The sequence below is a fragment of the Ignavibacteriota bacterium genome, from assembly GCA_016713565.1.
Taxonomy (GTDB): Bacteria; Bacteroidota; Ignavibacteria; order Ignavibacteriales; family Melioribacteraceae.
Window position 1 is genome coordinate 845,515 of sequence record JADJOX010000007.1, and the last position, 57,671, is coordinate 903,185.

General features: G+C 31.1%; 51 protein-coding genes and 1 pseudogene (2 of these 52 only partly in view). 20 read left to right on the forward strand and 32 right to left on the reverse strand.

The annotated features are described in order from the left end of the window. Both IPK06_11035 and IPK06_11040 read left to right on the forward strand, forming a co-directional pair. On the forward strand, positions 1-2,010 hold the 3' portion of the coding sequence (locus IPK06_11035; protein ID MBK7980503.1) for a TonB-dependent receptor. 411 nt of this gene lie to the left of the window's left edge; the window shows 2,010 of its 2,421 coding nt (coding positions 412-2,421); its start codon lies off the left edge, out of view; the stop codon is at positions 2,008-2,010. A 177-nt stretch (positions 2,011-2,187) separates the two neighbouring features. Next, the gene (locus IPK06_11040; GenBank protein MBK7980504.1) at positions 2,188-2,742 is read left to right on the forward strand and encodes a hypothetical protein; all 555 of its coding nucleotides are present in this window, start codon (positions 2,188-2,190) and stop codon (positions 2,740-2,742) included. 17 nt (positions 2,743-2,759) lie between these two features. Here IPK06_11040 and IPK06_11045 read toward each other — a convergent pair whose 3' ends face one another. After that, a complete protein-coding gene (locus IPK06_11045; GenBank protein ID MBK7980505.1) occupies positions 2,760-3,614 on the reverse strand; it encodes a hypothetical protein in 855 nt (284 codons plus the stop codon). A 72-nt stretch (positions 3,615-3,686) separates the two neighbouring features. Further along, positions 3,687-4,862 (reverse strand): thiolase family protein, encoded by a 1,176-nt coding sequence (locus tag IPK06_11050; protein ID MBK7980506.1) that lies wholly within the window; start codon positions 4,860-4,862, stop codon positions 3,687-3,689. 155 nt (positions 4,863-5,017) lie between these two features. On the opposite strand from IPK06_11050, the gene IPK06_11055 reads away from it, so the two are divergent. Together IPK06_11055 and IPK06_11060 are read left to right on the forward strand one after the other, a co-directional pair. Continuing rightward, positions 5,018-7,327 carry a T9SS type A sorting domain-containing protein gene (locus IPK06_11055; GenBank protein ID MBK7980507.1) on the forward strand — a complete coding sequence of 770 codons (2,310 nt, stop codon included), beginning with the start codon at positions 5,018-5,020 and terminating at the stop codon, positions 7,325-7,327. 9 nt (positions 7,328-7,336) lie between these two features. After that, positions 7,337-8,299 (forward strand): hypothetical protein, encoded by a 963-nt coding sequence (locus IPK06_11060; protein ID MBK7980508.1) that lies wholly within the window; start codon positions 7,337-7,339, stop codon positions 8,297-8,299. On the opposite strand, the gene IPK06_11065 is transcribed toward IPK06_11060, so the two are convergent. Both IPK06_11065 and IPK06_11070 read right to left on the reverse strand, forming a co-directional pair. Further along, positions 8,289-9,593, reverse strand: coding sequence for a toxin-antitoxin system YwqK family antitoxin (locus tag IPK06_11065; protein MBK7980509.1), 1,305 nt, complete (start codon positions 9,591-9,593; stop codon positions 8,289-8,291). The genes IPK06_11060 and IPK06_11065 overlap by 11 nt on opposite strands. Positions 9,594-9,645: 52 nt before the next feature. Further along, positions 9,646-10,047: a thioredoxin family protein gene (locus tag IPK06_11070; GenBank protein ID MBK7980510.1), complete on the reverse strand. Its 402-nt coding sequence runs from the start codon at positions 10,045-10,047 to the stop codon at positions 9,646-9,648. Between the two features lie 91 nt (positions 10,048-10,138). Here IPK06_11070 and IPK06_11075 point away from each other — a divergent pair, with 91 nt between their 5' ends. Continuing rightward, the gene (locus tag IPK06_11075; GenBank protein ID MBK7980511.1) at positions 10,139-10,537 is read left to right on the forward strand and encodes an acyl-CoA thioesterase; all 399 of its coding nucleotides are present in this window, start codon (positions 10,139-10,141) and stop codon (positions 10,535-10,537) included. A gap of 9 nt (positions 10,538-10,546) precedes the next feature. Here the strand turns inward: IPK06_11075 and IPK06_11080 are convergent, their stop codons facing one another. The 6 genes from IPK06_11080 to IPK06_11105 form a co-directional block, all read right to left on the reverse strand. After that, the gene (locus IPK06_11080) at positions 10,547-11,980 is read right to left on the reverse strand and encodes an acyl--CoA ligase (protein MBK7980512.1); all 1,434 of its coding nucleotides are present in this window, start codon (positions 11,978-11,980) and stop codon (positions 10,547-10,549) included. A gap of 61 nt (positions 11,981-12,041) precedes the next feature. Continuing rightward, positions 12,042-12,938, reverse strand: coding sequence for a 1,4-dihydroxy-2-naphthoate polyprenyltransferase (locus IPK06_11085; GenBank protein ID MBK7980513.1), 897 nt, complete (start codon positions 12,936-12,938; stop codon positions 12,042-12,044). Between the two features lie 3 nt (positions 12,939-12,941). Further along, positions 12,942-13,775, reverse strand: a complete 834-nt coding sequence (menB, locus tag IPK06_11090) for a 1,4-dihydroxy-2-naphthoyl-CoA synthase (protein MBK7980514.1) — start codon at positions 13,773-13,775, stop codon at positions 12,942-12,944. After that, positions 13,772-14,608 carry a 2-succinyl-6-hydroxy-2,4-cyclohexadiene-1-carboxylate synthase gene (gene menH / locus IPK06_11095; protein ID MBK7980515.1) on the reverse strand — a complete coding sequence of 279 codons (837 nt, stop codon included), beginning with the start codon at positions 14,606-14,608 and terminating at the stop codon, positions 13,772-13,774. The genes menB and menH overlap by 4 nt, the downstream gene beginning before the upstream one ends. 1 nt (position 14,609) lies before the next feature. Next, entirely contained in the window at positions 14,610-16,340 is a 1,731-nt protein-coding gene (menD, locus tag IPK06_11100) for a 2-succinyl-5-enolpyruvyl-6-hydroxy-3-cyclohexene-1-carboxylic-acid synthase (GenBank protein MBK7980516.1), read from the reverse strand. Continuing rightward, a complete protein-coding gene (locus IPK06_11105) occupies positions 16,318-17,736 on the reverse strand; it encodes an isochorismate synthase (protein ID MBK7980517.1) in 1,419 nt (472 codons plus the stop codon). The genes menD and IPK06_11105 overlap by 23 nt, the downstream gene beginning before the upstream one ends. Positions 17,737-17,819: 83 nt before the next feature. Between IPK06_11105 and IPK06_11110 the strand changes: the two genes are divergently transcribed. Then, entirely contained in the window at positions 17,820-18,491 is a 672-nt protein-coding gene (locus IPK06_11110) for a M48 family metallopeptidase (GenBank protein ID MBK7980518.1), read from the forward strand. Between the two features lie 16 nt (positions 18,492-18,507). Beyond that, complete coding sequence (locus IPK06_11115) at positions 18,508-18,936, forward strand: MarR family transcriptional regulator (protein ID MBK7980519.1); 429 nt, start codon at positions 18,508-18,510, stop codon at positions 18,934-18,936. Here the strand turns inward: IPK06_11115 and prmA are convergent. The 4 genes from prmA to IPK06_11135 are packed head-to-tail and all read right to left on the reverse strand — an operon-like array spanning position 18,933 to position 23,601. Further along, entirely contained in the window at positions 18,933-19,775 is an 843-nt protein-coding gene (prmA, locus tag IPK06_11120) for a 50S ribosomal protein L11 methyltransferase (GenBank protein MBK7980520.1), read from the reverse strand. The genes IPK06_11115 and prmA overlap by 4 nt on opposite strands. Positions 19,776-19,792: 17 nt before the next feature. Continuing rightward, positions 19,793-21,220, reverse strand: a complete 1,428-nt coding sequence (dacB, locus tag IPK06_11125) for a D-alanyl-D-alanine carboxypeptidase/D-alanyl-D-alanine-endopeptidase (protein MBK7980521.1) — start codon at positions 21,218-21,220, stop codon at positions 19,793-19,795. Next, complete coding sequence (locus IPK06_11130) at positions 21,220-22,578, reverse strand: YchF/TatD family DNA exonuclease (protein ID MBK7980522.1); 1,359 nt, start codon at positions 22,576-22,578, stop codon at positions 21,220-21,222. The genes dacB and IPK06_11130 overlap by 1 nt, the downstream gene beginning before the upstream one ends. 27 nt (positions 22,579-22,605) lie before the next feature. Further along, positions 22,606-23,601, reverse strand: a complete 996-nt coding sequence (locus IPK06_11135) for a phosphoribosylformylglycinamidine cyclo-ligase (protein ID MBK7980523.1) — start codon at positions 23,599-23,601, stop codon at positions 22,606-22,608. 171 nt (positions 23,602-23,772) lie between these two features. On the opposite strand from IPK06_11135, the gene hrcA reads away from it, so the two are divergent. The 8 genes from hrcA to coaD are packed head-to-tail and all read left to right on the forward strand — an operon-like array spanning position 23,773 to position 29,715. Next, the gene (gene hrcA, locus IPK06_11140; GenBank protein MBK7980524.1) at positions 23,773-24,816 is read left to right on the forward strand and encodes a heat-inducible transcription repressor HrcA; all 1,044 of its coding nucleotides are present in this window, start codon (positions 23,773-23,775) and stop codon (positions 24,814-24,816) included. Between the two features lie 21 nt (positions 24,817-24,837). Further along, the gene (locus IPK06_11145) at positions 24,838-25,428 is read left to right on the forward strand and encodes a nucleotide exchange factor GrpE (protein MBK7980525.1); all 591 of its coding nucleotides are present in this window, start codon (positions 24,838-24,840) and stop codon (positions 25,426-25,428) included. Between the two features lie 41 nt (positions 25,429-25,469). Continuing rightward, a complete protein-coding gene (gene dnaJ, locus IPK06_11150) occupies positions 25,470-26,588 on the forward strand; it encodes a molecular chaperone DnaJ (protein MBK7980526.1) in 1,119 nt (372 codons plus the stop codon). A 31-nt stretch (positions 26,589-26,619) separates the two neighbouring features. Further along, positions 26,620-27,135, forward strand: coding sequence for a helix-hairpin-helix domain-containing protein (locus IPK06_11155; protein MBK7980527.1), 516 nt, complete (start codon positions 26,620-26,622; stop codon positions 27,133-27,135). A gap of 23 nt (positions 27,136-27,158) precedes the next feature. Continuing rightward, complete coding sequence (locus IPK06_11160; GenBank protein MBK7980528.1) at positions 27,159-27,716, forward strand: hypothetical protein; 558 nt, start codon at positions 27,159-27,161, stop codon at positions 27,714-27,716. 7 nt (positions 27,717-27,723) lie between these two features. After that, entirely contained in the window at positions 27,724-28,638 is a 915-nt protein-coding gene (gene pilM, locus IPK06_11165) for a pilus assembly protein PilM (GenBank protein ID MBK7980529.1), read from the forward strand. Then, positions 28,635-29,180: a 16S rRNA (guanine(966)-N(2))-methyltransferase RsmD gene (rsmD, locus tag IPK06_11170; GenBank protein MBK7980530.1), complete on the forward strand. Its 546-nt coding sequence runs from the start codon at positions 28,635-28,637 to the stop codon at positions 29,178-29,180. The genes pilM and rsmD overlap by 4 nt, the downstream gene beginning before the upstream one ends. A gap of 25 nt (positions 29,181-29,205) precedes the next feature. Continuing rightward, positions 29,206-29,715 carry a pantetheine-phosphate adenylyltransferase gene (coaD, locus tag IPK06_11175; GenBank protein MBK7980531.1) on the forward strand — a complete coding sequence of 170 codons (510 nt, stop codon included), beginning with the start codon at positions 29,206-29,208 and terminating at the stop codon, positions 29,713-29,715. An 8-nt stretch (positions 29,716-29,723) separates the two neighbouring features. On the opposite strand, the gene IPK06_11180 is transcribed toward coaD, so the two are convergent. From IPK06_11180 to IPK06_11190, 3 genes are all read right to left on the reverse strand, one after another. After that, on the reverse strand, positions 29,724-31,820 hold the full coding sequence (locus tag IPK06_11180; protein ID MBK7980532.1) for a methyl-accepting chemotaxis protein: 2,097 nt from the start codon (positions 31,818-31,820) through the stop codon (positions 29,724-29,726). A gap of 12 nt (positions 31,821-31,832) precedes the next feature. After that, entirely contained in the window at positions 31,833-32,222 is a 390-nt protein-coding gene (locus IPK06_11185) for an energy transducer TonB (protein MBK7980533.1), read from the reverse strand. Positions 32,223-32,345: 123 nt separating this feature from the next. Then, positions 32,346-33,116, reverse strand: coding sequence for an HAD hydrolase-like protein (locus IPK06_11190; GenBank protein MBK7980534.1), 771 nt, complete (start codon positions 33,114-33,116; stop codon positions 32,346-32,348). Positions 33,117-33,276: 160 nt separating this feature from the next. Between IPK06_11190 and IPK06_11195 the strand changes: the two genes are divergently transcribed. Then, on the forward strand, positions 33,277-33,498 hold the full coding sequence (locus IPK06_11195; protein MBK7980535.1) for a ferrous iron transport protein A: 222 nt from the start codon (positions 33,277-33,279) through the stop codon (positions 33,496-33,498). Continuing rightward, complete coding sequence (gene feoB / locus IPK06_11200) at positions 33,495-35,513, forward strand: ferrous iron transport protein B (GenBank protein ID MBK7980536.1); 2,019 nt, start codon at positions 33,495-33,497, stop codon at positions 35,511-35,513. Before IPK06_11195 ends, feoB begins: the two co-directional genes overlap by 4 nt. Before the next feature lies 1 nt (position 35,514). Here the strand turns inward: feoB and IPK06_11205 are convergent, their stop codons facing one another. Next, positions 35,515-37,638, reverse strand: a complete 2,124-nt coding sequence (locus IPK06_11205) for a S46 family peptidase (protein MBK7980537.1) — start codon at positions 37,636-37,638, stop codon at positions 35,515-35,517. A 122-nt stretch (positions 37,639-37,760) separates the two neighbouring features. On the opposite strand from IPK06_11205, the gene IPK06_11210 reads away from it, so the two are divergent. Next, positions 37,761-39,164, forward strand: coding sequence for an aldehyde dehydrogenase family protein (locus IPK06_11210; GenBank protein MBK7980538.1), 1,404 nt, complete (start codon positions 37,761-37,763; stop codon positions 39,162-39,164). 46 nt (positions 39,165-39,210) lie between these two features. Here the strand turns inward: IPK06_11210 and IPK06_11215 are convergent, their stop codons facing one another. Next, positions 39,211-41,340: a S46 family peptidase gene (locus IPK06_11215; protein ID MBK7980539.1), complete on the reverse strand. Its 2,130-nt coding sequence runs from the start codon at positions 41,338-41,340 to the stop codon at positions 39,211-39,213. Between the two features lie 572 nt (positions 41,341-41,912). Here IPK06_11215 and IPK06_11220 point away from each other — a divergent pair. Beyond that, on the forward strand, positions 41,913-43,259 hold the full coding sequence (locus tag IPK06_11220) for a phosphomannomutase (GenBank protein MBK7980540.1): 1,347 nt from the start codon (positions 41,913-41,915) through the stop codon (positions 43,257-43,259). A gap of 64 nt (positions 43,260-43,323) precedes the next feature. Beyond that, a complete protein-coding gene (locus tag IPK06_11225; protein ID MBK7980541.1) occupies positions 43,324-43,539 on the forward strand; it encodes a hypothetical protein in 216 nt (71 codons plus the stop codon). Positions 43,540-43,778: 239 nt separating this feature from the next. On the opposite strand, the gene IPK06_11230 is transcribed toward IPK06_11225, so the two are convergent. The 13 genes and pseudogenes from IPK06_11230 to IPK06_11290 form a co-directional block, all read right to left on the reverse strand. Continuing rightward, positions 43,779-44,918, reverse strand: a complete 1,140-nt coding sequence (locus IPK06_11230; GenBank protein MBK7980542.1) for an aminotransferase class V-fold PLP-dependent enzyme — start codon at positions 44,916-44,918, stop codon at positions 43,779-43,781. A 63-nt stretch (positions 44,919-44,981) separates the two neighbouring features. Next, complete coding sequence (locus IPK06_11235; protein ID MBK7980543.1) at positions 44,982-46,979, reverse strand: oligopeptide transporter, OPT family; 1,998 nt, start codon at positions 46,977-46,979, stop codon at positions 44,982-44,984. Positions 46,980-46,983: 4 nt separating this feature from the next. Then, a complete protein-coding gene (locus IPK06_11240; GenBank protein MBK7980544.1) occupies positions 46,984-49,791 on the reverse strand; it encodes a S8 family serine peptidase in 2,808 nt (935 codons plus the stop codon). 9 nt (positions 49,792-49,800) lie between these two features. Continuing rightward, positions 49,801-50,634, reverse strand: a complete 834-nt coding sequence (locus IPK06_11245; GenBank protein MBK7980545.1) for a hypothetical protein — start codon at positions 50,632-50,634, stop codon at positions 49,801-49,803. Between the two features lie 156 nt (positions 50,635-50,790). Then, entirely contained in the window at positions 50,791-52,644 is a 1,854-nt protein-coding gene (locus IPK06_11250; protein ID MBK7980546.1) for a PAS domain S-box protein, read from the reverse strand. Positions 52,645-52,648: 4 nt separating this feature from the next. Further along, entirely contained in the window at positions 52,649-53,299 is a 651-nt protein-coding gene (locus tag IPK06_11255; protein MBK7980547.1) for a hypothetical protein, read from the reverse strand. A 67-nt stretch (positions 53,300-53,366) separates the two neighbouring features. Next, the gene (locus IPK06_11260) at positions 53,367-54,020 is read right to left on the reverse strand and encodes a response regulator (GenBank protein ID MBK7980548.1); all 654 of its coding nucleotides are present in this window, start codon (positions 54,018-54,020) and stop codon (positions 53,367-53,369) included. 135 nt (positions 54,021-54,155) lie between these two features. Continuing rightward, on the reverse strand, positions 54,156-54,923 hold the full coding sequence (locus IPK06_11265) for an OmpA family protein (GenBank protein MBK7980549.1): 768 nt from the start codon (positions 54,921-54,923) through the stop codon (positions 54,156-54,158). Next, positions 54,923-55,780 carry a flagellar motor stator protein MotA gene (gene motA, locus IPK06_11270; protein MBK7980550.1) on the reverse strand — a complete coding sequence of 286 codons (858 nt, stop codon included), beginning with the start codon at positions 55,778-55,780 and terminating at the stop codon, positions 54,923-54,925. The genes IPK06_11265 and motA overlap by 1 nt, the downstream gene beginning before the upstream one ends. A gap of 9 nt (positions 55,781-55,789) precedes the next feature. Then, entirely contained in the window at positions 55,790-56,491 is a 702-nt protein-coding gene (locus IPK06_11275; protein ID MBK7980551.1) for a response regulator, read from the reverse strand. Next, positions 56,484-56,732, reverse strand: a complete 249-nt coding sequence (csrA, locus tag IPK06_11280) for a carbon storage regulator CsrA (protein ID MBK7980552.1) — start codon at positions 56,730-56,732, stop codon at positions 56,484-56,486. Before csrA ends, IPK06_11275 begins: the two co-directional genes overlap by 8 nt. A 10-nt stretch (positions 56,733-56,742) precedes the next feature. Beyond that, the gene (gene fliW / locus IPK06_11285) at positions 56,743-57,126 is read right to left on the reverse strand and encodes a flagellar assembly protein FliW (protein MBK7980553.1); all 384 of its coding nucleotides are present in this window, start codon (positions 57,124-57,126) and stop codon (positions 56,743-56,745) included. Positions 57,127-57,137: 11 nt separating this feature from the next. Beyond that, positions 57,138-57,671, reverse strand: a pseudogene (locus IPK06_11290) (OmpA family protein) (it continues 57 nt past the right edge of the window).

Below are 57,671 nucleotides of genomic sequence, written 5' to 3' on the forward strand. Positions count from 1 at the left end.
ATAAACGTAAGCGAACAATTGACTTCCCTTTCTGGAAATGCGGTAGATGTTTTAGAAAATGTTCCTTCCGTAACAGTTGATATTGATGGAAATGTAAGTCTAAGAGGAAGTTCCAATTTTACTGTTTTGATTGATGGAAAACCAACCATATTAGAATCAAATGAAGCACTTCAGAATATTCCCGCAAGTACAATTGAAAATATCGAAATTATTACAAATCCTTCGGCAAAATATAATCCGGAAGGAACCGCGGGTATTATCAATATTATCACAAAGAAAAATTCACTGGAAGGAATAAGCGGAATTGCAAATTTAAATGGAGGAAATGGAACGCGATACGGTGCAGACGCAGTTTTTGAATCCAAAAGTGATCCAATTAATTTTAGTTTAGGTTTAGATTATAGTAAACATCTAATGGAAGGTGAAAATATTTCCGAAACTTGGACTTTATTTAACGGAAACAAGTATTACAGTTCTTCTGATGGAAATGGAAATCATGGCAGAGAAAATTATGGTATAAAGAGTTCTGTTGCTTACAGCTTAACTGATAATGACCTTTTTACACTAAACGGACGTTATGGTTACCGTGATGGAACGAACGGCTCTTCTCAAAATTATTCTCGTTGGAATGTTATTAATCCGGTGGAATTTAATTATTCAACCGTCAGCGATAGATCAAGAGGCGGTTATGATTATAGCGCAGGCTTAAATTATAATCATAATTTTGAAAGTAAAACACACACTTTAACAGCAGATTTAATTTATCAGCATAGTAATACAGATGAATTTACATCATACAAACAATATGATTTGAATAAGATTATTATTGACGGTCAGGAGCAAACAGAAAAAGGACCTTCTTCATCATTTAGAATTAAAGTTGATTATTCTTATCCAATTTCAGAAGCGTCAAAATTTGAAGCCGGTTATAGTTCAGATTTGGATTACTCAAATGATGTTAATGAATATTTTCTTTATGATTCATTAACTTCTGATTTTGAAATACAAGATCTTTTCGGAAAAGATGTAACCTACGATGACAATGTACACGCAATTTATTCTATGTATTCAAACCAAATAAGTGATTTTGGATTTCAATTAGGATTAAGGACTGAATACACAGATAGACTTATAAAACTAAATAGAACCAATGAGGACTTTGCGATTGATAAATGGGACTATTTTCCTTCAGCGCATTTTTCTTATAAAATTGATTCTGAAAATCAATTAATGACAAGCTATACAAGAAGAATTCAAAGACCTAGGGGTTGGGAACTTGAACCGTTTTTAACTTGGATGGATTCTTATAATGTACGACAAGGAAATCCCGCGTTGAAACCTGAATATATTGATTCATACGAACTTGGCTATCAAAAAATGTTCGATAGAAGTTTATTATCCGCAGAATTATATTACAGAATAAATAATAATAAAATTGAATTCTACCAAACAGCATATTCCGAAGATATAACATTAAGAGCGGTCGATAATATTGGGAAGGATTATTCGTTCGGAAGTGAACTAATGTTTAATTTCGATCCATTAAAAATATGGAATGTAAACTTAATGGGTAATATTTATAATTATAAAATCGTTGGTGAAATTCAAGAAACTAAATTTGATAGGGAAAGTTTTAATTGGAATACAAGATTAAACAATAGTATTAATTTTGGACCGTCAACTCAATTACAGTTGAATTTGTTTTATAATAGTCCTACGGTTTCTGCTCAAGGTAGACAAGAAGATTTTGTTATGGCGGGTGCCGCATTCCGACAAATGTTTTTTGATAAACAGCTTGCTTTAACTTTGCAAGTCAGAGATTTACTTGGTACAGGAAAAAGAGAATCAACCTCTCAATCAATTGATTTTTATAGATATAATAAATTTGTGATGGAATCCCCGGTTGTAATGTTAAACCTTAGATTTAATTTTAACAACTACAAATCAAAAAATCGCTCAGATAAAGAAGGCGGCGGAATGGAAATGGAAGGCGGTGGAGAGGATTTTTAACTCTCATGCATTTATTTCGATTATCGTTTAAGTAAATATTGATTTATTAAAATATTTCTATTCATTTCTAAGACTATTTTAATATTACAAATATGTGTTGTATATTGTAATATTTTATTTCGGTATTATTTATTTTATCATTATTCATATTAAATAAAAATAAATTAGGGAGAAATTATGAAACAACTAATTCAAATTACAAACAAAAATATTTTAAAACTATTTTTAGTAGCCAGTTTATTATTTATAATCTCTGCATGCGGAGATGATAGCAATCCAACTGATAATGATGATAATAAAAATTCTTCAGGTACAACTCTAACTATTAATGGCGATGGATGGTCTAACAAATCACTTACTGTTGAAACTTCAGTTGCGACTTATGCTACTGTTTCTCAAATGACTGTAGTTAATGTTTCATTTAACGAAGATGTTCAAATGTTAATTTATGTAAATGGAGGGAAATCCGGTACTTACAACTTTAAAGAAGTAGAATCCGGTCAAGGAAATGGAATAACTCTTACATCTGGAAGCGGTGAAACTGGAAAATATTATTTCTGGAAAGATAATTCCGGATCAGTTACTATATCAAGTTATGGCTCTGTTGGTGGAAAAGTCTCTGGTACTTTTACTGGTAAACTATACAATGCAACTACTGATGCCGAAATTACAATTACTGGAACTTTTAATGCAATGAGAACCGTTGATGTTCCTACAAGTGCATTAAATTAATTCTTTGTAAATCAAATTCAATTTTTGGAAGCCAATAGAATCTTTACATTAAATTCTATTGGCTTCATCATATCATTCATTCCAGGTCTTTCACCCATTTCACCTTTTCTTGCTCTTTGAGAGAACTCTCTTTCATTCGTATCGCCATCGGGATTTCTCATTCCTCCTCTTTTGCCTCCTTCCCGATCAATAAAATCATGTTTTTCAATTTCACCAGACGCAAATCTTAAATTGATTTCATCGTTTGGTTCTGCATCATAGTAAATTTTGTTTTTAATGTTTTGAGCGTAAGGAATTCTTAATTCGTATACTAATTGATTTTGTTCAATATTTACAAAAACCTCCAAGCCGGAATCATTTTTTAGCTTATAAACATTGAGCGGAAAATTTTCATCATCAACAATTAATATTTCATCCTGCTCCGCTTTAAATTTTTCAATTAATTTATTTTCAAATTTACCTTCATTACTTGGACTATTATTTTTTTGACCAAACTCATTTCTATCTTTCATTTCCGGAACAATTTCCATTTTACCGCTGAATTCTTTTCTTATGGGATATTGCACGCCAAAATTGTTTTTATCATTGTTCGGAGATTCAAACCAAATAGTAAAACCATTATTTAAAATTTTCATTACTTTTGATCTGTCCGAAGTTAAAAGACATATATAAATATTCTCTTCATCATTTGTAATACCAAGCGCGACTTTTTCATCATCAAAATAATTTAGGTTACCTTCCCAATCTTGTTTTTTACCGTCTATAGAAATTTCTTTTTCATTCCATTTACTTTTTAATTCTAATTCAGAGCAGCTTATAACCGAAATAATAATCAGTGCTAAGATGAGTTTTGCAAAATTGTACTTTATCATACCGTTAACCAAAAATTTATATAAATTCGACAATTAAATTTATATATGGGTTTAATTACAAAACACAATATTTTACATTCTTTCAACTATCAAAGCTGAAGCTTCTCCTCCGCCAATACATAATGATGCTAATCCGTATTTTGAATTGGTTTCTTTAAGTGAGTGGAGTAAAGTTGTTAATATTCTTGATCCGCTTGCTCCGATAGGATGACCCAATGCCACGGCTCCTCCTTTAATATTTACTTTCGCGGAATCTAAACCTAATTCTTTATTTACAACGAGTGAGACGACTGCAAACGCTTCATTGATTTCAAATAAATCAATATCTTCAATTTTTAGATCAGCTTTATTCAATACTTTTTTTATAGCGTCTATTGGAGCGGTTGTAAACCATTTAGGGTCTTTTGCTGCGGAACTTTGAGCAATAATTTTTGCAATTGGTTTTAGGTTCATCATTTCCGCTTTTTCTTTGCTGACAAGTAAAATTGCCGAAGCTCCATCATTAATTGAAGAAGCATTCGCAGCTGTAATCGTTCCATCTTTTTTAAATACGGGTTTTAGTGTTTTTAATTTTTCAAAATTTACTATTTGAGGATCTTCATCGGTATCAATAATAACATTTCCTTTTTTTGTTTGTATTTCAACTGGAATAATTTCATTCGCGAACTTTTTTTCTTCTATACTTTTTAATGCTCTTTTATAACTTTCAATTGCAAAGTCATCCTGCTCTTGTCTGGTAATTTTATATTCATCCGCACAAATTTCCGCAATATTTCCCATATGAATTTTATCATACGCGTCAACTAAACCGTCATCCAGCAAGCCATCAATTAATTGTTGATCTCCCATTTTATATCCATTACGAATGTTTTTAATATAATATGGAATTTGCGACATACATTCCATTCCACCTGCAATTATAGTTTCGGCATCACCAAGCGCTATAGCCTGTGAAGCCAGCATAACTGATTTAAGTCCTGAACCGCATACTTTATTTATCGTCATACACTGAACTGAATTGTTTAATCCTGCACCAAGAGCTGCTTGTCTTGCCGGTGCTTGTCCTTCACCGGACTGTATAACATTACCCATAATAACTTCATCAACATCATTATAATTAAGCTTATTTCTCTCAATTAAAGCTTTAATAACTATACTTCCCAATTTTACTGCCGGTAAAGTGCTTAAGCTGCCCATAAAGGAACCAACTGGTGTTCTTACTGCATCTATTATATAAACTTCTCTTATATGATTCATATTTCCTCTTTTCTTTTTTTAATAAACATATATTAATCTTTGAAAGAAATATTTACAAGAAATTAATTCGATTTTTATTACCTCATTTTGTAATTTCATTTAAACATTTTAATTTATAAATAATCTGAAATCAGAATTTTTTTATCATGAAATATTTTTTAATAATATTTTCCTTCTTTTTTTCACAATTGTATTCACAAAAAGATTCAACAACATATCAATGGCCGGTACCTCCTCTAAATTCGAGTCAAGGAATAACCGGAGCGTTTGCAGAATTTAGAAATACAGGCAGCTCGGATCATTTTCATAACGCGGTTGATATTTCAGAGCCGGACGGAAACCCAGTATTTCCTTCCATGGATGGTGTTGTATATTCTTTAGATAATAACGGTTATGATTCTTATATAAATGTTAAATCTATAATAAATGGCAAAAAGAAACATATGACTTATTATCATGTTGTTCCAAATCCTAATTTAGTTGTTGGGCAGCAAGTTTATACCGGTCTAACTGTTTTAGGAACAATATTCGTAACCGCAGGTCATGTTCATTTAATCGAAAGAGAATTTGTGAATGTTTCTTCAAGCAGTTTAGGCACTGAAATAAATCCGATAAGACCTGAAGGCGGATTGTATCCGTTTGAGGATACTTTTCCTCCAGTAATTGAGTCATCAACCTTAAAATTCTGCGTAGATAAAACAAACAAGGAAATTTCTTCAAATCAACTTTATGGAAAAGTGGATTTCCAGATTAAAGTTAGAGAGATAAACGGAACAAATTCGGTAAATGTAAACAACGGAACATACATTTTAGGATATAGAATTTTGAGCGAAAATGGAGATCAAGTAATTTATGAACCTGAAAACAATGGTGTAAAATATAGATTTTACTTTCTTCCAAATGATAGTTATGTTCATAACGTTTACGTAAAAAATGTGGCAACACTTTCTGATCCTTATTATTGGGTAACAAACGGAAAAGGCGAAAATCAAATAAATGCCGATCATACGGTTCCAAACAATTACTTAGATACTGATTTGCTTGACGCCGGAAATTACACGCTTGAAATTTTTACCGAAGATACAAGAGGCAGTTCTTCATCTAAAAGATTTCCTATATCAGTAAAAAAATTACCTCCAAAACTCAAATCTGTAATTTCAAAAAATGATTCAATTGAATTAAAATGGGAAAAATATAACATCAATAATCTTAAAGGTTACAGAATTTATTATTCGGATGATGGAAATACTAGTAATTGGAAAGTTGCTGCGGATGAAAAATTATTAGATAACGAGAAAACAAGTATATCATTTTCATCTCCAAGTGAATTTATTATTCCATCAAACAAATTCCAATTTTATTTTTATTTAACTGCAATTGATTCTGCAGGCAATGAATCAACCGGGAGTGACGTTTATTCTGTTGCTATTTTTTCCAATGATAAAAACTTTTTAATTGTAGACGGCTTCAGCAGATACGGAAATGATAGTCGCTGTATTGAACCTCAACATTCATATAATACTTTTTATTTTAATTCCTTAATATCAAATAACGGCAGTAATATTTCATCTTGTTTGGATGAAGTAATTGCCAACGAAGAATTGGATTTAAATATTTTTGATTTAGTAATTTGGTTTACCGGAGATAACTCAGCAGCGGATAATACTTTCGTAAATTTAGAGCAATATAAAGTCGCATTATATTTGGAACAAGGCGGAAAAATATTAATTTCGGGCAGCAATATCGGTCAGGATTTGGATGTGCAAAGTTCATATTCGGAATCTTCCGATACGTTGTTTTATCATCAATACTTAAAATCCGTTTTGATGCACGATGGACTTGATCTGCTGAATGAACTTCACGGAGAAGAAGGAACCAAATTTTCAGATTTCAATTCATCATTTGCTGATGCCGCTCCAGATGATATTGAACCGATAAACGGTGGCGCTACAATTTTAAATTATAACTTTGATTATGATAGAGAAGGTCTGCATAGAAAAGGCGGAGTCTCGTTTACAGGTCAATTTGGTGAAAGTTTGGAAACCGGACAAATGATTTATTTTTCTTTTCCGTTTGAATCAATAGAAAATGAAATTAACAGAAATAAATTAATGAGATTGGTTTTAGAATATTTCAATTTAAAAATAACAGATGCTGATAAAGAAATAGCCGTAAAAAACGAATTTAAGTTGCAGCAAAATTTCCCGAATCCGTTTAATCCAACAACAACAATTGAATATAATATTCATGCAAACGCGAGAGACGAAATGCAAAACGTTGAATTAAATATTTATGATGTTCTTGGAAGAAAAGTCGGTGTTTTGGTTAATCAAAAACAAAAGTCCGGAAATTATAAAATTGAATTTGACGCAAGTAATTTTTCAAGCGGAGTTTATCTTTACCGATTAAAAACCGGTAATTTTATTCAAACAAAAAAAATGATTCTTATAAAATAAAGTAACGTAATGAAAATATTTAATAAAATTTTATTAATAATCTTAATTATTAATTTTCCGCAATTATTTGCTCAAAGTGAGTTATCTTTTAATAAAAAAATAATTGGAGAAAATTATTTTAATAGTAGAAAATTAGTTTTAGATATCCAGGAGAATGGAATTACGAAGTACATTTTTGAAAAGGAACTTTTACCTTATCAGTCAATTCCTCAGGTATATTTAATAGACTCCGCAAAATTCTGTTTGACTTTTCCAAGTGATGGTTCGATTGAGTTTTATCAAAATAAAATAATGACTAATAAATATTTTTTCTACAAATCGCACCCAAAAAATGAACAAACTTTACACTTTGCTAATAATAGTTTTGAGTCCGCGATTTTATTTTCTGAAAATCAAAAAAACAAAATATTTATTTTTGATTTAGTTGGAAATTTAAAGGATTCAATAATTGCTGAAGATGGAATAATTTCTGGATTTACCATTTCTAACAAGAATAATTTTATTGCGTATTCATTTTATAATTGGGAAACCGAAGATATAAATAATAAATCAATTATATTTGATAGAAAGAACGATAAAATACTTGAGACCGAAGAAAAATTTTGGTGCGGAAAATTTAATTCTGATGATAATAATTTTTTAGGCTTCACAAATAAAAATTCATTTTGCTATAATATTTCAACCAAAAAACTTCTTTGGAAATCTGATTTAGCTAATGATGAGATTTACTTGGACGGAATTTGGTATAATAATAATACGTTGTTAATTAAAGCCGAAGCTCCCGAATTGAAAGATGGAAATTGGATTTATAACAAAGCTAATATTTTATCTATAAACAGTAACGGCGATGAAAATATAATTCAAATTGTTAATTCATCATTTTCAAAAATTAACTTTGAAAAAGCCCAAAACAAGATATTGCTTAAAGCTGATGAAAGATTAGTTGAATTAGAAAAATTAATTATTGACTGATTTTTAATCCTTTTTCATTGTAAAAAGTCTGTGAAACTAACGAATCTTGGGAAAAAATCTTTTCAAATTTCAATAAACCATTTTTCTGATATTCATAAAATTTACCGTCCATTTTTCCGTCTTTGAACATTCCGTAATTTCTTACTTTACCGTCTTCAAAAAATTTAGTACTTATTCCGTTGAGTAAATTATCTTTATAAACAAATTCCGATTCAATATTTCCGCTATCAAAATAAATATACTGCTTTCCATCTAACTTATCATCAAGGTAATTCAATTTAATTTCCAGAATATTATTCGATTTATAGAAATAAGATTCGCCGTTTAATTTATCATTACTATATTTTAATTTGGCTGAAATAACGCCCAAAGTATCATATTCATAAGTAATTCCGTCTTTATCTCCGTACATATAATTTACTTCTTTAAAGATAACGCCGTTTTCATAATAGTAAGTGCAAAGTGAATCGAGTTTTTCATCCCTGTAATTTAACACTGCTTTGATAAAGCCGCCCGGATAATAATATTTATTTATTCCGCTAATTTTACCTTCTTTAAAATTCAGTTCGGATTTTAAAGTGCCGTCTTCATAAAATTCTGTAAAGCTTTCTTCAAGTTTTTCAAATTTACCAACAATATCATATCTGACACGTTTTACTATTTGTCCGTTATTGTAAGTGTCAATTACTTTTATTGATTTATCGGGATAATAAAAATAAGAAGTTCCATCAAGAACTCCGTTTTTATAGTTTGCGTCTAGCGCTACGCCGCCATAATTATTATAAACTTTACTAATTCCTTCAAGTTTACCGTTAACATAATTTCTTTCCACTTCCAGCTTTCCGTTTTCAAAAAATAATTTGGAAATGCCGTTTAACTTGCCGTTTTCATACTGCCAAATACCTTGAATTGCTCCGCTTTTATAGAATGTTTTTGTAAAACCCTGCTGAACATTGTTTTCATAATGTGGAATTGACCAGATTTCTCCCGTTTCGTAATACCAAGTCGCGTCGCCTTCGAGTTTTCCGTTAACGTAATTCCAAATCATGCTTAACGAGCCATCCATAAAATACCAATTGGAAATTCCTTCTTCCTTTCCATCGATAAATTTCCATTCTTTCCATAGCGAGCCCGTATCATAAAATTCTTTATAAGTCCCATTTTTTTTGCCGTTTACATAAACGCCTTCACTTTCAAGTTTCCCATTTGGGTAATAAGTTTTCTTAATTTCACTTGATTGCGAAAATGCGAACGAGGATAATAAAATTAACAGCGGAATAATTTTGTTAAGCATAATTTTTGAATATTTTTTTATAGAATATCGAATTTTAGTGGAAACTATTTACTCAGACCAAACTTTTAAGTTTTTCTCTTATAAAATTTTCGTCTTTCACTCCAACATAAAACCCTTCAATAGTTTTTGTTCCCAAAAAAATTAGCGAAGGTGTGCCCATAATGCCAAAGGCTTTTGCAGTTTGTAAATCCTTGCTTACATCTATTGATAAAAAACAATTAAATTCATTTTTAAGTTTTTCAATTATAGGCGTCTGAACTTTGCAATTATGACAACTTGGAGAATGAAAATACAAGACACTTTTTTTATTTTTAATTTTACCGGAAATCTCAGAATTTATCATATCATAAGGAATAATTTTACCAACACTTCTTTTTGATTTCAAATACATAAAAAATTGAAATAAAATGAAAATTCCAATTAATATTATTACAACAGTAAAAAATAAATCCACAAAAAATCCTTTTTAAGCTTATAAATAAATACTATTTTACACCGGAAATATAACTAATATTTTTTTATTGATAATCGCTAATGAGTGAAAAATGTACAGTGTTGAATATAAAGTAATGTTTTCGGATACAGATCCGGGCGGAATAATGTTTTTTGCAAACTATTTTAAAATTGCTCATTTTGCGTATGAACAGTTTTTCGCGAGTTTTAATTTGAAGAAAAATTATTTTCAAAATGATGAGTTTGTTATTCCAATTATAAATTCTAATGGAGATTTTAAAGCTCCAGTCAAATTCGGCGATACAATAATCTGCGGAGTTTTTGTCGAAAAAATTGGAACCACTTCTTTTACACTTAATTATGAATTATTGGTAAACGACAGAATTGCGGCAGAAATAAAGACAACTCACGTTTTTGTAAAAAAATCAGATTTTAAGAAAGCTGAACTGCCGGAAGATTTGAAGGAATGTCTCAAGCAGCATTCAATTTAAGATTTTGCGTTAATTCTCCTTTTTAATTTTCCCCAAGGCTGTTCTCGGAAATTTTTTAACGAATAAAATTTCTTTGGGAAGTTTATATGATGCCAAATTATTTCTTAAAATTTGATAGACTCCGTTTTTAAATTTCTCAGAAGATATTCTTTCAAAAATTAAAATATATGATTCTCCCCATTTTTCATCCGCAATTTTTATTGTTTCAAATGAGTCAACATAATTATTTTGAATTACATTTCTTATTTCATTTAATGAAATATTTTCACCTCCGGAAATTATAATATCGTCTTTTCTGCCAATAATATGCAGATTGCCTTTTTCATCAATTTTGCCATGATCATTTGTAAAATATTTACCGGTTCTTAAATTATTATTTTTTTGATTTTTGTAATATGATAATGCAACTGAATCAGAAATTATTACAATCTCACCAATATTTCCATCTTTAATTTTTCTCCCGTTTTTTCCAATAATTTTTAAATCAACATTCGGGAAAGTTACACCTGCCGAAATTCCGTTTTCCTTTAAATTATTTATTTCCGCAAAAGTAACCATTGATGAAGTTTCGGTAGAACCGTAAACATTACAAATTGGAAATCCTTTTTGAATTGATTCGGATATTAAATTTTGAGCAGCGGGTCCGCCGCCGATAAATATTATTCTTAAATTTTTCCAAACATTGATTTCTTTATCCAACATTTTTTTCAGCATTGCCGGTACCAAAGAAATTAAACTAGGTTTATACTTTTTAATTGAATTAACTAATTCATTTTCCTTTAATGATGTTGGAATTGCAAGAACAGCGCCGGATAATATTGCTCTTGTAATTATCGAAAATCCGCCAATGTGAAAAAATGGAAGTGAGGCCAGCCAGATATCGGTTTCTTTATGTTTAATAAATTTATTGCTTGAATAAAAACTTGAATAAAGATTTTTATAAGTAAGTTCAACCAACTTTGGATTTCCGGTAGAGCCCGAAGAATAAATCATTACCGCGGTTTTAGATACATTAAATCTTTCAAAATCTCTAAAATTATTTTTCGATTTTAATTTATTGATTTCAAAATTTATTGTTGATTTTTCTTCCTTAAAGAGTTTATTGAAATGTTTTCCAATTGTTATAAGAAACTGCGAATCTGAATGAATAATCAAATTTTTTATTTCGTTTTCTTTCAGTCTATTATTTATTAAAATCGGAATTGCCCCAATAAACCAAAGCGCATTTATAACAATAACGAACTCCAAATTATTTTGGGAAATTATAGAAACGTGATCTTCTGATTTAATTCCCTTTTGAATAAAAAAAAGAGAAGTCAATTTCGACAATTTAAAAATCTGCGAATATGAAAACTGTTTACCGTTAGTTTTAATAAATATTTTATGCGGATTTTTTTTGAACTGCTGAACTAACCAAAAATTATTTTGTGATTTTATCTTCATGATTAAAAATTATTTTCAAAACGAAAAGTAATAAAATCTAATAGATTTGTATATGCTGAATTTAAAGAAGAATCCCAATTGCAAATAGAAAACCGTAAAAAGCCGAAAGTTTTGCGGTAAGTTCTAAAGTTTTATTAAGCTCTTTTCCAGTATAAGAAAATATCATTTTGATGAGTTTTACCGCGAGAGGCAAAGTTAATAAAGGAAGAAAAACAAACAATCTTTGGTTGTAAGTAAAGTAAACAACAAATAAAATTAAATAAGATAATATCATAAATACCAAATATTGATATTGTGTAAAGCGCCTTCCCATTTTAACCGCAAGAGTATTTTTACCAACTTCCCTATCTTCATCAATATCTCTATAATTGTTTACAACCAAAATGTTTGTAATTAATGCTCCCACTGGAATTGAAGCCCAAATTGCCAATGTCGAAACATCAACAACTTGAACATAGTATGTACCAACTGTTCCAACAACACCGAAGAAAAGAAATACAAAAACATCACCTAAGCCGTTATATGCAAGCGGATACGGACCGGCTGTATATGCTATTCCGGCAAATATGGATAAAAGTCCTATTAACAGTGTGATCCAAGTAGAAATGTATACTAAGTACAAACCTAAAATAAAAGTCGTAAAAAAAACTAAAACGATCGCTATTTTCATTTCATTAACAGTTATCAATCCGGAAGCCAAAACTCTTACCGGACCTTTTCTTGTTTCATTATCCGCACCTGACAAAAAATCATAAAGATCATTAACGAAATTTGTTCCTATTTGAATTAACATTGCACAAATCAACGCAACAGCAGCTGCAAGAAAATTTACTTTTGTTTCAAACGAGACTATAGAAGTTCCGATCAAAACTGGAACAACTGCCGCAGGTAAAGTCTTTGGTCTGCTAGCCAAAGTCCAAGTATCAAATTTTGTTAACGCTTTTAAAGTTTCAGTCATATTTTATGGTACTCGAGGAAATTTTGAAAAATCCGGCTTTCTTTTTTCGTTGTATGCTTTTTTTCCTTCTTGGGCTTCTTCGCTCATATAATAAAGCAGAGTAGCATTTCCTGCTAATTCCTGAATTCCCGTTTGTCCGTCAAGTTCCGCATTAAAAGCGGATTTCAACAATCTAATTGCAAGAGGGCTAAGTTCTAAAATTTGTTTCGCCCAGGTTATTCCTTCTTCCTCCAATTTATCAACAGGAACAACTTTGTTAACTAATCCCATTTTTTCTGCTTCTACCGCATTGTATTGTCTGCACAAATACCAAATTTCGCGAGCTTTTTTTTGTCCAACTATTCTTGCCAAATAACTTGAACCAAAACCTCCGTCAAAACTGCCGACTTTTGGTCCTGTCTGCCCGAAAATCGCATTTTCAGCTGCAATTGTCAAATCGCATACAACATGAAGAACGTGCCCTCCGCCAATTGCATAACCGGCAACCAAAGCAATTACGGGTTTAGGAATACTTCTTATTAATTTTTGAAGATCCAAAACATTTAATCTAGGAATTCCATCTCCGCCGACATAACCTTGATCACCGCGAATTTTTTGATCGCCTCCCGAGCAAAACGCGTATTTTCCATCCTTTGCGGGTCCGTAACCAGTAAGTAAAATAACTCCGATTTCGGGATCTTCCCTTGAATCCAAAAACGCGTCATACATTTCCAAAACGGTTTCCGGTCTAAACGCATTTCTTTTTTCAGGTCTGTTTATTGTAATTTTTGAAATGCCTTCATTTTTTTCATATATAATATCTTTATACTCATTAACTTTTTTCCAGTTAAAACTCATTTATTTTCCAATATATTTTGTAAAAATTTATTTATTAATTTAAGAAATTCTTCCGGTTTTTCTAAATGCGTATTGTGTCCTGCATCATGAATAATTTCCAAGTTTCCGTTTTGCAAAACCGGCAAAACTGTTCTTGCAATTTCTGTAAACTTCAAATCCAATTCTCCGGTAATAAGTAAAACTTTCATTTTAATGTTATTCGCGAACAGAAAATAATTTTTCATTTTTCCCGTACTAAAACCTATCAGCGAATTTTGCAATCCGATTTTATTATTAGAATTAATTCTTTCATTTTTAATTTGATTTAATTTTCCTTCCGATAATTTTTTTAATGATTGAAAAAGCGGTAGTTCAAACCAAAAATCTAAAAATTCATTGAGAGGCATTTCATTTAATTTTTCGGCAATTCGAATATCATTGTCTATTCTTTCAACACTTTCATTTTCATCTTTAATTCCAAATGATGTACTTTCAAGAATTAAGGCATTTACATAATTAGGAAACTCATAAGCAAAATCCAGAGCCAGTCTTCCACCCATTGAATATCCGCAAATAATAATCTCATTTAATTTAAGCTTATCAATAATTTTTTTTAAATATTGAACTTGAGAACTCGATGAATATAATTCCATATTTTCCGGTGATGAAGTTTTTCCATGCCCGATCAAATCTATAAATAACGGTGTAAAAACATTTGGAATTTTATTTTCTACAAATTTCCAATCGTTTAGATTTCCAGTAAAACCGTGCAAAAATAAAATTGGAGTTTTGGAATGAAGATTTTCAGAATCGTATTTTATATTGAATTCAATATCGTCAAATTTTAATGACATATTAATTATGAATTTCTTTTTTAATTTGCGTCCAATATTTTCTTCTAAGCGCAACTGATTTTTTTGTATCGGTTTTCAGTTCAATAACAGAAAAAACTTTTGTGGAAATAGCTTCATTAATTTTCTTGTCAAATTCTGCGTATGATTTTGGATTTGAATAATTTCCGCCGAAGCTTTTAACTAATTTGGAGAAATTTAAATTCAGCGGAGTATTAAAATAATCTTCAAAATGATCTTTGGAGTTGGCAACCGGAAGCATACTGAAAATTCCGCCGCCGTTATTATTTATCAAAATTATTATCAAAGGAATTTTAAAATCTATAAGTGATGAAAGCGCCGTTAGATTATGGTAAAATGCCAAATCGCCGATTACTAAAAATGTTTTCCGCTTTGATTGAGACGCAATTCCCGAAGCCGTAGAAATTATACCGTCAATTCCACTCGCACCGCGATTTGTAAAGACACTTAAATCATTTTTTTTCTTTGAAGCGAAATAATCAAAATCCCTGATGGGAAGACTATTACTTATAAACAAATTGGATTTATTTGGAATAAGACTTAACAATTCATTCGGCCAAAATGGTTCTAAAATAATATTCTTATTATTTAATATTGTACGTTTTATCTTTTCGGATTCTTTATCTATCTTGATAATCTTTTGTTTCCAATCATATTTATTTTGAGAATTTAGATTCTGAGTATTTAAAAACCTAAGAAATTGAGTTGGTTCATTTTCAACAATAAGCGGTTTATTTTGTGAAGGATCTTTTAAATCACCAAAAGTATTTATTAAAATTTTTTTGGCTTTCGTGTTTTCTAAAAATTTCAAAACAGACTGCGATGACGGAGCGTTGCCGAATTGTAAAATTAATTGGGTATCGTCAATAAAGTTCTGCAGAAACGCAGAATGATTTACAATTACGTTTTCATTATTCTTTTTTGTAAATCTTAAGTTACTCGTTCCGTCGGTAAAAATGGGTATATTATTTTTGCTCGAAAACTTTATCAATTCTGCATTAAAATTTTTATCGAAATTATCCCAAGCTAAGAATATTGAAACTTTGCGCGCTTCTTTAATTTTTTCAGAAATATAAGAATATTGATTCGTAATTAAGCTTGGTGCTTTCCCAATTTTATTTATTCGTATAAATATTTCAACATCAAGTACAATCTCATCGCTAAATGATTCTGGTTCCAAAGGTTTTTTAAATGGAAAATTAAAATGTATCGGTCCGGTATTATTTTCACTTCCTATTATAATTCCTTCGTCAATCTTTTTAGAATAATTATCCAAATCATTTTTTTCCAAACTTGGCAGACCAAAATCACAAAAATATCTTATATGGTTTTTATAAATATTTTCTTGATTTATTGTTTGGTTCGCCCCGGAATTTCTTAAATAATCCGGTCTATCGGCTGTACATACAATTATCGGAATTCTTTGATTATACGCTTCAATAATTGCGGGATAAAGTTCCGCGACTGCAGTCCCTGAAGTTGTAAGAAGTACAACCGGTTTTTTTATTTCCTTTGAAATTCCAAGAGCAAAAAAACCAGAAGATCTTTCATCAACTAAAATATATTTCTTAAATTTTTTATTTCCCGCAAACGCAAAAGTTAACGGTGTGTTTCTTGAGCCCGGAGAAATACAGACGTGCTTAATTCCAAATTCAGATAATTTATCAACAAATAAAGTTGACCAAAAATAATTACGATTGATAAACTTTTTCATCAATGAAAAGTGATAAGATTGGTTTAAGTTTTATTTCCGATTCTTCAAATTCCGATTGAGGTTCCGATCCTTCTACAATTCCACAGCCGGAATAAGCGAAAAGTTCATTGTTTTTAATTAGTGCCGATCTAATTGCAACGGCGAATTCACCGTTTCCCGTTAAATTAAACCACCCGATATTACCGGTATATAATCCTCGGTCATGTTTTTCAACTTTTAAAATGTAATTCTGTGCAACATCCCAGGGAGTTCCGCAAATTGCCGGAGTTGGATGAAGTTTTAACAGAACGTCAAAAAGCTTGTAATCCTTATTTAACTTTGCTTTTATCCTTGTCCACAAATGCTGAATATTAGGAAGTTTTCGTATTAGTGGTTTTTCATCAAAAGATATTTCGTCGGAAATATTTTCAATCAATTCTTTAATAAAATTTACCACCGATTGCTGCTCATTAATATTTTTTTCACTGTTAAGTAAAAATTGTTCATAAAAGTTATCTTCTTCCTGAGTTTTTCCTCTGGGCGCGGAACCAGCCAGAGCATCAATTTCTATCCAGCCGTTTGAGAATTTTGCCAACTTTTCGGGAGATGCACCAATAAATACTGACTTTCCTTTTTTATATGCATAAGTATAGCAGCGAGGAAATTTTTCACTCAACTCATTTAACAAATTAGAGAGTTTGGGTGAATCGGTCAACTTAAAATGAACTTCACGAGATAAAACAACTTTAGAAAAATAACCGCCGTTAATGTTTAGCAGCGCGTTTTCAACTTGCGATTTCCATGATTCATAAGAATTTGAATAGAAAGGATCTTCAAACTTTGCAGGTTTCAATTCATTTATTTCTTCCGAAAAAAGATCGTCTAAAAAATCAACAGTTTTTTGAATTTCATTTTCTAAATTATTTATATCGAAAGCTTTACAAATATTATAGATAATTAAATTGTTATGCTGATTTTTTAAGAATAAAATTTTAGGAATAAACCAATCCGAATCTTTATAATCATTCCATCTATTACTTTCCTGATTCGGTGAAAATTTAATTCCGCCCATAAAAATCGGTATATTTGTCAGCTCGTGTTCGTTCCAATTAGAAATAATTTTACAGTTAAAATTATTTACTTTTTCGTTTGTAATATTAAGTCTCTCCTCGCCGTTTTCTGAAATTGAGAAGATTGGATCGATGCCTAAAAATTCTTCCTTTTCATTTTGGATTTTCCAATAGAAGAAAATTTTGTCTTGTAAATATTTTGAATCAGTAAATTTTGATATTTCAAGATTATCTAACTTAAATAGGAAACTAAAAAGTGAATTTTTATCTCCATTTTCAAATAAATTTCTTGAAGAATTTAAAAAATTTATTAATTCTTTCTTAAATAATTTTATATTTTGCCGCACAATAATTTTTATAAATTTTTATAGTATTGACCAAGTAATATAGTTTTAATTTACCGAGCTTTCAACAAAATATTGATATATATATGAGAGAAGAAGAAATAGAAATTAATGGTAATTCGTATAAATACGAAATGCGTAAGTATGAATCTGCTAGAAATATTAAGATAAAGATTAATAAAGAAGGCATTATTAAAGTTTCCTTGCCGAATTATGTTTCATACTTGGCGGCTCGAAAAATTGTAGCCAATAATCAGAAATGGATCTTAAAAAAAATTAACGATTTGCAATTTCAAAAGAAGTACTATTATTTAGGTAATAATATTGATTTAATAAAAAAAGAATATTCCAATAATAAAAATTTGAAATATACGTTAAAAAAAGATAAATTAATAATCCTGAAAAATGCTGATGATGTAATTTCCGATAATGAACTGTTTTTGAAATGGTTGAAGTTACAAGCTGAAGAGTATATTCCAAAACGAGTTGAAAAATTAGCAAAGCTGCATAATTTTGAATATTCAAAATTACAGCTTAAAAATTTGAATACACGTTGGGGAAGTTGTTCTATGAAAAAAATATTGTCATTAAATGTAAAACTTATGTATTTTAATCGTAAGGTTATAGATTATGTGATTATTCATGAATTATGTCACCTAAAAGAAATGAATCATTCGGCAAAGTTTTGGAAATTGGTTCAAAATATAATTCCTGAATATGAAATATATAGAAGAGAATTAAGTAAAATAATCCTATAATCGTAGAGGGGGTTCTATGGCAAAATCAACAAAAGAGCAGCAAATCATCGAGCTTTATAATCTAGTTGGAAAAGCTCATGATAAGTTAAAAAAAGTTCAATCAAAACATTTAGGAGCTGAAAAACTAACTGCACCGCAATTTGGCGTTTTAGATGTTTTGATGAAGAACGGATCTATTCCTTTGAAGAAAATTAGCGACGAGCTATTAGTAACCGGCGCTAACATAACTTGCGTTATGGATAACTTGGAAAAAGAAGACCTGGTTAGAAGAGTTCATTCTAAAACAGACAGAAGAGTTATTAATGCAGAGTTAACTCCAAAGGGAAAACAAAAATTGGATAAAATTTATCCTGAACATGTTAAAAGTCTCAACGAAGTTTCTAAGAAATTAACAGAAGTTGAACTTAAACAGTTAACAGCTTTGCTGGATAAATTAGCATCTTAATTTTTAAAAACAATTCCAATCCATTCATCTTGTTGAAGGAATTCTAAAGCAGTAAACCCAATTTGGGTATACTGCTTTTTTATTTCATCATAATCGGATTCCAACAATCCGCTTAAAATTAAAATGCAGTTTTCTACGCAGACATTTTTTATTTGATTATAAATGCTTAATAAAATATGCTTATTTATGTTGGCTACAACTAAATCGAATTTTAATTCTTTAACTTTATCAATTTCGCCGTTTATTATTTCAACATTTTTAACTTCGTTTCGTTCAATATTTTCTTGAGCATTAATGTAACACCATTCATCATTGTCAATACAAATTACGTTTTCAGCGCCCAATTTAGAAGCCGCAATCCCTAAAATTCCGGTTCCGCTTCCTAAATCCAAGACCAATTTTTTATTATCGGCATATTTTTCCAATAATCTTAAAACAATTTTTGTTGTTTGATGTTCACCTGTTCCGAATGACATTTTGGGATCAATGGTTAAAATTATTTGACCGGGTTTTGCATTATATTCTTTAAAGGTTGGTTTAATCACAAGCTTTTCCGTTACTTCAATAACGTTAATTTTCTTTTCCCATTCCTCATTCCAATTTTTGCCTTCAACGTTTTCAACTTCAACGGAAAAATAATTTAAAAGATTTTGACGTTTTAATTCATTTAGTGAAACTTCTATTTTCTCAATATCCAATTCAGAATCTTCATAAACAAAAGCAGTTAAATAATTATCATATTCATTTATTCCAAGAATTTCCAAATTCCACAAATTACCGGATAATAAATCAATATTAAACGGATCGGCTTTAATAATAAATTGTTTGTAATTTTTCATTTGATTTAAATATTAAATTATAAACTAAGTTCACTTAAAAATGTACAAATTCTGTCTTGAATATTCCTTGCTTTTTTCGAACTTCCAATAAAATTTTGGATCATAATTGAAAATGTAATATCATGAGAGTTTGCCGATTTTAAATATCCTGATAATGAACTAACACCGCTTAAAGTCCCGGTTTTAGCGTTTACGTTTTTATAAGCTTTTGTATCTTTCATTCTGCTTGATAATGTACCGTCAACTCCCGAGAGCGGAAATGAATTTTTTAAAACTTCATAATTATCTGTGGAATTTTGAAACATATATTTTAATAAATCAACCAATAATTCAGTCGTAATTAAATTATAACGTGAAATGCCGGATCCATCGGCAAGCACGTAATCATTAGAGTTTAACCCTGTTTTATTAATTAAGCTATCAATTATCTTAATACCGTTTTGGGCTGATGCTGGATTACCTAAATTCTTTAGCGCAATTGCTCTCAATGTCATTTCGGCGCTTAAGTTATCACTTTCTTTATTAAGATTTACAATTACGTCTTTTAATTTTCTCTCGCGAGTATAGATCAGTTTTGCAAACTGAGGCGCAGTTGCTGTATCAAGTTTTCCTAAAAATTCAACATTTTGCTTCTCTAATTTTTCTTTCAATAAATACAAAAAGTATAATTCCGGATTAACGATATTAATTTTGACAGTATCTTTTTTACTGTTACTTGAAAGGCTTCCTTTTATTAAAATTTCGTTTCCGCGTGACTGCCAGTCGCGTGTAATTTCAAAATCTTCTGTAGCATTTTCTTTCGTTATTGAATTATTTAATACATCGAAATAATTTGTTTCTGGAATTATTTTATAATTTACTTCTTTATTTATTTCACCTGGTTCATATTCAATCTGAACGCATGCATCGTTAATTATCAACGGAGTTAAATAAGGAAAATCAGACGAAGGATCATCGTCCCACATCCAACCGCTTCCCCAAAAAAGTGAATCCATATTCGAAACATCGCCGTATATATTTCCGCGAATTTCTTTTATACCATAATTAACAATTTTCAACACTAAAGAATCCAGATCATCGGTTGTAAAATCCGGATCGAAACCGCCTTTTACATATATATCTCCATAGCAAATTGAATCCATCACAATTCCGTTATGAAAAACAGAAGTTTGGAAACTGTAATCTGTACCCAAAAATTCCAACGCTGTTGTGGTGGTTAATATTTTCATATTTGACGCGGGAGTTAAAAGCAGCTTTTCATTTTTTTGAAAAAGAATTTTATTATCCGTGAGATCATAAATTGAAACAGCCAGCATTGATGATTTCAAAAAATCATCTTTGTATATTTCATTAATTTCATCTTCAATTTGCTTATTGAAATTTTGCGCAAATATTGAGGTTGAAAAAAATAAAAATGCAAATAGAAATTCAGTGTTTTTTTTCATTAAAAATACTCTCGCTCTCTAAATTCAACGCCAATTTGATTTAATACAAAATCTTTCGCTTTTTCTTTATCAACTTCATCCAAGCCAACAATTGACAAAACAACTCTTGTATAACTTTTTGCTTTTTGAGCAAAATCTATCATTTCTTTGTGTAATTCGGGAGAAACTCTCATTAACTCCGCATACTGATTTGGATCGGTAGAATTAAGACTTATTGAAACTACATCAATTAGTCCGGCAAGTTCAGGAGTAATATCTCTTTTATTTATAAAATTTCCATGTCCATCTGTATTGATTCTGGTTTTTCCACCGTTATCCTTCACATACTTCGCAATCTGTTTTACAACGTCCCATCTGATTGTAGGTTCGCCATATCCGCAGAATACTATTTCATTATATTTTTTGGGATCGCCTATTTCACTAATATAGACGTCAGCTTCAGGTTCTTCGGATTTATTCATTTTTAAATTATAACCTTTCATAACAGCTTCGCCTTTTCTATCGCAAAAAACACAATCGGCGTTGCATCTGTTCGTTACATTTATGTAGAGCGAATTACCGATTTTATAAGTATAACTGACTTTTGCTTTTTCACCAATTCCATAAAGTCGATGCACATTATAATTTGTAATTCTCGAAACATCATCTAACGAAGTATTTTTTATTTCAGCAACAGTTTCTGCTATCAAAGGTATATAAGATGGCTCGTTTCTTTGTCCGCGGTACGGAACGGGAGTCATAAACGGAGAATCAGTTTCAAGAAGCAAATTTTCCAATGAAACACTTTTTAATATTTCTCTAAGATTATCTGCTTTTTTAAAAGTTATATTTCCGGTAAAAGATAAATAGTGTCCCATTGCCGTCAGTTCTGCGGCATCATTTTTACTGCCGGCAAAGCAATGAAAATGACATCTTAAATTAGTGTTTAAGTATGATCTTATAATTGTCATAATATCATCATTTGATTCTCTATTATGCACAATTATAGGTTTATTAACTTTCAACGCCAATTCAATTTGAGCTTTAAAAGCTTTTATTTGAATTTCTTTAGGTGAAAAATCATAATAATAATCCAACCCAATTTCGCCAATTGCGACAACTTTTGGATGCTTGGAAAATTCTTCTAAAATTTCAATATCAGAATCTTGCCATTCTTTTGTATCATGAGGATGAACGCCTACGGCAGCGTAAATTCCATCAAATTGCTCGGCTAATTCTATTGCTTTTTTAGAAGTCCCAAGATCTGTACCTGGAACCAATATATATTTAACACCGGCAAGTTTTGCTCTTTCTACAATTTGCTCAAGTTCTCCTTCAAAATTTGGATAAAACATATGAGCGTGTGTATCTACAAACATTTTTTCTCCTATCTAAATCTGAAGCACTTAATCAATTTCACCAATTACAATTGGATTTTCATTCAGATTTCTGCACAGATTTTGAATTTCACTTAAATCACTTTTGTTTATAATTGCTACTAAACCGATTCCAATGTTAAAAACCATTCTCATTTCTTCATCATCAATATTTCCGGTGTTTTGAATAAGATTAAAAATTGCCGGAACTTTCCAAGTATTCCAATCAATATTTATTTTAAGTTCTTGTGGAACTACACGTTTAGTGTTTCCAATAATTCCACCGCCGGTAATATGTGAAAAGGCTTTTATATCAAAATTTTGAATTAAGTTTTGAATTATATGCAAATATGATCTGTGAACTTTCAGCAGCTCAGTTTTTAAATTTGAATTTATTTCCGGAATTTTTTCGTCAAGATTATACTTCGAAAATAATACTTTACGAGCAAGTGAATAACCGTTTGTGTGAAGTCCGTTCGATTCAAATCCAATTAGTAAATTTCCCTTTTGAATATTTTTGCCATCAATTATTTTTGTTTTATCAACAACGCCAACAATTGTTCCTGATAGATCATAATCTTTTTCATTATAAAGTCCGGGCATTTCAGCTGTTTCCCCGCCAATTAAAGCAACATTGTTTTCTCTGCACGCTTTTGCAAATCCGCTTACAATATCAGCGGCAATATTTGCATTTAATTTTCCGAAAGCCATGTAATCCATAAAATATTTTGGTTTAGCTCCGCAGACGGCAATATCATTTACACAATGATTAACCAAATCTTGTCCAACCGTGTCATGAATTCCGGCATCAATCGCAACTTTTAATTTTGTCCCAACTCCATCAACACTGGAAACAAGAACCGGATTTTTACATTCATTTAGGTCAATTTCGTAAAAAGCCCCAAAATGACCAATTCCGGAAAGAACATTTTTATTAAATGTTGAATTGACTAATAATTTAATTTTTTCTACTGTTTCATCTCCGGTTTTTATATCTACACCGGAATCTTTATAACTATTTTTCAATCTAACTATTTCCTTAATATTTATAGAATTATATTTTGAAACATGTTTTATGTATATATGGTACAACGAGTTTAAATAATAATTTTTTTATACTTGCAATTTAACGTAATTATGTGAATTTTTTTAGGGATTTTGATAATTTTGTAAGTTTATTTAATAATAACTTTGTAAATGAATTCATCTGAATTAAAAGAACGCGAAAAATCTATATTAAGATATGTGATTCATCAATTTATTCTGACCGCAAATCCGGTCGGATCACGTAATCTTTCAAAAAAATTTGGTATTGGGTATTCTCCTGCTACTATCAGAAATATTATGTCGGATTTAGAAGATTCCGGTTTACTCGGACATCCGCATACTTCTGCCGGAAGAATTCCAACCGATTTGGGTTATAGATATTATGTTAATTCATTAATGGATTCGCCGAAACTAAATCCGTCAGAAGTTGATTTCATTGAATCTCAGCTTGAACAGTTGACATTTGATACAAATGAAATTCTTAAAGTTACTTCATCAATTTTAAGCAGTTTAACAAATCAGCTGGCTTATGTAAGTTATCCGAAATTTGGCAACGCCGTTTTGGAAAAATTAAGATTGGTTGAAGTTTCTAGCTCAAGAATTTTAGTCGTGATTACTATTAACTCCGGAATGATAAGAACAATAACTTTAGAAATTGAATCGGGATTTGAGAGAAAGAGTTTAAAGACAATAGAAAGGCTTCTTAACGAAAGACTTTCGGGATTAACATTTTCAGAAATTAGAGATACAATTAAAGAAAGAATAAAAAGTGTATCTTCATCGGAATTTAAACCCGTTATTCGTGTTTTTTTAGATTCCGTACCTGAAATATTTACTGATGTTAGATCAAATGAAGATTCTATAATTACCGGAACAAAAAATTTATTAACACAGCCGGAATTTATTGATCACAAGAAATTAAGCAGCATAATAGAATTGATAGAAGATAAAGACATAATCATTCACTTTATGGATGAAAATGTTATTAAAAATTCAGGAGAAATTTCGATAACAATAGGAAGTGAAAGCAAAGAAGAAAAACTTAATGATTACAGTATAATAATTAAAGAATATAATATTGGCCAAGTAGCCGGAAGCATTGGAATTATTGGACCAAAACGAATGAGGTATTCTCATACAATTGCCGCCGTTGTTGAAATGGCGGAAGTCTTATCAAAAATTTTTAATAAGTAATTAAATAATCAGAGGAAATTAATGAGTGATATACAACCAGAAAATAACGAAGAATTAAAAAATTCAGTTGAACCTAATGATGCAGCCAATGAAAAAACAGAGGAACCGACTGAAGAAATAAAAATAGAATCAGCTGAAGAAAAAGTTGAAGAGATAAATAAAATAAGTGAATTAGAAGATAAAATTAAATCGCTTCAAGATACATTGCTTAGAAAAGCCGCGGATTTTGAAAATTATAAAAGAAGAACCGAAAATGATCAATTGAATTTATTGAAATATGCCGCGGAATCTTTCATTTTAAAAGTACTTCCAATTTATGATGATTTAAATAGATCCGTACAGCATTTGGGCGAAGATAGTTTTGAATCAGTTAAAGAAGGCTTGAAATTAATTTTCGATAAGTTTACTAAAATACTTGAAGAACAAGGCATAAAAAAAATAGATGCCAAAGGTCAGGAATTTAATGTTGAATTTCATGAAGCTTTATTGCAGCAACCTTCAAAAGAATTTCCGGCAAACACCGTAATTGAAGAAGTTGATCCGGGCTATATTTATAAGGATAGAGTTATTAAACATTCAAAAGTAATTGTAAGCAAAGAAGTTGAAGAGTAGAAATATTGATTAATATGAATTTGAAATCGGGAAAAATATAAATGAATAAAAGAGATTATTACGAAATACTGGGTGTATCAAAAGATGCATCGAATGATGAAATTAAAAAAGCGTATAGAAAATTGGCAATGCAGTTTCATCCGGATAAAAATCCGGATGATAAATCTGCTGAAGAAAAATTTAAAGAAGCCGCTGAAGCATACGAAGTATTGAGCAATGCCGACAAACGAGCAAAGTATGATAGATTTGGACACAATGGATTAAGAGGCGGACAAGATTTTCACAGTTATCAAAATGTTAACGACATATTCAGTCATTTCTCAGATATATTCGGCGGAGGTTTTGGCGGGTCTTCAATTTTTGATGATCTATTTAATACCGGCAGATCAAGCAGAGGCAGACAAAGTTCTTCCGGAACTCCGGGTTCTGATTTAAAGGTTTCATTAAAATTGACTTTGGAAGAAATTGCTTCTGGTGTGTCTAAAACAATTAAAATTAAAAAACATTCCCAATGTACAACATGCAATGGAACCGGAGCCAACAGCAGCAATGGTTTTAAGACTTGTACAGTTTGCAACGGCGCTGGTGAAGTTAGAGAAGTTTCACGTTCTATTTTCGGTCAGTTTGTAAATATTTCCGTTTGTCATAATTGTAAAGGAACCGGTAAAATAATATCAGATCCTTGCAAAACATGTTCCGGTGACGGCAGAGTGTATGAAGAATCAAAAATTAAAGTTAACGTACCGGCCGGAGTAATGAATAATAGTTATATGACTATGAGAGGAGAAGGCAATGCCGGTAAAAACGGCGGACCTGCCGGAGATATAATTATAGTTTTTCAAGAACTTGAACACGAGCACTTTTTAAGAGACGGAGATGATTTAATCTATGATCTTTATCTCAGCTATCCAGATATTGTTATGGGAACTTCGATTGAAATTCCAACAATAAACGGTAGAGCCAGTTTGAAAATTGAACCCGGAACCCAGCCCGGCAAATTCTTAAAAATGAAGGGAAAAGGAATTCCCCATTTAAATCAGCATGGAGCGGGAGACCAATTAGTTCGGATTAATATTCATGTTCCGGAAAAAATAAATGCCAAAGAAAAAGAATTATTGAAAGAACTGAGCAAAATGCCAAATATAAGCGGGAAAAAATAAATAATTCATTAATTGAACATATAGTTCTATAATGCGAAATATTTTAGATTATTTTTCACATAAATTAAGTTTAACTGCACAAGAAATTAAATCTGCAATATTTATAATTTCTATTCTCTTTTTAGGCTTATTTGTGAAATTTACAAATTTGAAATTATCTGGTAGACCTGTTGATAATAATGAAGTTATTTTTTTCAAAAATTTGGAAAAAGCGATTGAAATTCAACAAAATTCAGCAGTTGAGCAAAATAAAATTATAGAAAAAAGAGTTGATTCTGACCTAGAACTTTCAGATTTTAGTGTAGAGAAATTCGATTTTAATAAGAAATTAGATAAAAATCTTAAATTAAAAAGTATTGATTTAAATTCTGCATCTGTTTCTGAATTAACAAAATTGCCTGGAATTGGACAAAAAACCGCGGAAAAAATTGTTGAATTTAGACAACAACTAAATGGTTTTAAAGTTATTGAAGATTTGCTGAAAGTTAAAGGAATTGGCAATAAAAAGTTTAATACTATAAAAAAATATTTATATATTGAAAAATAAAAATTCTATTATCCGGAGGAGAAATGAACCAAAAGAGTGAACCATGGTATATACATGCTGCGCTGTATGTAGTTATTGCTGTTCTGCTTTTTATTTTAATTAAAGTTGCAATTCTAGACCCAACCGATTTTATCGACAAAGAAAATTACTTTAAAACAGAGTCGCATTTAAGAATGGGAAATATTAGACAAGCTCAAATTTTATGGGAAAAGAAAAATAAAAAGTTTACTGATGACCTAGATGCACTAATTAGTTTTGTAAAGAATGATTCTGATGTTCAAAAAGTTATAAATGGCGTTGATACATTGACAAACAAATCTACAAACCCTTTTGAAAATTTAAGCGATGGTTTATTTGTACCGGAGTCCTTAATGTATTCGCCAAAATCTCATAAATTGTTTCTTTTGAAAATTGACACTACAACAACTGTAGATACAGTAATTAATTTGAAAGGGAAAATCGTCAGCGTTGACTCAGCAACAACTATTGGTTCGGTTTATTTTTTGGAAAGTCCTGATGGATATGGAACAATTGGAGATTTATCAAATCCAAAGTTGAAAAATTCTGCTTCTTGGGAATAAATTTTGGATGTCTGACTTAACTAATCAAGTTGGCATAAATATTTCAAATACTTCAATTCAATTAGTTGAGATAAGTAAAAAACAAAATATAGTTTATTTGGAGAATGTTGATGAGGAGTTTTTTGAAGAAAATTTAGATCCAAATTTCAAAGAACCAAAATTCATCCACATTCTTCAAAATTCATTTAATGAAATTGTTTTACGCAAACCTTTAAATACAAAGAAAGTTTCAGTCACTCTTCCATTAAATTTTTTCAAAATTTTTGAACTGCCCATAGATAAAAATTTAACCAAAAATGATCTCTCTGAATACTGCAATTGGGAATTTACAAAACTTTTTCCTACAGAAAATATAAAAGATTTCAGCTTGGAAAAAATTAACCTTGAAACTCCAACTTATCAACCGTTTTCCAGATTAATGATATACGCGATAAAAAAAGATTTGTTGAAGAGAATATTTAAATTCTGTTTAAGAAATAATCTTACCCTTAAATTGGCGGATATTTCTCACGTATCGGCAAATTCATTGTTGTTATATACAAATGCCAATTCAAATTACTTTTCATTTTGGATTGAGGATAAAAGCATTTCATTAATGTATGTAAATGACGGAAATCTGGTGTTTTCAAAATCAAAATACTATACTGATATTTCTGTTGTTCCTGTTTTTATTAAAAATATAATTTCCGAAATAGAAGATAAAAATTTATTGAAAAATAAAGTTACCGATCTTGTTTTTCTAGGTTCAACGATAAGCAATGAATTAATTAATTATTTCAATAGCATGCAGAATATCAATTTTAAAATTCTGAATTCATTTGAAGAAATGAAATTGAATATTTCACAGATTAAAAATTTTGGAAGCATAAATCCAATAAAATTCAATGCCGCGTTGGGAATTGCTCTTAGATATATCATATGAGAATAATAGCTGGAAAACTAAAAGGAAGAATAATAAAATTTCCTAAATCTGATTTAGTTAGACCAACTACAGATAAAAATAAGGAATCGATTTTTAATTATTTGAATAATAAAATAGATTTTGATGGTATAATAGGATGTGATCTTTATGCGGGAACCGGATCGCTTGGATTTGAAATTATTAGTCGCGGCGCAAAGGAAGTACATTTTGTAGAAAATAATTTTGTTGTTTATAAAAATATTTTATCAAATATTGAATTGTTGAAAATTGAAGAAAATTGCAAAACTTTTAAAATGACTTCTTTAAAATTTACAAGCTTGGAAAATCAAAATAAGTATGATCTAATAATTGCCGATCCACCGTTTTTCAAAGATGATATTTATCAAGTTGTTAAAAATATTTTGGAAAATAATATGTTGAAAGAAGATGGAATTCTATTAATAGAAAGATCAATACAAACTGAAGAAGAAGATAAGAAAAACTTTAAGATAGAACCGTTAAAAAGATTGGGCGATAGTTTAATTTATCAATTTTCTTTGTAAAGTTAAATATTTAAGAAAGAATAATATGAAAATAGTAATATATCCCGGCACATTTGATCCTGTAACAAACGGACATATAGATGTAATTAAAAGAGCTATAGATTTATTTGATAAAGTCGTTGTTACGGTAGCAAGAAATCCAATTAAATCGCCCATGTTTACCGTGGAAGAAAGATTAATTATGCTTAAGGAAAGTTTAAAAGAATTTCCAACTGTTCAAGTTGATTCTTTTGAAGGATTGGTTGTAGATCACGCTAAAGAAGTAGGCGCAATTGGCATTATTAGAGGACTTAGAGCAATAAGCGATTTTGAATATGAATTTCAAATGGCATTAATGAATAGAAAATTGTACGAAGAATTAAGAACTGTTTTTTTGATGCCTCATGAAAAATATACTTATCTAAATTCTACAATTGTAAGAAATTTAGCCCAGTTCAACAGCGATGTTTCTGATTTTGTGCCGTCAATTGTTAGTAAAATGCTGAAAGAAAAAAGCGCGATTTTCAATCCCAAGCAAGATATTAGAGATCAATAGTTTATTTTTTAAACATAGTGACGTTTTAAATTTACTTTTGCCTTTTTGCTTCTTTCATATTCGTATCCTAAATCGTCTGTATAATCTAATTTAAATTTATTAACAATTGCCTGAAGATTTTCTGTCAATTTATTTAAATTTTCAGCCGATTCACTTATTTGTCCCGTACTTTCTGTTGCCTGCTGCGTTACTGTTTGAATCAATTCAACATTTTGAGCTATTTGCTGACTTGTAGCATTCTGCTGTTCACTTGCGGCGGCTAGTTGATTTATAAGCGACGTAACTTCGTCTGTATTCATTATAATTTCCTGAAGAGCATTTCCCGCGTCAACAGCTAAAGCTTTACCTTTTTCAACTTCGGACTTGCCGATTTCTATTGATTCAACAGCACCTGTTGTATCTTCCTGAATACGTTTTATCATTTGTTTTATTTCATCTGTCGCGCTTGTAGTACGTTCTGCCAATTTTCTAACTTCATCAGCAACAACGGCAAAACCTCTTCCGTGTTCACCAGCTCGCGCAGCTTCAATAGCAGCATTTAAAGCCAATAAATTTGTCTGATCCGCAATTTCATTAATAACTTGAATTATGGCTCCAATTTGATTGCTTGATTTTCCAAGTTCTTCTATTGTTACGGCAGATTTAATTACAACGTCGGCAATTCTATTTATTCCTTCTACTGTTTCCTTAACAACTCTTCCGCCGTTTCTTGCCTTATTTCCGGCTTGTTCCGCAGTTTTTGCCGCTTCACTTGCATTTTTAGTACTGTCGGTAATTGTTCTGGTCATTTCATCAATTGAAGAAACAACTTCGCTTGTTTGTGAATTTTGCTCTCCGGCTCCGGCTGCCATTTCAATTGTTTTGGATTGTATTTGATTTGCGGATGTTGCTAATTCCTCAGTGCTAAGTTTAACTTTACCAATAATTTCGCTCAGCGAAATAGCGACTTGATTTACATCGTTCTTGATATTTTCATAATCTCCTTTGTAATTTCCGACCATTTTTGTTCTGAAATCACCGTTTGCCATTAGTGCCAAAACTTTTCTTGCTTCATCAACCGGTTCAGTTGTTGACTTTCTAATTTTATTAAATCCTTCCAAAATTTTTGCCCAACCTCCAGCAAAATTTTCCGTATTCATATTAAACTGTAAGTCACCTTTTTCATTTGCTTCCAGCATTTTGTCAATTTCTTCCAATAGACTTTCAATTGTTATTACCTCTTGATTAAAAGCTTTGGCAAGACTATCTTTTGGTGAAGCTTCATTTACTTTCTCTAAACTGCCTTCTGCAATTTTTTTAGCCGCGTTTATTTTCTGAAGTTGTGTTTGTTTAAATTGATCTGCAATTTCCGTTAATTTTCCAAATTCATCATTGGCTGTACTTTTAATTTCAAAATCAAAATTACCTAATGAAAATTCTTTGAATATATTCGTAAACTCATTGATTGGTTTGCTTAATCTTGGAGCTAAAAGTAAAACACTGAATAGTAAGACAATTGTTCCTGAAATCATTCCTATAATTAAAAATACAAAAGCATTTGATTCTGCCTCAGAAAACTCATAATTCAATCGTTCTGATTGCGATTGCAATTCACTTACAATTGCTTCAAAATTTTTAACTAAATTTGTACCATATTCTTCACCGGAAGTTGTGGATATTACGGCGGCCATATCAAACATGCCGGATGCAGAAGCGCTTATTATTGCGTCCGCTACAATATTTTTATAATCACTCCATATTTTTTTGATATCAGCAAATTTCTTCTGCAGACTGTCGCTGTAAATATCGTTGTTTAAAGAATCTATATAAGCTTCTATTTTTGATTTGTGAAGATTATATTCTGCGATGTTATTTGAAAACTCGTTAGAAAATTCCGGAATGGAAAGTTTCAGCATAATAAATTGTGCTTTCTGAAACTCACTGTATAATTGATCAATATGTCCTTTTGGAGTAATGTAATCCGTATATAATGCTGCTTTGGAATTCTTCATTTTATTAATTTGATACATATCGCTTAAAGCAATAAGAGTGGAAATTGTTCCAAGCAGTAAAAATCCAAGCTGAATTTTATGGACAAACTTTAAATCTTTTATAAAATTTATCATAAGGCTCTAATTTTAAGTTAATTTAAATTGAATTTGAAGCGACATTTTAACTTTGACATTCTTTCCCGCAGATTTACCCGGGACAAACTTACTTTTTTTAACAGCTTCAATAGTTGCTTCATCGCAACCAGCACCAATTCCTTTAACAATTTTTACATCTTCTACTTTTCCATCTTCATTTATAAATGCCAAAACATAAACTTTTCCTTGTACACCTGATTTAATAGCTAATTCCGGGTATTTAATTGCTTTATAAATTCCTTCCAAACCGCCAACTGGTTCAGGCATTTGTTCAGCAAAAGCCAAATATTCGTCATTCTGCAATTCCGATTTAATCTCTGTAATACTTCCCAAAATGATTAATATTAATAAATTAAATACTAAAATTATTTTTTTACTCATGAATTATCTCACATTATTTTATGTATAAATAATCGAGGATATTAAAACGAAGTTTAAAATTTATTATTATAATTTTGTGAATGGTAAATTTCTGTTGTGAACGGTAATGATGTGAATAAAAAATTAACTTTCTCTATTTTCAATAATTTTTATTACTTCATTTAAATCGTTTGCAGTTTGGTCAATTAAATGTAAGAATTTATTAGGAATTGGTAGCTTGGTTTTTCCGGTAAGAATTAATATTGTTTCGGCATTTATCAATTTAGAACCCATAATATCCGTTTCCAAATCATCTCCCAGCATTGTAAATTGTGAATTTGTTTCAATTCCTATCTTTTTTAATGCCGATTCAAAATATATTTTTGAAGGTTTTCCGATAATCATAGCATTTTGCGATGATGCAAATTCAATTCCATGAATAAATGTTCCGGCATCAAGCATAATTCCTTTTCCAGGAACATTCCAATATTTATTTTTATGTACCGCGACTAATTCCGCGCCGTTTCTCACGTAATCAAAAATTGTCTGCATTAATTTATAATTCCAATTTTCTCCAATATCGCCGATTAAAACTGCTTCGGGATTTTCATATTCCAAAAATTCCGAAAATTCGCCAACCACATTATGCGAGACATAAACAGCCACTTTTTTATATTTACCTTTTAGATAATTATATGCGGCATCAATTGCTGTTATAATTGGAATTTTAATCTCGATTTCATTTGTTTGAAAAAATATTTCTATCTGTTTGGAAGTATAAAGTGATGAGTTGCTTAAAATACATGCTGGAATTTTATTCGTCTCAATAAAATTTAAAAATTCTTTGATATAAGGAGCGGTTGAATCGCCAATTCTTAAAACACCGTCTAAATCTATTAAAAGTGGTTTTCGCATTTGATTAAACTATTTAATAATTACCAATATAAGAATAGTAAATAAAATGTTTTTATAAAATGGATACATTTAACTTATTTATCTTGACAAAATACTCTAATGTGCTTATGTTTATGTAGATTGAATCTAAATAATATTCATCCTTTATCGATTATAAAATATGAAAACTGCCGCAAAATTGAAATTCGGTGAAAAAGCAATTATAAATTATGTTGATGAAAATCATCCTTCATTTAGAAGAATAATTGAAATAGGATTTACACCGGGTCAGGAAATAGAATTAATGTGTTCATCAATTTTTAACGATCCACTTGCATTTGCACTTCGTGGAACAATGATTGCAATAAGGAAAAATGAAGCTGAATCAATCATATTATCATGAACAATACCCTTAATGCAACACAAACCTTAATTACTTTAGTCGGTCCCCCAAACTCCGGGAAGACCACTTTATTTAATTTACTAAGCGGTAAAAACTTTAAGACAGTTAATTATCCCGGTTCAACAATAGAATATAATTCTACAAAACTCTTAAGCAAATTTGAAATTGAAGCAAACTTGTTAGATTCACCGGGAATAATAAGCATTATCCCAAATTCTCCTGATGAAGAAATAACCGTAAATTCGTTATTTGAACATCCTGTATACGGAATTCCCAATATTGTAATTGTAACAGTCGATTCAAGTCAAGTATCTCGTCATTTGCTATTGGTCAAACAGCTTTTAGCCTCAAATTTTAAAGTAATAATTGTTTTAACAATGACAGATATTTTAAAGAAAAAAGGATTTTCAATTTCGCATTTAAAATTAGAAGAAAAAATCAATTGCAATGTTGTACAAATTGACGGAAGAACTGGAAGCGGAGTTGAAAATTTAGTTTCGGTTATTAAACAGATTTTAAATAATTCAAATTATGAAAAAAATAAATTAGTAAAACTTCTCCCCAGCGCTCACGCTGAAAAGATAATAAGTTTTTATAATGAAATTGAAAAAATTGAAAAAGAAGTTATCACACCAATTGCTTCGGAAAATAATTTAAAGAACGCAAATGAACGGTTGAATAAGTTATCTCAAAACTTTATTAATAAACCGGATAGTTTTACGTTAAAGCTGGATAAAATTCTTCTGCATAAAATTTGGGGAATAATTTTTTTCCTTCTAATAACCGGAACTATATTTACTTCAATATTTTGGCTGGCTCTTCCTTTAATGGAATTTGTGGATGAGTTTTTTGCAGTGCTTGCAAATTCCGCATCTTCATATTTGGGAAGAAATTGGTACGGAGATTTAATTTCCGACGGTTTGATAAGCAGCGTTGGCGCGGTTCTCGTTTTTATTCCGCAGATTGTAATTCTCTTTTTAATTCTCGGCTTTCTTGAAGATACCGGATATTTGGCACGCGGCGCAATGTTAATTGATAAACCACTTTCCAAAATTGGATTGAATGGAAGATCTTTTGTTCCCATGCTTTCCGGTTTTGCATGTGCAATTCCGGCAATACTTGCGGCAAGAACAATTTCCAACAGAAAAGAAAGATTGCTTACAATTTTTATTATTCCTTTAATGAGCTGCAGCGCAAGACTTCCGGTTTATGCTTTATTGATAGCATTTTTAATTCCAAAAGAAAATTACTTCTTGGGCGGAATTATTTTTTCATTTATATATTTATTCAGTATTATCAGTTCAGTTACAATTGCCGGAATAATAAATAAATTCAACAAGACAATCATCCGCGAGGAAGATAATTCTTCATTCATTTTGGAATTGCCCGCTTACAAAATCCCAAAATTAAAATCCGTAGTTCTTAATACCGTTTCTAGCACAAAGCAATATTTGAAAGAAGCCGGTCCTGTAATAATTTTATTTTCAATTGTGCTTTGGCTATTGACATATTTTCCAAATACAAATCCAAAAATTGAAACAAAAAATATGAGTCCAACAGAAATTGCAGACGCCGTTCAAATGGAAAGAATATCAACATCTTATGCCGCTCAAATTGGAAAAATTATAGAACCGGTTATGACCCCGATTGGTATGGATTGGAGAATCGGAGTTTCACTTATTTCAGCATTTGTCGCGCGTGAAGTATTTGTTAGTTCTTTAGCCTTAATTTTTAAAGTTACGGGTGATGAAGAAACTCTCAGGGAATCCATTTTAAATGCAATGCGAAACGCAAAAATTGAAGGTACAGATAAAAATCTTTTTACAACTTCAACCGCGCTCGGATTAATTATATTCTTCGTTTTTGCAATGCAATGTTTATCAACAATTGCCATAGCAAAAAAAGAAAGCGGAAGTTGGCGAATTCCAATATTTCAAATCATAATTTTTTCCGGAACTGCATATATTGCGACTTTTATTACGGTTAACGGATTAAGATTATTAGGAATTCAATAACTTATTTCAATTTTCCGTTTAGCAATTCCTCAACTAAATTTTCTGTTTTATAAACATATTTTAGAGCTTCAACTAGTCCTTTTGAATCTGTAGCAACCGTTCTATTATTTTCTTCTAAAAAAATTGTATCGCCCGCAAGACTTTCAATATTTCCGTCGTGAACCAAACCAACAACTTCTTTTTTCTCATTAATGATTGAACTTCCCGAATTTCCGCCAACTATATCATTTGTAGAAGCAAATCCAATAGAAGTTGAAAGATCTAATCCTTCGGGAATGTTCTGCCATCTTTCATGAAGTCCCCAAGGATATGTTTTTCTATTAAATGAAACATATCGATCATACAATCCATAAAATGTCGTTTTGCCAGGCGCTATTGTTCCGTTATATTCATAACCTTTTATTACTCCGTCTGAAATTCGTAAAGTCGATGTAGCGTCAGGAGGAATTTTATCGCCATATATAATAGAAATTACTTCCCCCAATAATTGATTTAAAACTTGTCGAGTATTGTTTAATTCCTTTATTTTGGGAGATATCTCGTCATCCATTTTATTTAGTTCAATCATGTATTTTATAAATGGATCGGAGTTATTTAATATTTCTTCACCGGATAATTCGGTTAAATCTTCAAATCTTTTTTCATCGGTAATTCCAGAAAATTTTATTAGTTCAGTTATTTCCATATTTCCATAAAGTATTTTGTACAACTCACTCTCTTTTCCGAGCAGCTTTTCCAAAAAGGCTTTATGGGCTTTTAAAAAACTATTTTCGAGTTCAATATTTATAGAATCCGGGAACATGTTTTTTATTGTTTCGCTTAAATTTTCATCTTTAAATTTTTCACTTCGATTATCATTAGGAAGTTTTTTTTGCTCAGCAAGTTCAATTAAATTTTCAGCTATTTTAAAATATATTGGTCCAATTATTCTATTAAACCTAACTGCTGTATTTTTTGCCGAATAATCTTTTAACTCATTCAAAACAATTTTCAAAGAATTCCAAGTGTTTCCATATTTTTCGTTCAATTCGGATATTGATTTTACTTTTGCGATTAGTTCATTCTCAAAATCCAATTTTTTCTTCATTATAAATTCATTATTTAGTCCGCTTATTCTTCCGGCATATGATTTTCTGGCGTTTCCAAAACCCATTACACGATTCAGCAAATCATCGCGCTCCGGATATTTTTCATACAAATCAAAATAGACTTTATAAATTTCATTAAATCCAATTAGACTTTGTTTATAAGTATAATCTCGTAAAAATTCCAATTCATCATAGGAAAGAAGTCTGTCAGTTTTGCCAGGGCGTCCGATAACAAATATCGGTTCATTTTCAACAGCGCCGTTTTTGCTCCATTTAAAATGATTTTTTACTTTAATCGGTTTATCATTTTCATAGGCTCTATAGAACATAAAGTCCAATTCATATCTTGGATAAGTAAAATTATCCCAATCCCATCCGGTTGCGGCAATTTGAAAATCCGGCGCCATAACCAATCGAATATCGTCATATCTTTTGTAACCGTAAAGAGAATATTTTCCGCCGTAGTAAAGTGTAACAATTTTGCAGTTCAATCTAGTTTCCTCGTTATATTTGCTAATCAGCGAATCTTTCATTTTATCGCGCAATTTTATTTTCTCATTATCCGAATTGCCGGAGTTCATATAATCTTTAATTTCGTTAGTTACGTCCTTAATTAACATTAACTGCTCAACATATAATCCTTTTATTTTTCTTTCATCTACTAATTTTTCAGCATAAAAACCATCTTTCAAAAGATTCTCGCCTTCTTTCTGAACCGTATAAAGTTCATCTCTTCCACAATGATGATTTGTCATTATCAATCCATCTTCTGAAACAAACGCCGCAGAACATCCACCTTCAAATTGCAATGCAGATTTTTGAACATCGTTCAACCATTCTTCTGAAGGCTTAAATCCATACTCGGCTTGAAATTTATCAACCGGAACTTTATCAAACGTCCACATTTTTCCAAAATCGTCAATTGACCATTTAACTTCATTTATATCAAACGGTTCATAAAAATTAGCTTGACCTAAAATTAATTTTGATGCAAAAAGAGCTATTATAAATCCGTAATTTAATTTTCTCAAAATCATCACTTCCTCATTTTTTTGGAAATTTATTTATTACTAAAAATTACAAATAAAATTTCAATCAATTTGAAGAAATAAGTTTTATTTTGCTTTATTGATTTCAATTTTTATTCAAAAATTATTATATGGAAATGAGAAAGGACATATTTCAACTTCAATTTGAAAATAAGCAGACACTAAGGAATACAACGGCAAAAGAAAGAATTGAAAAATTGATAAAGCTTGAGAAATGGATTTTAACCAATAGAGAAAGTATCAAGACTGCAATTTACAAAGATTTCAAAAAATCTTTTGATGAAACGGAACTGACTGAAATTTATCCGGTTCTATCGGAACTGAGACACGCAAAAAGAAATTTATCAAAGTGGATGAAATCCAAAAGAGTTAAAAGAACGTTAACTTTAATAACACAAAAAGCATATCTTAAATATGAAGCAAAGGGAAATGTATTAATTATTTCTCCGTGGAATTATCCTTTTTTATTATCAATCGGACCTTTGGTTTCCTCAATTTCCGCGGGAAATACAGCAATAATAAAACCAAGCGAATTTACAAATCATACTAGTGATCTGCTTGAAAAAATGATTTCGGAGTTGTTTTCCAAAAGTGAAACAGCTGTTGTTCAAGGCGGAAAAGAAATTTCCTCCGAACTTTTAGAATTAAATTTTGATCATATTTTTTTTACAGGGAGCTCAGAAGTTGGTAAAATTATTGCAAAATCCGCAGCCGAAAAATTAACAACCATAACTTTAGAACTCGGCGGCAAATCGCCGGTAATTGTTGATGAAACCGCGCATTTAAGATCTTCCGCGGAGAAAATCATTTGGGGAAAATTTTTGAACAAAGGACAGACTTGCATAGCGCCGGATTATGTTTTGGTGGATAAAAAAATTGCGGACCAATTTTCAAAATTGTTGATTGAGTCTATAGAAAAGTTATACGGAACTTCGATTAAAAATATAAATTCCAATGGCGATTATGCAAGAATCATTTCCGAAAAACATCATAATAAATTAACCGAAATGCTTGAAAATGCTTTAAAGAACGGAAGTAAAATACTTTACGGGGGGAAACATAATTCCAATGATAAATTTATAGAGCCGACTTTAATTTTAAGTGACTGCAAAAACTGCGGCATTGCTAAAGATGAAATTTTTGGTCCGCTTTTACCAATCATTCAATATGATGAAATTGACGGCGCAATTGATTGGATAAATAGCAGAAGTTGCCCGCTGACTATTTACATTTTCAGCAATAATAAAAAAAATATTGATAAGATAACTTCACGAACACAAACCGGAAGCGTTGGAATAAATGAATTGGTTGTACAATTCAGCCATAATTACATGCCATTTGGCGGAGTTAGAAACAGCGGATTCGGCAGATCTCACGGCTATTTTGGCTTTAAAGAATTTTCAAATGAAAGAGCATATTTAAAAAGCGGAAAAATAAATTTTTTAAAAATTATTTACCCGCCTTATACAAAATCTAAAAAGAAAATTATAGATCTAATGGTTAGATACTTTTGAAATAGTGCTTCGATAATTAGTAAAAATATACCGAAGCACAATAAGTTTAATCTGCAATTTTGCCCGTTTTTAATTCTTCAACAATTCTATCGGCTTTATAAATTTTGTCAAGAGATTCAACAATTGCTTGCGTGGCAACCGAAACCATTCTATTATCTTCCGGTAAATAAATAAAATTACCGATAATGCTTGAAACATTTCCGTCAAAAGCCAATCCCACAACTTCGGCATCTTTGTTAATTACGGCGCTGCCGGAATTGCCGCCAATAATATCATTTGTTGAAATAAAATTAAATGTAGTCGATAAATCAAAATCCGATGGAATTTTGGTCCATCTTTCTGGCAAATCCCAAGGATAATTTTTATCACTTCCATAATATCTATCATACATTCCGTAAAATGTAGTTTTCTCTATTGCTTTAGTCCCGTTATAATCGAAACTTTCCAAAACTCCGTCACTTATTCTTAACGTAAAATTTGCGTCCGGAGGAATTTCCGTTCCGTAAATTTCATAAATTACTTTTCCGAGCATATTTTCCAAAATGCTTTCTGTATCCGTAATTTCTTTTAATTTTTTGCTTAATTCATTGACTTTGTCTTTTGTATTTTTTACGTAATAAATGAAAGGATCGTTAGAATTCAAAATATCATTTGGAGAGTTTTCAAGAAAACTCAACGCTTTTTCTCTATTGCCAAGAGAAGATTTACCAAGTAAAAACTCAACTGCTTCACTGCTTTGGTAATTGCCGCAAAGTCTTTGAACATAATCATTATTATTTCCTAAATTGAGTCTTATATAGTCCAACTGAACTTCCAATTTTGCATTTTCAAGAATTGAATCGAAAGTTTCTGGAAATAATGATTTTTTGAGTGAATCGATATTTTTAACGTTAAATTTCGGATTTCTTTCATTTTCAGGAAGATTCATCTGTTCGGCATATTCAATGATGTTTTTTGCAATATCAAAATATTGCGAACCCATAAATCTTGTTTGCCTAAAAGCAGAAAGCTGACTTTCAATAGGCTTTAGTTCATTTCTCAATTTGCTTATAGAATCCCAAATATGGCTGTACTTTGCTCTCAAATCATCATTGGCTTCAACTTCATCTCTAATTTTATTTTCAAAATCTCTTTTTCTCGCAATAATATACGGGTCCAATAATCCGGCTTGCATGTAATGAAAAACTTTCTGACTATTTCCAATTCTCCTTCTAATACTTTCAAATTCATCTGCTCTATCGGGATATTGATATTTCAGATCTTCCAGTAAATTGTAATATGTGTCAAAAAGAAATGCTCTGTTTCTGTATGTTATATCTCTACTATATTCAATTTGAGAAACGGTATTTAATCTATCTGTTGAACCTGGATTACCGACAGAAAAAATAACCTCATCCTTTTGAACGCCATTTTTACTAAACTTAAAATAATTATCTGAAGTTAAAGGTTTGCCATTATCATCGTAAACCCTAAAAAAAGCACAATCCAAATCGTATCTTGGATAAGTAAAATTGTCCAAATCACCGCCAAAGGATCCAATTGATTCTTCAGGAACAAAAACCAATCTTACATCGGTATACCTTTTGTATCCGTATATTGAATGTTTTCCGCCGTTGAATAAAGAAACTAATTGACATTCAAGACCGGTTTCAGAATTATAGTATTCAATTAATTCCCTGGCTTTTTTATCCTTATTTGCAACTCTTTCTTCATCGGTAGCTCCCATGTCAATTGCTTCATTAATAGCGTCGGTTACATCAACCATAAACGCCAATTGTTCGGCAAACATGTTAGGGACTTTTCTCTCATCTTCAAGATTTTTGGCATAAAATCCGGTTTTTTCAAGATCCTCTCCTTCCTTTTCAACAGCGTCTCGGTGCCAAGTTGAACAATGATTGTTTGTCATTATCAAACCGTTTTCCGAAACAAAAGAAGCAGTACATCCGGGAATTCTTAATGCTGATAGTCTTACATCTTCAAACCATTCGTCAGTGGGGGTAAATCCATACGTTTCACTTATGTATTGAATCGGCGGATAATCGAATGTCCACATTTTTCCAGTATCGAAAATATCGGATTCAACAGCCGTTTCATCTTTTTTTTGCGCAAAATATAATTGTGAGACAAAAATAAATACTAATAAATAGCCAAAAAATTTGGAATAATTGCTTTTCATCCTTCTCCTTTTAGATTTAAATTAACCAGTAAAATTATATATTAGTCCACCATTTTACAAATAAGGTTGTGACGCCGAAAAATATTAATTTATTTAAAATATGTAAGACGGATATATACATTATATGAATAGATTATCTAAGCAGGTTAAATGAAGGATTCCGGGAAATAGTTTGGAATTAGCTGTTTTTCATCTTTAATTGTTCCTAAACAGTTTGAACATTTTTTAACGTAAAAAACTATAGCGGTTTCGTTTTTCATTAATGGAATGAAATTTAAAATTGATTGGCAGTTTTCACATTGTACCAAATGAGAATGAGTTGATTCCGATTTGCAATCATTACAAAGAAGCTCATGTTCCGTAAAATTATGATTTTGTTTAACTGGAAAAAAGGCTGAACAATTTTGATTTCCGCACTTTACTATTTTAGATTTTTTGATTTTATTTTTCCCAAAATTACCTAAGTAAAATATAACCGAAAATTAAAATTAACTATGTAAAAATTTATCCTAAATAGTATATGTTTTTGTATTTTTAGGAAAACGTAATTCATATTTAAAACTGAGGTAAAAATGACTAAAATTCCGGGATTTAAAGCTTACGACATTAGGGGAAAAGTTCCTTCAGAATTAAATACAGATTTAGCATATAAAGTAGGCATGACATTCGTAAAGCATCAAAATGCAAAAAAAGTACTGATTGGCAGAGACGTAAGAGTATCTTCGCCGGAACTTTCAAAAGCGCTCGCACAAGGTTTATCTGATGCGGGATGCAGTGTAATAGATTTAGGTCTCTGCGGAACAGAAATGATTTATTTCGGCACACCGTTTTTGGACGCTGACGGCGGAGTTATGATTACCGCAAGTCACAATCCGCCTGAATATAATGGACTTAAATTTGTTAAAAAAGGTTCCAAACCAATGGGCTATGATTCTGGTTTAAGCGAAATTGAACAAATGATTGTGAATAATGATCTCGGAGAAAACGCCTCTCAAAAAGGTGAAATTACTGAAATAGATATAATGGAAGATTTTACAAAAAGTTTATCAAAATTTTATGATGCTTCAAAAATCAATAAATTTAAGGTTGTTGTTAATGCGGGAAACGGATGCGTTGGACCAGCATTGGATTCGTTGGAAAAATATTTGCCGATTGAAATGATAAAAGTTCACCATAATCCCGATTCTAGTTTTCCGAACGGAGTACCAAATCCGCTACTTCCGGAAAATAGATATTCTACAATAGATGCTATGAAAAAATCAAATGCCGATCTCGGCGTTGCTTGGGACGGCGACTACGACAGATGTTTTTTCTTTGATGAAAAAGGAAATTTTATTGAAGGTTATTATATCGTCGGTTTATTGGCAAAATCATTATTGAAAAAATTTCCCGGCGAGAAAATTGTACATGATCCAAGACTAATTTGGAATACTTTGGAAGAAGTTAAAAATGCAGGTGGAATTGCGGTAGAATCCGTAAGCGGTCATGCCTTTATCAAACAAAAAATGAGAGAAGTGAACGCAATTTACGGCGGCGAAATGTCCGCTCATCATTATTTTAGAGATAATTTTTATTCAGACAGCGGATTAATTCCATTTCTTTTGATATTGGAATTATTAAGTACGGAAGGAAAAACTTTATCTCAGTTAGTTGGGAAAATGATTGAAAGTTTTCCGTGCTCTGGTGAAATTAATTCCAAAGTTGAAAACCCGATTGAGAAACTTTCTCAATTGAAATCAAAATATTCCGACGGTAAATTGGATGAGGTTGACGGTATTAGCATTGAATATCCAAATTGGAGATTTAATGTTAGAATGAGCAATACGGAACCATTACTTAGGCTGAATGTTGAATCGAGAAGCGACATAAAATTGATGGAAGAAAAAACAAAAGAAATCTTAGAATTTATAAGAAATTAAAAATAATTGTCTGAACATTTATAGTATTAAATGCGTCTAAAAAACACAGTTTTAGGAGAATAAAATGTCCGAAGAAAAAATTCCAATTGACGTTGATAAATTATTAAAGAATAAATTGAAAAATTTAAGCGTCGGCGAATTGGAAAAAGCTATTTCCGCTTCCGTTTCAAACTTAGTCGGCGAAGATTACAAATGCACAATTGACGAAGTAAAATATACTTTGTTCAGCGGTGCCGATTTTCACATCAAGATAGAACTAAGTTATAACTCAGACAAATAATATCTGATCATTTTTTTTATAAACTTATAAATGCTGCACTTAATGTGCGGCATTTTCATTTCATTGTAAAACAAAAATTAATCCAATCTATATCTTTAATTCCTAAAAAGAAATACTTATTCCATTTCAGCAGTTAAATATTATTAGGCTATAAGACATTATATTCTATCTGGCTTGATTTTTATTTAAATTTGAAAAAAAAATGAATAAACAAAAATGAATGAATTTAACTAAAAAATTTATACGGATATTTGTTTTGTTAATTCATCAACCACATAATTTATTTCATCTTTAGTATTGTAGAAGTGAGGTGAAAACCGAATTAGTCCTTCTCTTAAAGAGCAAGCGATTTTTCTCTCCTTAAGGTTTCTCATAATATTTTCAGTATTATTGATCTTGAGTGAAACAATTCCCGCAATATTTTTCATTTCAATATTTTTCAAAATCGGATTTAATCCATTATCTGTAAGCTTTTGAATAAAATAAGTTGAGTTTTCTAAAATTTTATTTTCAATTTGTGCATAACCGATTTTTTCAAAAAGATTTAATGATTCATCAATTGCAATCATCGCGATTCTTGAATTAGTTCCATTTTGAAATCTGTCGGCATTATCCAATAAATCAAGTTTATAATCCAAAAAATGCCAAGCGTTTTTAACTGAAGTCCACCCAATATTTTTTGGTATAATTTTATCAAATAAATTTTTAGAGATATAAAAATAAGAAAGTCCTTGAAGACCCATCAGCCATTTTTGTGTTCCGCCGGCAAAAAAATCAACACTATAATTCCGCAAATTTATATTAACATTTCCGGCGGCTTGAATGCCGTCCACACAAAAAATAATATTTTTCGATTTACAATAATCACCAATTGCTTTTATATCCGCGCGGTAACCGGAGAGAAACTGAACCATGCTAATTGAAATAAGCCGAGTTTTTGAAGTCACTAATTTTTCAATTTCCGGAAGGTCAACTTTCCAATTTTCTGATTTAGCAAAAAGAATTTCCACACCAATATTTTTCAAATTTAAAAATGGATACACATTAGCCGGAAATTCAATATCGTTTAATATTATTTGGTCGCCGTATTTCCAATCCAATCCTTGGGCAATAATATTCATCGCATTAGAAACGTTATCTGTCCAACCAATTGAATTAACATCGGAGTTAACCAATCGCGCAATTTTTTCTTTTGCAGATTTAACTTGGGGAATTGTTTCAAAGTAATTTTCTACAACCGTTTCAGACCGCTGAAGTAAATATTCATCTAATTTGGATTTTACCAACGTTGAAATTGGTCCAACTGCAGCATGATTAAAATACACCAAACCGGTTTTTATATAAGGGAAATAATTTCTTGCTTCTTCAATAGTCGTCATAATTTTTTCTCAAAATAAAAAACCCAATTCAAATGAATTGGGTTAATGTAAAGATAAATATTTTTATTCTTCTATTTTTGCTCTTAGAGAATCCCAAATAACATAAACACATAGCAAACTGAACATTATAAACGCAAGTACAACAGCGGTATTTGATTCAGCCCATTCGTGCATAAACCAATCGGGCAAATTATTTTCTTTCAGTACAGCTTTAATAATAACGCTAACAACACCCATTAAAGCTCCTCCGGCAATAAATCCAGATGCGATCAATGTACCTCTTTCCCTTCTGGAATTATTAAGTTTTTCGTCTTTACTTCTTGTTGATACAAAATGCGCAATTAATCCGCCAATCAATAAAGGTGTATTTATTTCCTGAGGAAGATACATTCCAAGCGCAAAAGCAAGAGCAGGGACATTTATCATCACAAGAATTAATGAAACAAAAGCTCCGGCAATATATAACATCCAAGGTGCCGGCTGATTAGACATTAAAGGCTGAATAACGGCAGCCATTGCGTTTGCTTGAGGAGCCGGTAATCCGCCGCCGGCAAATCCGTAAATTCTATCCAACAACGAAATGATCCAAACAACAGTTGCGGCAGAAGCAATTGTTCCTACAAATTTCCAAGCTTCCTGTTTATTTGGTGACGAGCCTAACCAATATCCGATTTTCAAATCCGTTACAAATGAACCCGCGACTGAAAGCGCGGTGCATACAACTCCGCCTATAATTAAAGCCGATACCATTCCAGATGCGCCTGATAACCCGACTGCAACCAATATAATAGATGATAAAACTAATGTCATTAATGTCATGCCGGATACAGGATTATTTCCGGTGATAGCAATTGCATTTGCAGCAACTGTAGTAAATAAAAATGACATTATCATTACAATCAATAAGCCTGCAAGCGCATGAACAATATTAAATACAACTCCATATAAAAAGAAAATAAAAAGTATAATTGCAGTTAATATTATACCGCCTACAATTATTTTCATTGAAAGATCTTTCTGTGTTCTTAAAGAAGATTCTTGACCGCTTTTACCGCCGAAAATTTCTTTAACTGCCAAAGAAATCGCGGAACTTATAACTTTTGATGAACGAACAATTCCAATAAAACCGGCCATCGCAATTGCGCCGATGCCGATATGACGAACATAATTTGTAAAGATTTGTTCGGCAGACATATCTTTTATCAAAAGCTGAACATTTGCTCCAATTGGAGATGTAATAAATTGGCCTAAATAATTTATAATTGGAATAAGTACAAACCAAGAAACAAACGAACCGGCAACAATTATGAGCGAATATTTTAATCCTATTACGTAACCTAAACCTACTACCGCGGCACTTACGTTCAATCTAAAAACAAGTTTAAATTTATCCGCTACGGTTTGTCCCACTTCCACTACTCTTGATGTAAAAATTTCAGCCCAAGTTCCAAATGTTGAAATTAAAAAATCGTAAATACCGCCAATTAATCCCGCGCTAATTAAAACCATAGCTTGTGAACCGCCTTTTTCACCGGCTACCAATACCTCAGTTGTCGCGGTTCCTTCTGGAAATGGAAGTTTTCCGTGCATTTCTGAAACAAAGTATTTTCTAAACGGAATTAAAAATAAAATTCCTAAAAACGCGCCGAATAATGAAGCCATAAACATTTGAAAAAACGACGCTTCAAGTTTTAAAATATAAATACCTGGTAATGTAAAAATTGCACCAGCAACAACTGCTCCGGAAGTAGAACCGATTGATTGAATAATTACATTTTGACCCATTGAATCTTTCTTTTTCAAAATATTTGAAAATCCAACGGCAAGAATTGCTATCGGAATAGCGGCTTCAAAAACTTGTCCGACTTTCAATCCTAAATACGCTGCAGCGGCAGAAAATAAAACTGCCATTATTAAACCGGTAATAACTGAATAAGGTGTTACCTCAGTAATTTTTGAATTTGGCGACATAACCGGAATGTACTCTTCGCCCGGTTTAAGTTCCGAATATGCATTTGATGGTAAACCAATTGGTTTGCCGCTAGTTGAATTTCCACTCATAAGCTTATTCCTCAGAATTTATTTTTATTACTTTTTTGAACTCAACTTCATCTGTATTTGCCGATTTAAAAATAATTTCGGCAAAATAATCCGCGCCTTTTTCTTTGGCAATTTTCGGTTGAGAATAATCTGCCTTTATTTCAATTTCATTGAAAGGAAAAAGGTTTAAGTTTTCTTTGTTGAATGTGATTTCTTCACTTTCGTCGTAATATGTTTTTTCACAAATATTAACTACCAGCTTACTATCAGCATTTGCGAAGCCAGGAATGAGATGATATTCAAATTTTTCAACTTCATTGTTTAACTTGTTTTGTTTATTTACAGACGACGATCCAAAATAATAAGACAAACCGTTAACATCAACCGCATTTCCTTTTTCATCATAAATCATTAATGCAAAATCAGTTACTTTATTAAAATCTTCTTTGCTCAAATTTATTTTAAATTCCTTTTTACTTTCGCCTTGTTTCAATTCGAATGGAATTTTATATATGTTGTTTCCGCTTATTTCAATTTTGTAAGATTTGGTATATCCGAGAATTTTACCGGAAATTTTCAAATTCTTTTCTTTATCAAAATAATTTACCAAGGACATTGAATTACTTTCCGAAAGTGAATTTTTTGAAATATTAATTCCATCGATTTCCAAATCAAGATTATATATTGATTCTTTGGAGGAAGTGAATTGTCCCAACACAACTAACTCATATACTCCGGGATGTAAATCATATATCTCTTCAGCAGTATTAGGATTATCTTCAGAATTAAAAATCCCAAAATGCTTTTCACGTCCATCAGGATCATGCAAATAATATCGCAATGAAGAGTAATCATTCTTCTTTGAAGATATATTGACTTTTAAATTAGAAGTGCCAAAAGGAATTTTAAGGAAATATCTTTTATGCATTCCCGGCATAATTTTTTCCGATTCAAAATTTAAATTGTAATGGTTCTTTAGATTAAAATCATACGGAACCGCAAAAGTCGCCATCAATTCAAATTCCGGAGTAGAAGAATTATCAGCTCTTACAGCATATATTTTTGCATTATACAATCCGGGTTTTTCTAAAATTTTAGGATCAATAGTTGCATTAACAATCGTCGTTTGATCATTCCTGATATGAATTTTTTTCTGTACTGGAGTTAACCATTCCGCGCTGCTTTTAAGGTTAAACATTCTATAAAATTTATCTGAATTTATTGTATTGTCTCTTGTAATACGAAATGAAAATTTTTCATTGCCCGTTAGAAAAGATGCGTCTCTTACATATAAGCATTGGGCGGTATTATTAGGCATATTCGGAGCAAACGCTTTTGTGGTATATGTTTCAAAATTTTTAATTTCACCGTTTTCGATATATTTTTTCAGCAGGTTATATGCGGCTTCAATATTTATCAAACCGCTTCCCTGATCCACAAAATCATAACCTTCCATTTTTGTCGCACTTTCTCTCAATACTTTATATAAAAATCTGGATGGAATTTTAACATCCGGAAATTCGGCTTTTGCTGCACCGAGTAAAACAGACATTACCCCGGCAGAATAAGGAGATGCCATAGATGTTCCCCAAAATCTATCCGCACCGCTGAAATTCGGAACAGTTGAAACGCAGGCACCTGGAGAAACTACATCCGGTTTTTTTACTTCACCGCCGCGAGAACTAAAATGAAGAACAATATCATTTATTAAAGTTGTTCCATATAAATCATTTCCCACCTCTTGCGCTAAAACCGCTCCAGATGAAAAGACCGAACTGCATGACGAAGGTAATCCTGTTGTTGAAATTCCCGGACCTTCATTACTGTTTGAAGTGGAAATATATAAATATGGATTATCCTTAACCAAATTGTCCAAAAACTTTTCAATTTCCGAATTTTGCTCAATTTCAGATCCAATTCCAAAACTCATATTAATTATGCAAGGTTCTTTCCGTTCTTTTGAAATTTTATCAGCGTATAAATAAGCTTTCTTCATACTTTCCGTTACAGTCGCACCACCCGCAAAATTATTATTGCCAATCTTCAAGCCCATTAGTTTAGCTCCCGGCGCGATTCCAAAAAAGTCATTGTTGCCAATTCTATTACCCGCGGCAATTCCCGCACAATGAGTTCCATGAGAACCATCATCAAAATAAAAACTAACTATTTTATTTTCCGGAATTATATTTAAGCCAAGCGTAAATCCCGGCAAACCATTTTCAATTGGAAATGTAAAAGCGTCGAACTTTTCCTTATAATTTCTTAAGGGTTTTTCATCATCAAGCTTTCCGTTATCGTTCAAATCCAAATAAACGACCCAAAATTTTTCGCCCTCATTTTGAGTTTGAAATGTTACAAAATAAAACTTATCATCTTTATTACCATTGCCATTTATGTCATCTACACCTGAACCCGAATTTTTCCAAAGCGATTCCGCTACAACGCCGATATAATATTTATCATCATCTGCTTTGAGCGATAATTTTCCGGCACCGGAAACTTTATAACCTTTTTCTTCATTTACAAAATATTCTACGTCATTTTCTTCATCAATTTCTGCAGAGAAAAAAGAAATATTTCCCTGTCCTGTAAAATCTTGGACATCTATAACTTTTACATCACCTGTTGAAGTTGTTGTTAATCCGTCAACTCCCATATCAACGCCGGTATCCAAAACTAAAATTATGGTGCCGCGTCCATCATAATCAGAATATTTTTCCTGAAACTTTTCTACTCCGGTATTTCTTAAAGAAATAAAAGTCTGATCCTTTGTTTGCGCGAACAAATAATTTACAGTTGCAATCACTAATAAAATTTTAATGAGATTTTTCATAATTAACCTTTATTCAATTATTTTTTCAATTGATTTTTGTTGTGATTCCAATTTATTATAATCTAGTTCTGACCCAAGCACACTGTGCGGAATAAGGTATACAGCCAATAAAAGAATTGATGCAAATACCGCCCATATTTTGGGATTTTTACTTTTCTTGTACATTAAAAATGCTACAAACCAGCCAAATATTGTAATTAGGGTTTTGTTATCTGTCAAATCTATTCCGAAAGGAAATCCCGTCCAATATTCACCAAACGCAAATTTCTGCATTATTGGACCAAGAATAAATCCGCCCACAATTAGAAATCCCAATGTCCAAATTGTTAATGATGAAATATTTTTCCCTTTGTTAAAATATTCAAGTCCGGTTCTTGTTGAAAGCAGCATGCCAATAAACATTGCCAAAATATGCGGAATTAAAACATAGTTGGGAACATCTCCTTTAAACCTTATGATAACCGGATGATCATCCGGAATTTTCTTTGATTCATTCAAACCTTTTAATACCGCAAAATATTGAAGTTTGCCAGCTGGAGGTTGATGAGGTAAATATGCAGTCAATTGACCATTAGAATTTTTCATTTCTAATTTCTGCCAATCATCAGCGGTTTTATATCTTTTAAAATATAATTCCCCGATAATGCTATTGTCATTTGCTTCAATCTTAACTTCATGATTTGTAGTGCCGCCGTGAGAACGCGCAAATTTATAAGCTATCATTTTATTATTGATTTCAATTTTATTTGATATTGGGTAGGTCGGACCTGTAACTCTTTGATAAACAGCTGTTACGGCGGTAATTACAAACGCAAGAATCCAAAGTAATACATTTTTTTTCATTCAAAGTTTGGATTTTTATTAGCAATAAGTATTTATGATTATAAACATAACCCTTTCTTATCAATGAAATCAACTTAATAATTAATAGAAATTGTTTTGAATAATTTTATGAATTTATAATGAAATGTATTTCGAAAAGAAATAATTGTTCTACGTTTATTTTGATAAAATAATCTTTACTGATGTGCCTTTTGCAATTTCGCTGATAATTTTTAATTCACCGTTCATAAATGAAATTAATTTATTTGCCAAGGAAAGTCCTAAACCTGCTCCCTCATATTTTCGCGTATAACCGACTTCCTCGCCCTGTTCAAAAATCTGCAGTATTTTTTGTAGATTATTATTATCGATACCGACGCCGTAATCTAAAATTTGGATAATTCCTTTATCCAAATTTGAAAATGTTGAAATAACGATTTTACTTTTTTCTTCGCTGTATTTAATCGCGTTATCAATAATCTCGTTTAAGGCTCTCAGTAATTTCTCTTCATTTCCCAATACGGTATTTTTACCCGAACTAAGTTGGCAGGTTAGTTCTATAGATTTTGCTTTGGCTTCCTTAATCCAGTAGTCTTTATTCGAATTTATTATTACATTTATATCAATTTCGGCTAAATCGATTGTTTCATTGCCGGATTCTAAGAGAGAAACTTCAACAATATTATCCACAAGTTTTAATAATCTGTTAACTCCTTCTTTTAAATAAGAAGTCATTTGTGAAGATGATTCAAAATTTTTGGCTTTTACATCGTCTTCAAGAAGATCGGAATAACCGACAATAGCATTCAGCGGCGTTCTAATTTCATGCGACATATTGGCGAGGAATGTTGATTTAAGTTTATTCAAACTAATTTCTTTTTTGTATGCATCCCTAAGTTTTCTTTCTATTTCAAGCTGTTCGGTAATATCCGTCATGTTAATTATATAAAGTTTGATATGATCGGAATTATCATCCGTAAAAGTAATTTTGCCTAGAAATCGCTTTCCATTGTTTGATGTGTAATGAAACTGTGAATGTATTCGTTTTGAATTATTCAGATTTATGATCGCGGTTTTAATAGAAACGAGTAAATCGCTGGAAATTATTTCATCAATAATTGCGTTGGAATTTATTTCTGTTTTGCTTTCAAGAATATTTTTGTAAAAACTATTATTGGCATTTTCAAAAATTAAATTATTTTTTTCTTTGCGCAGAATTAATATCGGATCGGAAATATTGTTAATAATCGATTTTTGTTTTTGCTCCGAAATTTTTAACAATCTTGCCTGCTTAATATGTTCTGTAATATCATTTGCGGTTACAATAAAGCTAATAGTTCTATCGATATTGTCATGAACCGTATTAAGCCTAATTTCTTTGTAAAAAATTTCTCCGTCATTTGAAACATTGGAAATTACTTTAACCCAATTTCTATAACTAAATATTGATGTCTGTAATTCATTTATTTCAACCGGTGATAAGTGTTTTTTAAACACTTCGACTAAATTTTTTCCATAAACTTCTTCAATTTTTTTATGAAGGAAATTTTCAAAAGAAGTGGAAAGATAATTTATATTTGCGTTCTTATCAGCCAGAAGAACCCCAACATTCACAGATTCCAAAGCCTGATTATAAGAATTTATTTTTTTAGTTATTCTAAGTTTGTTGTCTTGAGATTCTATATAAATAATAAAAACGTCTTCACGATTTATTATTACTTTTTCAATATTTAGTAAAAAACCGTTGTAAAAATTATTTTCATCTTTAACGGCAAAATCCGTAGAAAAGCTTGTAACCTTGCTTCTCTTTAGATTATAGAAAAGCGATTCAAGATCCGGGTCAGAATTGAATTCAAATAAATTATTACCTTCTTTGAATTTATGTTTGATTCTTGCTGAATTATTTGCATAAAGAATCAATCCGTTACTATCCGCAAGAACTACAGGTTTAGTATTTGGAAACTCTTCAAAGGATTCAAATTTACTAATTATATCTAAATCGAAATAGGAATAATTTAGGCTGTTTTTCAAATTTTTAATTTGTATTTATGATATCAATTTTCTGAATAATAATCGGAATATTCGGTTGGCTTTTTAGGATAAAATTTCTTTTAATTTTATCCATATTTTTAGTTGAAATAAATGTATATATAACTTTAAGAATATAGTTCAGTTCACTAAAAATGCCATTTTCCAATCCGAAAGTGAGCTCCTCGAAGTAATTATTCAGCAATGTTAAATTAGATTCTTGCGCTTCAATTCTGTTAAAAAAACGATTAAGTGAAGCGATTTCAATCCGTTCGGGGATAGCTAAAATATTTATTTCATCTTTTTTAACCGCAATAACCGTTTCATAATTTACATTTGTAAAATCCTTTATTCCAGGTTTCTGAATTGAAAATTCTTGATAATGTTCCGTATAAAGTTCATTAAAATTTATAATTGTGAAAAATTCCGTATCATCAACAAGAAAGTGGAAAAGCATTTCATCATCCGAAGGATATTCGAGATTGAGGATTTTCCAATTTATTTGAGACATTAATTTTGCTAACGGCGAAAAAAGTGCTGAATCTTTTTTTTGTTTATTGTAATCATTTGCGTGAATTATATATGGATTTACGGCATGAACCTTTGATCCGCTTTTAAACTTATCTTGTGGATTAATATTTAAAATTTTTTCTAACATTTCTCACCTAAATCTATAATCGAAAAGGCATGAAATAAGTTTAATGAATAAAATGCCGTAAAGACGTCTATAATTTTATCATTTTATTGCTTAAGGCGTAATCCGTAATTTCAGGATTCCTTAAATTTTGAAGGTCCTTAACAAATTCTTGAATTCTTTTAAGCGATTCTTCAATCACATAAAAATCATCATTGAATTTTTCTTTGGTGGAATCGATTTCATCTTTTAAAGATTCAACCGACATCTTTAAACTGCTGAGCGGATTATTGATCTTATGCCCGATTGTACACGCTAATTCTATAATTGCTTTATCATGCTCAATATTTTTTAATTCATTTTGAAGATTGTGAATTCGAATTCCGGATCTAATCCTGGCAACCAGTTCTTGATTATCGATCGGCTTAACTAAATAATCATCGGCACCTGTATCTAATCCTTCAACTCTATCTTTTAATGAGGTTCTGGCGGTAAGTAAAATAAAGTAAATTAATTTGTATTCTTCTTTGCTTTTAATAATGTTGCAAAGCTCAATTCCGTTCAATTTAGGCATTGTCCAATCAGCTAAAATAATTGAAGGTTTAAAATCTCCAATAATTTCTAATGCTTCTTCGCCATTATTAACGCTTTTGATTTCATAACCGTTTTTAACGAGAAGTCTTTCATATATAAATCTTGAATCTTCTTCATCTTCAACGATCAATATTTTATTTTTTTCTGCCATTTAACCTAAAGGATAAAACTTTTAATTGATTTTTTGTATTTGGAATTTAGCTAACAAATTTTTAACAAACTATATTAAAAGCTAAGTATTTTTTCAGTTTATGTCCACAAATTTGAAGCAGAAATGAAAGCGGGCTTAATTAGAATATTTTACAATTATGCTGATTCTGCGATTTACAACGTCGTTGGGATCCGCGGTATTTCTTAATCTGTTATCTGCGTATCCTCTTATTTCATCAATTCGGTTTGATTGCAAACCGCTCTCAATTAAGGCACGTCTTGCGGAATTTGCTCTGTCGGCACTCAATTCATAATTTGAATATCCGGCATGCCCGTTGGGAAATGGTCTTGCGTCAGTATGACCTTCAACAACAATCTTATTATTTATTTGAGACATCTGCTTTCCGATTATCGTAAGAATTGATTTTGCATTTTCATTAAGCGTAGAAGTTCCCACTTCAAAAAAAGCATCATTATTGGATTCCATAATTTCAATTCGTAAACCTTCGTCGGTTACTTCAATATCAATTTGATTAATGAGATCTTTAAAATCCTGATCTTTTAAATTATCAAGAAGTTCTTTTCCCATTTCTTCTAATCTTTCTTTCTCAATTTCTTTCTTTTGTAATTCAGTCAATGGCGCGGGTGTAGCGCTCTGTTTTCCCATGCCTTTTATCGCGCTTGGTCCATTGCCTACACCAAAACCGCTGGGATCATTAAAGTATCCGGCAATATTATCTTTTACGGCTTGATCCTGACCGAGAATCCAAAGAACAATAAACAAAGCCATCATAGCAGTAACAAAATCGGCATATGCAACTTTCCAAGCCCCGCCGTGATGACCATGACCGCCGGCTATGATTTTCTTAACAATTATCGGTTTGTCATTGTTCTGATCTGCCATTACTCTGATTTACCTCTTAGATAATTTTCCAACTCGGAAAATGATGGTCGTGTGTGAGAATTTATTGTTCTTCTTCCCACTTCAACAGCAACAATCGGCGGATTGCCTTTTGCATACGCAATAACACATTCTTTTATTGTTTCTAAATATCTAACTTCACCCTCTATCATGTGCTCAATATTTGTGGCTAAAGGTCCAACAAATCCGTACGACATAAGCACCCCCAAGAACGTACCAACCAAAGCGGCGGCAACGTGATGACCAACTGCTTCAGCACCGTCATTAATACTTCCCATTGTTACAATTATTCCTAAAACTGCGGCAACAATTCCCAATGCAGGAAATGCGTCGCCTAATTTACTTAATAGAGCATACGTAGGGTGAGTTTCGGTTTTATAGGTTTTAATTTCTATATCCATTAATGCTTCAACTTCATGAGGAGGAACGCCTCCGGAAAGCATTACTTTTAAAGTATCGCAAAGAAAAGTAATGGCGGTTTTATTTTTTACTAATTTGGGATCAGATTTAAATACATCACTTTCAGTAGGATTTTCTATATGTTTTTCAATTGCCAGCAATCCGTCTCTTTGCGCTAATAGAAATAGATCATATAATGCTTTTAAGAGTGCTAAATTTTCTGGTTTTGAATGATGCTTATGACTAATTGCTTTAGGAATTGCGCCAACAATATTTTTAATATCATCCAAAGATGCGGAAATTAATAAGCTGCCTATTGCAGCGCCTCCGATTGTTATAAATTCAGACGGCTGAACCAATACCAATAATTGACCGCCCGCCATTGAAAAACCCACTATTAAGCTTGCCAGAACTACTACCGCACCAATTATTATAAACATAATTTATTGTCAAATTTTAGTTATTAAATTCTGATTATTTATTTTGTTTAGTTCATGTGATATTTGTTTTATAATCAATTCAGCGAACATCCAATCAGATGGTTTTTGAAATTCCTTCTGCAATAAATCATTAAACAAATTTTTTACCATAGATTGTTTTTCATTATTACTGTAATCTCTTAAAATTTTGACGGTATCTTTTAAAACTTTCGGTTCTCTGCCTTCAATTGAATTTTCCAGTATTGATTTGTATTCTTCAAATTTTTCAAATACTTCTATTTTTTCATCTTTAGTTTCAATTGGTAACTCACATTCATTCTCAAAATCAAAACATTCTTTATTCAAAAGTTCGTTAACGGCCGCTTTTAACTGCTTAATATTAATTGGTTTTGCTAAAACTCTGTCGGCGCCCGCTTCAATTGCCGCAATTACATTATTTCTTCCGGCATTTGCGCTAATTACTATAACCGGTATATCTTTAATATCGTTCAGCACTTTTTTTAACTGAAGCATTTTGATACCGTCAATATTCGGCATCATCAAATCCAAAAAAATTATATCCGGCTTAAACTCCGCCGAATCTTGAATTCCCTCGTAACCGTTGGAACTGGTTTTTACAACAAACCCGTATCTTTCCAACAATGTTTTTAGATATTGTAGTATCGAATAATTATCATCAATTATTAACACTTTAATATTATTTTTAATCATTTTTTTTGAACTTATTTATCTTAAATGATTTTAGATTTTCGGGAATTTCTTTATTTAGTTTAGCCGTTGAATTTTTGTTATTCTCAATTATCTGCTGATAAACTTCCTCTCTAAAAATTGCCACATCTTTTTCGGCTTCAATTCCTATTTTAACTTGATTATCTGAAATTGAGATTATATTTAGAATTATGTTGTTGCCAATTCTTATTTTTTGATTTTCTTTTCTCGTTAGTATTAGCATTTTATTATACTCAATTATTTACAAAAAGTGGAAAGTCTAAGGGTAATTCTTCACTTTCGGATATTTTTTGAAACCCGATTTTAGCGTCATAATTTATATAAACCGGAGCTTTAAGATTTATTGTGATGTTTGCCGGATTTTTATCCAATTTAACAATTCCAAACGGTTCCAAATCATTTTCTTTCTTTGCGTCTTCGTTAAGAAGTTCAATTGGGAAAAGCGGAAAAATTATTTCGGGCTGTTCTACGGATGTTAGCCATGAAAAGTAACTTTCTTTTTCGGTGATTAAAATAAAATTACTCAATTCTTCAAAGCCAATTATACCGTCTTTGAATTTGAATATTGAATCTTCATTATACTCAATTTCACCAAATTGTTTGTTCTGAATTTTCATATTTTTTTCTCTTATTTGTTTAAAATTACAATATCAACTCTTCTGTTTAAAGATCGGGATTCAGGAGTATCGTTTGCTGCAACGGGCTTAAATTCTGAATTACCGACAACAGAAACTCGTTCCTGCTTCATACCCTGCTCATGCATTAAGTAATAAGCTGTATTAGTCGCTCTTGCCATTGATAAATGCCAGTTAGATGGAAATTCTGCCGTTTCAATCGGAACATTATCCGTATGTCCTTCTATCCTTATATCATTTGGTAATGTTTTTAAAAGTTGAGCCATTTTATTTAAAATCGGTTTTGATTCTTCGGATAATTCCGCATTACCCGAATTGAATAATATATTATCCAAAATACTTATAACAATTCCTCTTTCGTTTTCTACAATTTTAATATTATTCGCGTAGCCGTATTCTTTTACGAAACTTTCAATTGATGTTTTTAATTTATCTTTTCCGTCGCTTAAATCAATAATATCAGATTTTGTTTGCTGTTCTATGACTTTTGGATTTCCAAAATAGTCGCCCATATTTTCCATCATCTT

What these genes read in the sequence shown, in the direction of transcription:
- IPK06_11040 (MBK7980504.1), top strand. Translation starts at nt 2,188, where the DNA reads ATGAAACAACTAATTCAAATTACAAACAAAAATATTTTAAAACTATTT.
- IPK06_11045 (MBK7980505.1), bottom strand. Translation starts at nt 3,614, where the DNA reads ATGATAAAGTACAATTTTGCAAAACTCATCTTAGCACTGATTATTATT.
- IPK06_11055 (MBK7980507.1), top strand. Translation starts at nt 5,018, where the DNA reads ATGAAATATTTTTTAATAATATTTTCCTTCTTTTTTTCACAATTGTAT.
- IPK06_11060 (MBK7980508.1), top strand. Translation starts at nt 7,337, where the DNA reads ATGAAAATATTTAATAAAATTTTATTAATAATCTTAATTATTAATTTT.
- IPK06_11065 (MBK7980509.1), bottom strand. Translation starts at nt 9,593, where the DNA reads ATGCTTAACAAAATTATTCCGCTGTTAATTTTATTATCCTCGTTCGCA.
- IPK06_11075 (MBK7980511.1), top strand. Translation starts at nt 10,139, where the DNA reads ATGTACAGTGTTGAATATAAAGTAATGTTTTCGGATACAGATCCGGGC.
- IPK06_11080 (MBK7980512.1), bottom strand. Translation starts at nt 11,980, where the DNA reads ATGAAGATAAAATCACAAAATAATTTTTGGTTAGTTCAGCAGTTCAAA.
- IPK06_11085 (MBK7980513.1), bottom strand. Translation starts at nt 12,938, where the DNA reads ATGACTGAAACTTTAAAAGCGTTAACAAAATTTGATACTTGGACTTTG.
- menB (MBK7980514.1), bottom strand. Translation starts at nt 13,775, where the DNA reads ATGAGTTTTAACTGGAAAAAAGTTAATGAGTATAAAGATATTATATAT.
- menH (MBK7980515.1), bottom strand. Translation starts at nt 14,608, where the DNA reads ATGTCATTAAAATTTGACGATATTGAATTCAATATAAAATACGATTCT.
- menD (MBK7980516.1), bottom strand. Translation starts at nt 16,340, where the DNA reads ATGAAAAAGTTTATCAATCGTAATTATTTTTGGTCAACTTTATTTGTT.
- IPK06_11110 (MBK7980518.1), top strand. Translation starts at nt 17,820, where the DNA reads ATGAGAGAAGAAGAAATAGAAATTAATGGTAATTCGTATAAATACGAA.
- IPK06_11115 (MBK7980519.1), top strand. Translation starts at nt 18,508, where the DNA reads ATGGCAAAATCAACAAAAGAGCAGCAAATCATCGAGCTTTATAATCTA.
- prmA (MBK7980520.1), bottom strand. Translation starts at nt 19,775, where the DNA reads ATGAAAAATTACAAACAATTTATTATTAAAGCCGATCCGTTTAATATT.
- dacB (MBK7980521.1), bottom strand. Translation starts at nt 21,220, where the DNA reads ATGAAAAAAAACACTGAATTTCTATTTGCATTTTTATTTTTTTCAACC.
- IPK06_11130 (MBK7980522.1), bottom strand. Translation starts at nt 22,578, where the DNA reads ATGTTTGTAGATACACACGCTCATATGTTTTATCCAAATTTTGAAGGA.
- hrcA (MBK7980524.1), top strand. Translation starts at nt 23,773, where the DNA reads ATGAATTCATCTGAATTAAAAGAACGCGAAAAATCTATATTAAGATAT.
- IPK06_11145 (MBK7980525.1), top strand. Translation starts at nt 24,838, where the DNA reads ATGAGTGATATACAACCAGAAAATAACGAAGAATTAAAAAATTCAGTT.
- dnaJ (MBK7980526.1), top strand. Translation starts at nt 25,470, where the DNA reads ATGAATAAAAGAGATTATTACGAAATACTGGGTGTATCAAAAGATGCA.
- IPK06_11155 (MBK7980527.1), top strand. Translation starts at nt 26,620, where the DNA reads ATGCGAAATATTTTAGATTATTTTTCACATAAATTAAGTTTAACTGCA.
- IPK06_11160 (MBK7980528.1), top strand. Translation starts at nt 27,159, where the DNA reads ATGAACCAAAAGAGTGAACCATGGTATATACATGCTGCGCTGTATGTA.
- pilM (MBK7980529.1), top strand. Translation starts at nt 27,724, where the DNA reads ATGTCTGACTTAACTAATCAAGTTGGCATAAATATTTCAAATACTTCA.
- rsmD (MBK7980530.1), top strand. Translation starts at nt 28,635, where the DNA reads ATGAGAATAATAGCTGGAAAACTAAAAGGAAGAATAATAAAATTTCCT.
- coaD (MBK7980531.1), top strand. Translation starts at nt 29,206, where the DNA reads ATGAAAATAGTAATATATCCCGGCACATTTGATCCTGTAACAAACGGA.
- IPK06_11180 (MBK7980532.1), bottom strand. Translation starts at nt 31,820, where the DNA reads ATGATAAATTTTATAAAAGATTTAAAGTTTGTCCATAAAATTCAGCTT.
- IPK06_11185 (MBK7980533.1), bottom strand. Translation starts at nt 32,222, where the DNA reads ATGAGTAAAAAAATAATTTTAGTATTTAATTTATTAATATTAATCATT.
- IPK06_11190 (MBK7980534.1), bottom strand. Translation starts at nt 33,116, where the DNA reads ATGCGAAAACCACTTTTAATAGATTTAGACGGTGTTTTAAGAATTGGC.
- IPK06_11195 (MBK7980535.1), top strand. Translation starts at nt 33,277, where the DNA reads ATGAAAACTGCCGCAAAATTGAAATTCGGTGAAAAAGCAATTATAAAT.
- feoB (MBK7980536.1), top strand. Translation starts at nt 33,495, where the DNA reads ATGAACAATACCCTTAATGCAACACAAACCTTAATTACTTTAGTCGGT.
- IPK06_11205 (MBK7980537.1), bottom strand. Translation starts at nt 37,638, where the DNA reads ATGATTTTGAGAAAATTAAATTACGGATTTATAATAGCTCTTTTTGCA.
- IPK06_11210 (MBK7980538.1), top strand. Translation starts at nt 37,761, where the DNA reads ATGGAAATGAGAAAGGACATATTTCAACTTCAATTTGAAAATAAGCAG.
- IPK06_11215 (MBK7980539.1), bottom strand. Translation starts at nt 41,340, where the DNA reads ATGAAAAGCAATTATTCCAAATTTTTTGGCTATTTATTAGTATTTATT.
- IPK06_11220 (MBK7980540.1), top strand. Translation starts at nt 41,913, where the DNA reads ATGACTAAAATTCCGGGATTTAAAGCTTACGACATTAGGGGAAAAGTT.
- IPK06_11225 (MBK7980541.1), top strand. Translation starts at nt 43,324, where the DNA reads ATGTCCGAAGAAAAAATTCCAATTGACGTTGATAAATTATTAAAGAAT.
- IPK06_11230 (MBK7980542.1), bottom strand. Translation starts at nt 44,918, where the DNA reads ATGACGACTATTGAAGAAGCAAGAAATTATTTCCCTTATATAAAAACC.
- IPK06_11235 (MBK7980543.1), bottom strand. Translation starts at nt 46,979, where the DNA reads ATGAGTGGAAATTCAACTAGCGGCAAACCAATTGGTTTACCATCAAAT.
- IPK06_11240 (MBK7980544.1), bottom strand. Translation starts at nt 49,791, where the DNA reads ATGAAAAATCTCATTAAAATTTTATTAGTGATTGCAACTGTAAATTAT.
- IPK06_11245 (MBK7980545.1), bottom strand. Translation starts at nt 50,634, where the DNA reads ATGAAAAAAAATGTATTACTTTGGATTCTTGCGTTTGTAATTACCGCC.
- IPK06_11255 (MBK7980547.1), bottom strand. Translation starts at nt 53,299, where the DNA reads ATGTTAGAAAAAATTTTAAATATTAATCCACAAGATAAGTTTAAAAGC.
- IPK06_11260 (MBK7980548.1), bottom strand. Translation starts at nt 54,020, where the DNA reads ATGGCAGAAAAAAATAAAATATTGATCGTTGAAGATGAAGAAGATTCA.
- IPK06_11265 (MBK7980549.1), bottom strand. Translation starts at nt 54,923, where the DNA reads ATGGCAGATCAGAACAATGACAAACCGATAATTGTTAAGAAAATCATA.
- motA (MBK7980550.1), bottom strand. Translation starts at nt 55,780, where the DNA reads ATGTTTATAATAATTGGTGCGGTAGTAGTTCTGGCAAGCTTAATAGTG.
- IPK06_11275 (MBK7980551.1), bottom strand. Translation starts at nt 56,491, where the DNA reads ATGATTAAAAATAATATTAAAGTGTTAATAATTGATGATAATTATTCG.
- csrA (MBK7980552.1), bottom strand. Translation starts at nt 56,732, where the DNA reads ATGCTAATACTAACGAGAAAAGAAAATCAAAAAATAAGAATTGGCAAC.
- fliW (MBK7980553.1), bottom strand. Translation starts at nt 57,126, where the DNA reads ATGAAAATTCAGAACAAACAATTTGGTGAAATTGAGTATAATGAAGAT.